General features: G+C 53.4%; 48 protein-coding genes and 1 pseudogene. 17 read left to right on the top strand and 32 right to left on the bottom strand.

The features are described 5' to 3' along the window. Positions 1–37: 37 nt before the first annotated feature. Positions 38–739: a recombinase family protein gene (locus INT19_RS01050; RefSeq protein WP_193059365.1), complete on the bottom strand. Its 702-nt coding sequence runs from the start codon at positions 737–739 to the stop codon at positions 38–40. 36 nt (positions 740–775) lie between these two features. Here INT19_RS01050 and INT19_RS01045 point away from each other — a divergent pair. Next, a pseudogene (locus tag INT19_RS01045) lies at positions 776–1,276 on the top strand (magnesium chelatase subunit ChlI family protein); the annotation flags it as partial. Here the strand turns inward: INT19_RS01045 and INT19_RS01040 are convergent. Further along, a complete protein-coding gene (locus tag INT19_RS01040) occupies positions 1,273–1,854 on the bottom strand; it encodes an NADPH-dependent FMN reductase (protein ID WP_193059364.1) in 582 nt (193 codons plus the stop codon). The pseudogene INT19_RS01045 and the gene INT19_RS01040 overlap by 4 nt on opposite strands. Positions 1,855–2,072: 218 nt before the next feature. Between INT19_RS01040 and INT19_RS01035 the strand changes: the two genes are divergently transcribed. Further along, entirely contained in the window at positions 2,073–3,383 is a 1,311-nt protein-coding gene (locus INT19_RS01035) for an esterase-like activity of phytase family protein (RefSeq protein ID WP_226916902.1), read from the top strand. Positions 3,384–3,473: 90 nt separating this feature from the next. Here INT19_RS01035 and INT19_RS01030 read toward each other — a convergent pair whose 3' ends face one another. Next, positions 3,474–4,454, bottom strand: coding sequence for an alpha/beta hydrolase (locus tag INT19_RS01030; RefSeq protein WP_193059362.1), 981 nt, complete (start codon positions 4,452–4,454; stop codon positions 3,474–3,476). Between the two features lie 206 nt (positions 4,455–4,660). On the opposite strand from INT19_RS01030, the gene INT19_RS01025 reads away from it, so the two are divergent. Then, positions 4,661–6,835 carry a malate synthase G gene (locus INT19_RS01025; protein WP_193059361.1) on the top strand — a complete coding sequence of 725 codons (2,175 nt, stop codon included), beginning with the start codon at positions 4,661–4,663 and terminating at the stop codon, positions 6,833–6,835. A 67-nt stretch (positions 6,836–6,902) separates the two neighbouring features. Then, entirely contained in the window at positions 6,903–7,325 is a 423-nt protein-coding gene (locus tag INT19_RS01020; protein WP_038479517.1) for a PaaI family thioesterase, read from the top strand. Between the two features lie 8 nt (positions 7,326–7,333). Here INT19_RS01020 and INT19_RS01015 read toward each other — a convergent pair whose 3' ends face one another. After that, positions 7,334–7,711, bottom strand: coding sequence for a DUF423 domain-containing protein (locus INT19_RS01015; RefSeq protein WP_083007660.1), 378 nt, complete (start codon positions 7,709–7,711; stop codon positions 7,334–7,336). A gap of 164 nt (positions 7,712–7,875) precedes the next feature. Between INT19_RS01015 and thiS the strand changes: the two genes are divergently transcribed. From thiS to trmB, 3 genes are read left to right on the top strand one after another with little or no spacing between them, the layout of a single operon-like run. Next, entirely contained in the window at positions 7,876–8,097 is a 222-nt protein-coding gene (thiS, locus tag INT19_RS01010) for a sulfur carrier protein ThiS (RefSeq protein WP_009723207.1), read from the top strand. 39 nt (positions 8,098–8,136) lie between these two features. Continuing rightward, positions 8,137–8,931, top strand: a complete 795-nt coding sequence (locus INT19_RS01005; protein WP_193059360.1) for a thiazole synthase — start codon at positions 8,137–8,139, stop codon at positions 8,929–8,931. A 12-nt stretch (positions 8,932–8,943) separates the two neighbouring features. Beyond that, complete coding sequence (gene trmB / locus INT19_RS01000) at positions 8,944–9,717, top strand: tRNA (guanosine(46)-N7)-methyltransferase TrmB (RefSeq protein ID WP_193059359.1); 774 nt, start codon at positions 8,944–8,946, stop codon at positions 9,715–9,717. 30 nt (positions 9,718–9,747) lie between these two features. Here the strand turns inward: trmB and INT19_RS00995 are convergent, their stop codons facing one another. Then, complete coding sequence (locus INT19_RS00995; RefSeq protein ID WP_193059358.1) at positions 9,748–10,749, bottom strand: 2-hydroxyacid dehydrogenase; 1,002 nt, start codon at positions 10,747–10,749, stop codon at positions 9,748–9,750. A gap of 576 nt (positions 10,750–11,325) precedes the next feature. After that, positions 11,326–12,240, bottom strand: coding sequence for an AEC family transporter (locus INT19_RS00990; RefSeq protein WP_193059357.1), 915 nt, complete (start codon positions 12,238–12,240; stop codon positions 11,326–11,328). A 106-nt stretch (positions 12,241–12,346) separates the two neighbouring features. On the opposite strand from INT19_RS00990, the gene INT19_RS00985 reads away from it, so the two are divergent. Beyond that, the gene (locus INT19_RS00985) at positions 12,347–12,850 is read left to right on the top strand and encodes a hypothetical protein (protein WP_193059356.1); all 504 of its coding nucleotides are present in this window, start codon (positions 12,347–12,349) and stop codon (positions 12,848–12,850) included. 5 nt (positions 12,851–12,855) lie between these two features. Continuing rightward, positions 12,856–13,464 carry an SCO family protein gene (locus INT19_RS00980; protein WP_089040263.1) on the top strand — a complete coding sequence of 203 codons (609 nt, stop codon included), beginning with the start codon at positions 12,856–12,858 and terminating at the stop codon, positions 13,462–13,464. A gap of 44 nt (positions 13,465–13,508) precedes the next feature. Here the strand turns inward: INT19_RS00980 and INT19_RS00975 are convergent, their stop codons facing one another. The 7 genes from INT19_RS00975 to INT19_RS00945 all read right to left on the bottom strand — a co-directional run bounded on the left by INT19_RS00975 (position 13,509) and on the right by INT19_RS00945 (position 19,903). Then, entirely contained in the window at positions 13,509–14,558 is a 1,050-nt protein-coding gene (locus INT19_RS00975; protein ID WP_193059355.1) for a PHB depolymerase family esterase, read from the bottom strand. Beyond that, positions 14,559–15,239 carry an FKBP-type peptidyl-prolyl cis-trans isomerase gene (locus INT19_RS00970; protein WP_193059354.1) on the bottom strand — a complete coding sequence of 227 codons (681 nt, stop codon included), beginning with the start codon at positions 15,237–15,239 and terminating at the stop codon, positions 14,559–14,561. 135 nt (positions 15,240–15,374) lie between these two features. Further along, positions 15,375–15,818, bottom strand: coding sequence for a universal stress protein (locus tag INT19_RS00965; RefSeq protein WP_089040260.1), 444 nt, complete (start codon positions 15,816–15,818; stop codon positions 15,375–15,377). Between the two features lie 21 nt (positions 15,819–15,839). Further along, entirely contained in the window at positions 15,840–17,123 is a 1,284-nt protein-coding gene (locus tag INT19_RS00960; RefSeq protein WP_089040259.1) for a TRAP transporter large permease, read from the bottom strand. 28 nt (positions 17,124–17,151) lie between these two features. Beyond that, positions 17,152–17,730: a TRAP transporter small permease gene (locus tag INT19_RS00955; protein WP_089040258.1), complete on the bottom strand. Its 579-nt coding sequence runs from the start codon at positions 17,728–17,730 to the stop codon at positions 17,152–17,154. A 296-nt stretch (positions 17,731–18,026) separates the two neighbouring features. After that, positions 18,027–19,073: a TRAP transporter substrate-binding protein gene (locus INT19_RS00950; RefSeq protein WP_089040257.1), complete on the bottom strand. Its 1,047-nt coding sequence runs from the start codon at positions 19,071–19,073 to the stop codon at positions 18,027–18,029. Positions 19,074–19,300: 227 nt separating this feature from the next. Beyond that, positions 19,301–19,903, bottom strand: coding sequence for a TIGR02444 family protein (locus INT19_RS00945; protein WP_226912818.1), 603 nt, complete (start codon positions 19,901–19,903; stop codon positions 19,301–19,303). Between INT19_RS00945 and INT19_RS00940 the strand changes: the two genes are divergently transcribed. Continuing rightward, the gene (locus INT19_RS00940; protein WP_193059353.1) at positions 19,902–21,848 is read left to right on the top strand and encodes an ATP-binding cassette domain-containing protein; all 1,947 of its coding nucleotides are present in this window, start codon (positions 19,902–19,904) and stop codon (positions 21,846–21,848) included. The genes INT19_RS00945 and INT19_RS00940 overlap by 2 nt on opposite strands. 50 nt (positions 21,849–21,898) lie before the next feature. Here the strand turns inward: INT19_RS00940 and dtd are convergent, their stop codons facing one another. The 10 genes from dtd to INT19_RS00890 form a co-directional block, all read right to left on the bottom strand. Beyond that, positions 21,899–22,336 (bottom strand): D-aminoacyl-tRNA deacylase, encoded by a 438-nt coding sequence (gene dtd / locus INT19_RS00935; protein ID WP_193059352.1) that lies wholly within the window; start codon positions 22,334–22,336, stop codon positions 21,899–21,901. Positions 22,337–22,414: 78 nt separating this feature from the next. Continuing rightward, on the bottom strand, positions 22,415–22,996 hold the full coding sequence (locus INT19_RS00930; RefSeq protein ID WP_193059351.1) for a chalcone isomerase family protein: 582 nt from the start codon (positions 22,994–22,996) through the stop codon (positions 22,415–22,417). A gap of 70 nt (positions 22,997–23,066) precedes the next feature. Continuing rightward, complete coding sequence (locus INT19_RS00925; protein ID WP_193059350.1) at positions 23,067–23,912, bottom strand: universal stress protein; 846 nt, start codon at positions 23,910–23,912, stop codon at positions 23,067–23,069. A gap of 156 nt (positions 23,913–24,068) precedes the next feature. Next, positions 24,069–24,899 carry a bifunctional hydroxymethylpyrimidine kinase/phosphomethylpyrimidine kinase gene (thiD, locus tag INT19_RS00920; RefSeq protein WP_193059349.1) on the bottom strand — a complete coding sequence of 277 codons (831 nt, stop codon included), beginning with the start codon at positions 24,897–24,899 and terminating at the stop codon, positions 24,069–24,071. Positions 24,900–25,055: 156 nt separating this feature from the next. Further along, positions 25,056–26,165 carry a TRAP transporter substrate-binding protein gene (locus INT19_RS00915; protein ID WP_089040251.1) on the bottom strand — a complete coding sequence of 370 codons (1,110 nt, stop codon included), beginning with the start codon at positions 26,163–26,165 and terminating at the stop codon, positions 25,056–25,058. A gap of 185 nt (positions 26,166–26,350) precedes the next feature. Next, positions 26,351–27,754: a TRAP transporter large permease gene (locus INT19_RS00910; protein ID WP_120386047.1), complete on the bottom strand. Its 1,404-nt coding sequence runs from the start codon at positions 27,752–27,754 to the stop codon at positions 26,351–26,353. After that, complete coding sequence (locus tag INT19_RS00905) at positions 27,754–28,314, bottom strand: TRAP transporter small permease subunit (protein WP_089040249.1); 561 nt, start codon at positions 28,312–28,314, stop codon at positions 27,754–27,756. Before INT19_RS00905 ends, INT19_RS00910 begins: the two co-directional genes overlap by 1 nt. A gap of 101 nt (positions 28,315–28,415) precedes the next feature. Then, positions 28,416–29,246, bottom strand: a complete 831-nt coding sequence (locus INT19_RS00900) for an endonuclease/exonuclease/phosphatase family protein (protein WP_193059348.1) — start codon at positions 29,244–29,246, stop codon at positions 28,416–28,418. A 2-nt stretch (positions 29,247–29,248) separates the two neighbouring features. After that, entirely contained in the window at positions 29,249–29,881 is a 633-nt protein-coding gene (locus tag INT19_RS00895; protein ID WP_038479582.1) for a thiol:disulfide interchange protein DsbA/DsbL, read from the bottom strand. Between the two features lie 109 nt (positions 29,882–29,990). Next, positions 29,991–30,620, bottom strand: a complete 630-nt coding sequence (locus INT19_RS00890; RefSeq protein WP_089040247.1) for a c-type cytochrome — start codon at positions 30,618–30,620, stop codon at positions 29,991–29,993. Between the two features lie 310 nt (positions 30,621–30,930). Between INT19_RS00890 and yihA the strand changes: the two genes are divergently transcribed. After that, entirely contained in the window at positions 30,931–31,566 is a 636-nt protein-coding gene (gene yihA / locus INT19_RS00885) for a ribosome biogenesis GTP-binding protein YihA/YsxC (protein ID WP_089040246.1), read from the top strand. A gap of 85 nt (positions 31,567–31,651) precedes the next feature. Here yihA and INT19_RS00880 read toward each other — a convergent pair whose 3' ends face one another. From INT19_RS00880 to INT19_RS00845, 8 genes are all read right to left on the bottom strand, one after another. Next, the gene (locus INT19_RS00880) at positions 31,652–32,389 is read right to left on the bottom strand and encodes an HAD family hydrolase (protein WP_193059347.1); all 738 of its coding nucleotides are present in this window, start codon (positions 32,387–32,389) and stop codon (positions 31,652–31,654) included. 2 nt (positions 32,390–32,391) lie between these two features. Then, positions 32,392–33,300 carry a tyrosine recombinase XerC gene (locus tag INT19_RS00875; protein WP_193059346.1) on the bottom strand — a complete coding sequence of 303 codons (909 nt, stop codon included), beginning with the start codon at positions 33,298–33,300 and terminating at the stop codon, positions 32,392–32,394. Next, positions 33,293–34,003 carry a DUF484 family protein gene (locus INT19_RS00870; RefSeq protein WP_125753020.1) on the bottom strand — a complete coding sequence of 237 codons (711 nt, stop codon included), beginning with the start codon at positions 34,001–34,003 and terminating at the stop codon, positions 33,293–33,295. Before INT19_RS00870 ends, INT19_RS00875 begins: the two co-directional genes overlap by 8 nt. Before the next feature lie 16 nt (positions 34,004–34,019). After that, positions 34,020–34,853 carry a diaminopimelate epimerase gene (gene dapF, locus INT19_RS00865; RefSeq protein ID WP_089040243.1) on the bottom strand — a complete coding sequence of 278 codons (834 nt, stop codon included), beginning with the start codon at positions 34,851–34,853 and terminating at the stop codon, positions 34,020–34,022. Further along, a complete protein-coding gene (lysA, locus tag INT19_RS00860) occupies positions 34,853–36,124 on the bottom strand; it encodes a diaminopimelate decarboxylase (protein ID WP_089040242.1) in 1,272 nt (423 codons plus the stop codon). The genes dapF and lysA overlap by 1 nt, the downstream gene beginning before the upstream one ends. Then, positions 36,124–36,255, bottom strand: a complete 132-nt coding sequence (gene lptM, locus INT19_RS00855) for an LPS translocon maturation chaperone LptM (protein ID WP_089040241.1) — start codon at positions 36,253–36,255, stop codon at positions 36,124–36,126. The genes lysA and lptM overlap by 1 nt, the downstream gene beginning before the upstream one ends. After that, positions 36,252–37,655, bottom strand: coding sequence for an argininosuccinate lyase (argH, locus tag INT19_RS00850; protein WP_193059345.1), 1,404 nt, complete (start codon positions 37,653–37,655; stop codon positions 36,252–36,254). Before argH ends, lptM begins: the two co-directional genes overlap by 4 nt. 114 nt (positions 37,656–37,769) lie before the next feature. After that, positions 37,770–40,220 carry a sensor domain-containing protein gene (locus INT19_RS00845; protein WP_193059344.1) on the bottom strand — a complete coding sequence of 817 codons (2,451 nt, stop codon included), beginning with the start codon at positions 40,218–40,220 and terminating at the stop codon, positions 37,770–37,772. Between the two features lie 137 nt (positions 40,221–40,357). Between INT19_RS00845 and hemC the strand changes: the two genes are divergently transcribed. Genes hemC through INT19_RS00825 form a run of 4 tightly spaced genes read left to right on the top strand, consistent with a single transcriptional unit; the run spans position 40,358 to position 44,850 of the window. Further along, positions 40,358–41,302 (top strand): hydroxymethylbilane synthase, encoded by a 945-nt coding sequence (gene hemC / locus INT19_RS00840; protein ID WP_089040238.1) that lies wholly within the window; start codon positions 40,358–40,360, stop codon positions 41,300–41,302. Beyond that, entirely contained in the window at positions 41,299–42,078 is a 780-nt protein-coding gene (locus INT19_RS00835) for a uroporphyrinogen-III synthase (RefSeq protein WP_193059343.1), read from the top strand. Before hemC ends, INT19_RS00835 begins: the two co-directional genes overlap by 4 nt. A gap of 16 nt (positions 42,079–42,094) precedes the next feature. Then, positions 42,095–43,588, top strand: a complete 1,494-nt coding sequence (locus INT19_RS00830; RefSeq protein WP_193059342.1) for a uroporphyrinogen-III C-methyltransferase — start codon at positions 42,095–42,097, stop codon at positions 43,586–43,588. Beyond that, positions 43,585–44,850 (top strand): heme biosynthesis HemY N-terminal domain-containing protein, encoded by a 1,266-nt coding sequence (locus tag INT19_RS00825; RefSeq protein ID WP_193059341.1) that lies wholly within the window; start codon positions 43,585–43,587, stop codon positions 44,848–44,850. The genes INT19_RS00830 and INT19_RS00825 overlap by 4 nt, the downstream gene beginning before the upstream one ends. Before the next feature lie 232 nt (positions 44,851–45,082). On the opposite strand, the gene INT19_RS00820 is transcribed toward INT19_RS00825, so the two are convergent. Further along, complete coding sequence (locus INT19_RS00820; protein WP_319022171.1) at positions 45,083–46,378, bottom strand: dienelactone hydrolase family protein; 1,296 nt, start codon at positions 46,376–46,378, stop codon at positions 45,083–45,085. 173 nt (positions 46,379–46,551) lie between these two features. On the opposite strand from INT19_RS00820, the gene INT19_RS00815 reads away from it, so the two are divergent. Both INT19_RS00815 and INT19_RS00810 read left to right on the top strand, forming a co-directional pair. Continuing rightward, positions 46,552–47,571 carry an AraC family transcriptional regulator gene (locus INT19_RS00815; protein WP_193059339.1) on the top strand — a complete coding sequence of 340 codons (1,020 nt, stop codon included), beginning with the start codon at positions 46,552–46,554 and terminating at the stop codon, positions 47,569–47,571. Between the two features lie 204 nt (positions 47,572–47,775). Next, positions 47,776–48,759 carry an AraC family transcriptional regulator gene (locus INT19_RS00810; RefSeq protein ID WP_193059338.1) on the top strand — a complete coding sequence of 328 codons (984 nt, stop codon included), beginning with the start codon at positions 47,776–47,778 and terminating at the stop codon, positions 48,757–48,759. The last annotated feature ends 227 nt before the right edge of the window (positions 48,760–48,986 follow it).

The raw sequence follows: 48,986 nt of genomic DNA, 5'->3' as shown, positions 1-48,986 counted from the left end.
TGGGTTAGAAGTGCTTCCGGGGGCCGGTCTCACGGATTCAGGTTGATTTAAGCCAGCGCTTCACAGTTGATGGATGGATATTCTCCAATTCAGAGTATATCGGGATAAGGGTTTGCAGAATGTTCTTAGGTCCATGACCATCGAGATACATGGAGATGCAAGCTTTCACAGCCTCAGCACGTTCAGGAATCAACGTCCCATCGGTCTGAAGCCAGAAAGGATTAAATTTCTTGATGCTCTGACCGGAGCGCGCTTTCCTGCGCTTACTCTCATAGGCCGCAGAAATACGCCTTGATAAATTGCGACTATATTCGTTTGCTTGCTGAGCCTTGCCCACCAGTACATAGATCAAAGAAGAATTCGACTGTAGGACTTCTTTCGAATAGATTTGTTGATCCTCAAGAGTAACAATGATCACTCCCTTAGATGTAATGCTGTTGACCAGCGAAACCATATCTATAGCATCCAGGCGTCCCAGGCGGTCTATGGCTTCCACAAGGATAAAATCACCAGCATTGATCTTGCCTAGATCAATTGCATCTAGAATGCGTCCTAGGCCATGTTTCAGATGATCACCTGAGAAACCGCTACGCCCCAGATCCTGCTGTGACAATGCCGATAACTGAACATCTGGGTTCCTTGATAGCCAATCGCTTACCATGGCTTGTTGCCGTTCAGTAGTGGACCCAGCACCTTGCTGGGCTGAGCTGAAACGAACATAGGAGATTGCTTGAGGCATGATGAAATACTTTTAGCTATGATTCATCATATGTTAGCACCCTTCCAACTCGTTGCCGCCATGAACCCCTGCCCCTGTGGACACTTGGGCGATCCGCGTCAGCGCTGCCAGTGCAGTTCCAGTCAGATTCAGCGCTATCAGGCACGGCTTTCTGGCCCGCTGCTAGACCGCATTGACCTGCAAGTGGAAGTGCCCGCCCTGCCGCCCGAGCAGCTTACCGCCCAAACTCAAGGCGAACCTTCCAGCGCCGTGCGCGAGCGAGTGATGGCCGCCCGAGAGCGCCAAATGGCGCGAGGCGCACTCAACAGCCAGCTAAGCGGCAAAGCCTTAGAAGCCGCCTGCGCGCTGAACGATGAAGAGCGCGCCTGGTTGGCAGGCGTGCTGGAAAAACTCAAGCTCTCTGCCCGTGCTTACCACCGCGTCCTGCGGGTCGCGCTTACCCTGGCCGATCTGCAAGGCGAACCCAAGCCTACCCAGCCGCACTTTATCGAGGCGATCGGCTACCGGCAGTTGGATAGGCTGTTGAAAGGTGCCTAGCGATGGTGATTGGCCATTACATCGACAAGCCGTTGGCATAGGGCGTCGAGCTTTCCACCCGTCGCTTCATCCTTGAGCGCGCCTGACTCGTTAAACGCACTGCCTGCCTTCGGCAATGATAGTGGCTGCGGCAGTACGGTCAAACTCAGATTGGCCAACAATTGCTGTCCAAGGGGCAATGCTCGAATACCGCCCAGCCCACCAGGGGATGCCGCTACCAGCGCAGCCCACTTACCGGCAAATAACTTGAGCCCCGGCGTATCCTGGTAGGGTCGTGACAGCCAGTCCAGTGTGTTTTTCAGCAGCGGTGTGATAAAGCCGTTGTACTCTGGCGAAGCGATCATCACTGCTTGGTGATCGGCCAGTATTTCGCGTAGCTTCAGTACATTATCAGGCATGCCCTGGGCTTCAATATCTTCATCGAACAGCGGGCAAGGGTAGTCTTTTAAATCGATAAAGGTAGCCTTTCCACCCAAGGCCTCAATGCGCTTGGCGGCAAGCTTCGCGAGCTGTTTGTTAAGCGAACCTTCACGGGCACTGCCCGCTAATACGAGAACTTTTGCTACTGATGATGCCATTACCATTTCCTCTTTATAAGAACGTGTTTGAAAGCCTCACCATTTAACATTTGTGTCTTTTGAGCAAGGCGTTTTTTGCTGATGAGCGGCTAGGCTCGATATGCAAGCTTGCCGCCATTAAAACGTCTGCACGCTGTCATTCAACTTTCACTATTACGGGTGAAAATTAGCAAAAGCTGAAACTGCTCTACTTTTTCTTCCTAAATAGTGAAACCGTGATGACTAAGCCGTTACTAGCGACCGCCCTATTCGCCTTTGTATTTACCAGTGCGGCGCACGCCCAGCAGGATTTTAGCGCCACATTGTCCGGCCATGCCCAGCTACCCGGCAGCAGCTTTGTGGCGGCGCCTTCCGGCGCCGCTGAGCACTACAACGTTTCAGGCCGTTTTACTGGCCCAGAGGGCCGTGCTGAGCAGTTGTATACCAACATGCAAGCCACCGGCTTAGCGCTACCCTTCCCCAGCCAGCCATTGCAGGGGTTTTCAGGTATTCGCTCGTTAGGCGATGATCGTTTCTTGGTATTAACCGATAACGGCTTTGGCTCCAAAGCCAACTCCTCTGACGTCATTCTGATGTTTAACATCATAAAGACTGACTGGGACACCGGGCGTGTCATCATCGAGGAGACCGTTCAACTATCGGACCCAAACCGCAAAGTGCCCTTCCCGATTATGAATGAAGCCACGCCTGGTCGCTTTTTAACCGGCGCTGATTTCGATATTGAATCGATACAGCCGGTGGGCGATAGCTACTGGATTGGCGATGAGTTCGGCCCCTGGATTATCCAGGTCGATAATCAGGGTGAAGTGCTGCAAGTGCTGGCCACTAACCCTAGTGGAACGCTGATGCGCTCACCAGACAATGCCTTTGCCCTCACCCCGAACCCTGGCGCGTCTCTCGCTGATGAGGTGGTAGTGTTTCGCTCCGGCGGCTATGAAGGCATGGCGCTCTCCGAAGACCAAACAACGCTCTATCCCTTGCTGGAAAAACCGATCTGGGACAGCAACGCCAACGCCCCGGAAACGATTGATGGCACCCCCGTGTTAAGAATGTTCGAGCTCGATACTGAAACCGGAGAATGGGGCGACACAACCCGCTACTACCCCTTGGAGTCAGCGGATCATGCGATTGGCGATTTCAACCTCATTGGCGGAACACGTGGCCTGATTATCGAGCGTGATAGTCGCCAGGGCGACCCGCGAGAAGCGTGGGCAGACAACCCCGCTGAGTTCAAACGTATCTACCTCATCGACCTCGACCGTACAGACGAGCAGGGAGTGCTTGAGAAAATCGCCTATATAGACCTGATGAACATCCAGGATCCAGATGGCATCGCGCCCCGCGGCACGATCAACGGCACCTTTAACTTTCCCTTCGTGACCATTGAGAATGTCGATCGCGTCGATGAGAGCACCATCGTGGTCGCCAATGACAACAACTACCCTTTCTCGATTGGCCGCCAGCAAGGACGCGCTGATGATAATGAGCTGATACTGCTCGATGTGGAGGACTTTCTGAACGCTCAGTAACGAAACTCAGTAGCGAAAATAGGCCTGAGGCAGGGCGCGCGCAAGCGCCCTAGCCTCAGCTTGCTCCTCCCAGTGCTTTAAACATTTACGTTATTGCCCACGCTCAACAACGTTGTCTACGAAACCATCCAGAGCTTCAAACAACACTTCACGAATGGGATCGGCCTCGTTAACTAAGTGGTGCCGTGCTTCTGGGTGGCGGTGGACCTCGGCATTGGGAAACTTCTCCTCCAACACCGCCAAATTCCACTCCCAATCGACGGTAAGATCTTGCTCACCCTGTAAAATAAGCGTCGGCAGCGGGTTAGGTTCCAACGCTAGCAAACGCGGCATCCAACGCCGCATCGCGGTTATCCAGGCGACGCTTAAGCGTTCCGGTTGCAGCGGGTCTTGGTCACGTAGGAACGCCGTAAACTGCTCATCGGTGGAGTTGGGGCGATACTTACGTGGTAGCTCCTTTAGAAAAGGGCTGGCAATCAGGTGCAGCCAACTAGACTGGCTCCAGCGCCAGGGGCGTACCAATGGCGCTAGCAGCACAATACCGGCCCAGCCTGCCGTTTCACGACGAGTGAGCGCGTCAGTCGCCAAGATGGCCGCCCCCGTACTCTGCCCAACACCTAGCCACGGCGTAGGGGCCATGCCCTGGCATTGTAATGTTGCCTGTAAATGCGCAAGGCAGTGCTGATAGTCGTCAAAATCGTCAATATCAGCGCGTGGGCCGCTGGAAAGACCGTGACCAGGAAGATCCCACAACACCACTCGCCACCCTTTGGCCAGCAGGCAGCCGAGCAAATGGCGGTAAAGGCCTAAATGGTCAAAGTAACCATGAATCACAAACGCAGTGCCCGTGGGCACAGGCGGGCTCCATACTTGGCACCACAGAGCAAAGCGTCCAGTATCAATAAATCCCGCGTGCACTTCGCTGGTATCGTTTAGTAGCGTTTCTAAACCGTAGTGGCGAAAATAGTCATGCACAGCGTCCGTTAGCGTGTCGCCCGGCCTAAGCTGGGAGAGCGATGACTCGCCTGCTGCTTGTCTAAACAAGCCTTCCAGGTGTTGGAAATTATGCATTAACGTCTCTCCGTGAACGCCACCTATCCATTGGCTGAATGATAGCGGAGACCACTACCGCTCTCATCATTTGGTCGAGCATTTTGCTGCTTTACGGCATCGGCTGTTTACATGCCCGCGCAGTTGTGGAAGTATTTTCCACAAATATACATTTACCCTGGCCGTGGCACGATAATATCCCACGGGCACCTTTACAGGAGAACCCCATGAGCGAGCGTATCACGCGTCACCGTTTACAGGTGTCAGCAGACCTGGACCGTTTCATCAATGAGCAGGCTTTACCGGGCACTGGTGTCGACGAAAGCACCTTTTGGGCTGGCGTTGACGCCCTGTTCCATGATTTGACACCGAAAAATCGCCAGCTGCTTGAAGAGCGCGACACGCTCCAAGAAAAACTGGATGTCTGGCACCGTGAAAATCCGGGCCCGGTTAGCGATATGCCGGCTTACCGCAGCTTCTTGAAAGAAGCTGGCTATCTGGTGGATGCACCCAACAGTGTTAAAACCACCACGGCCAATGTAGATCGTGAAGTGGCTGTTCAAGCAGGCCCGCAGTTGGTGGTGCCTGTGAGCAATGCCCGCTATGCACTGAACGCCGCTAATGCCCGCTGGGGTAGTTTGTACGATGCCCTATACGGCACCGATGCGATTTCAGAAGAAGATGGCGCTGAAAAAGGCACCAGTTTCAACCCGAAGCGTGGCCAAAAAGTTATCGCTTATGCCCGTGGTGTGCTTGATCGCGCTGCCCCACTGGCCACCGGCTCTCACCGCGATGCGGTGAAATACGCTATTCGTGATGGCCACTTGGTCGTTAGTCTGGAAGGCGGTCGTGAAACCGGCCTAAAAGATTCCGGCAAGCTGATCGGCTTTAACGGCGATGCATCCGCGCCTGAAGCAATCCTGCTTACTAACAACGGCCTGCACCTGGAAATCCAGATCGACGACAGCCACCCGATCGGTAAAACCGACCCCGCTCACGTGAAAGACGTGGTGGTGGAAGCGGCGCTGACCGCTATTATGGATTGTGAAGACTCCGTTGCTGCTGTCGACTCTGAAGATAAAGTCGGTGTTTACAGCAACTGGCTTGGCCTGATGAAGGGCGACCTGGAAGAGAGCATCGACAAAGGCGGCAAAACCTTCAAGCGGACGCTGCACGCCGATCGTACTTGGCAAACCACTGATGGCAGCACCGTTACACTGCCGGGTCGTTCGCTGATGTTCGTGCGTAACGTTGGCCATCTGATGACCACGCCTGCCGTCCTGGACGAAAATGGCAACGAACTGCCGGAAGGTATTCTGGATGCGGTAGTGACCTCGCTGCTGTCACTGCACGATCTGAAGAAAGACGCCGATCAGCCACGCAACTCCCGCGCTGGCTCAGTGTATATCGTGAAGCCGAAAATGCACGGGCCGAAAGAAGTGGCGTTCGCCAACGAACTGTTTGGTCGCGTTGAAGACATCCTGGGCATGAGCCGCGACACCCTGAAAATGGGCATCATGGATGAAGAGCGCCGCACTACTGTCAACTTGAAGGCGTGTATTGCTGAAGCGGCTTCTCGCGTTGTGTTCATCAACACCGGTTTCCTTGACCGCACCGGTGACGAAATGCACACCGCCATGGAAGCAGGCCCGATGGTTCGCAAAGGCGATATGAAGAGCGCTGCGTGGATCACTGCCTACGAGAAGAACAACGTGCAGGTAGGCTTAGCCTGTGGCCTGCGTGGTCGTGCTCAAATCGGTAAAGGTATGTGGGCGATGCCGGATCTGATGCATAGCATGCTAGAGCAAAAAATTGGTCACCCGAAAGCGGGTGCTAACACGGCATGGGTGCCTTCTCCAACGGCGGCTACGCTACATGCGCTTCACTACCACCAAGTCAACGTAGCGGACGTACAGCGCGAACTGGAAGCCCAAGGCGAACCCGACTTTTTAGATGACCTGCTCACCGTGCCAGTAGCCGAAAACGCCAACTGGTCGGATGAAGAGATTCAGCAAGAGTTGGATAACAACTGCCAGGGCATTCTGGGCTATGTGGTGCGCTGGGTTGAACATGGCGTGGGCTGCTCGAAAGTGCCGGACATTCATAACGTTGGCCTAATGGAAGACCGCGCTACGCTGCGTATTTCCAGCCAACATATCGCCAACTGGCTGCACCACGGCATTGTCGATGCGCCGCGAGTGGAAGAAACGCTTAAGCGTATGGCTAAAGTGGTTGATCAGCAGAACGCTGGCGACCCCACCTACACGGCCATGAGCGCCGACTTCGAAGGCTCAACCGCCTTTAAAGCAGCCTCTGACTTGGTGTTCAAAGGCCGCGTACAGCCTTCTGGCTACACCGAACCGCTACTTCACGCGTGGCGTCAGGTGCATAAGGCGAAGTAAACGCGCTTTGCGGTATCATCAGCCTCGAGGCGCATGCCTCGGGGCTTTTTTATAAAGGACAATAATAATGACCGTAATGACTGCCGAGCAGATTGAGCACTTTTTAGATGAGGTGTTTCCCCAGCGGATGGGCAGAATTGAAAGCGTTGGTGCGATGAGTGCCACCCTGCGACTAACCATCGGTGAGCAACACCTTCGCCCTGGCCCCAGGGTGTCTGGTCCGACCATGATGGGCTTTGCCGATGTGGCGTTGTATGTGGCCATTTTGGCGCAAATAGGCCCCGAAGCCATGGCGGTCACCAGTGACTTGAACTGCCATTTCTTACGCGCCGCTTCCGGCGAGCACGATATTGTTGCTCACGCCAAACTCATCAAGTTAGGCCGCCGTTTAGCGGTCGGCGAAGTGCAGATTTTCTCTGCCAGCGATGACACTAAACCGGTTGCGCATATTACCGCTAGCTACGCGCTGCCAGACAGCCCAACTGGCTAACCACCGCGCTAACGGCTGAGCAGCGCAGTGACGGCTAAGCCTAACCAGCCTGCCATCAGCAGCAAACCACCGATGGGCGTTACAATACCAACGCTAAGCCCTACTAGGGCCATTAGGTAAAGCGAGCCCGAAAATGCGGTGATACCCAACGCCCATAGCGCTAGCACGATGCGCTGCCCTGGCTGAGGGCACTGGCTGCGCCAAGCCAGTACCGCTAACATAGCCAACGTATGCCACGCTTGGTAACGCACGCCAGTTTCAACGATGTCGACCATGGCAGCAGTGGTACGCGATGCCAACCCGTGAGCCGCATAGGCCCCGAGTATCACCATTAATGCTCCTGAGAGTGCGACTAGGCACCACCAGGGTTTGTCTGCTCGCTGCATGCGTTACTCCTGTTTATAAATACTCGTTATAAATACTTGAGATAAGTACTCGACATACGCACTCGATATTTCACTGAGATGATTAACGTTGTCACATACCTTGAGCGGTGCGAAACCGCTACAATAGACAATGTTTTGCCTCACCGAATGGGACACTTACCGTTATGCCTACTCCTAATGAGTCGATACAACTGACGCTCAATGGCGAATCGCATACGCTGGCAGCTGGCCTTAGCGCCGCTGATCTAATTGAGCAATTAGGCCTGACCGGGCGCCGTATCGCTGTGGAAATTAACGAACAGATCGTGCCCAAAAGCCAGCTTGCTCAAACGCATTTAGCCAATGGCGACCAGATAGAAGTCGTTCACGCCATTGGCGGCGGCTAGCGTAGCCCATCACCGTTTTTGCTTTCAAAAGGAACCGCTATGACGCCACTGATTGATACACCGTTTACCGTTGCTGGACGCGAGTTCAGCTCCCGCCTGCTGGTGGGTACTGGCAAATACAAAGACTTTACCGAGACCGGCGCGGCCATTGCCCAAAGCGGCGCGGAAATTGTCACCTTTGCTGTGCGCCGCACCAACTTAGGCCAGGATGCCGACGCGCCTAACCTTCTCGATGTCATTTCCCCCCAGCGCTACACCTTGCTGCCCAACACCGCTGGCTGCTACAACGCCAAAGACGCTGTGCGCACCTGCCGCTTGGCGCGTGAGCTGCTAGACGGCCATAACCTGGTCAAGCTGGAAGTGCTCGGCGACGATCACACTCTCTACCCCAATGTGGTCGAGACGCTAAAAGCTGCTGAGACACTGCTGGCTGATGGCTTTGACGTCATGGTGTACACCAGTGATGACCCCATTGTGGCACGTGAACTAGAAGCTATGGGCTGCTGCGCCATCATGCCGCTAGGTTCGCTGATTGGCTCGGGGCATGGCATTCAAAACCCGCATAATGTACGCCTGATTGTTGAGCAAAGCAGTGTACCCGTGCTGGTCGATGCGGGCATCGGCACCGCTTCTGACGCCGCCATGGCAATGGAGCTAGGGTGTGACGGCGTGCTGCTCAACACGGCGATCGCTCACGCCCGCGACCCGCTGCGTATGGCTAACGCCATGAAGCTGGCCGTAGAAGCTGGCCGCGATGCCTTCTTAGCAGGCCGTATGCCACGCCGCCAGAGCGCCGATCCCTCTTCGCCTTTTGCAGGCCGAATTAACGGCTGATACAGAGACACCATGACCGATACGAACGACACCACGCCTGAAAGCAACAACACTGCTGGCGCTGAGAGCAACACCACAGGCCCTGAAAATGCTGATGCCCCGCTACACCGGCGGGGGATTAAGAGCTACGTGATTCGCGCAGGGCGCATGACCCCAGCGCAAAGCCGCGGTTTAGAAGACGTTTGGCCACGCTTAGGACTGACGATTGCCGATGGGCGTCAGGATCTGGACACCCTGTTTGGCCGCCAAGCACCGCGCGTGGTGGAAATTGGCTTTGGTATGGGCAACTCACTCATCGAGCAAGCCGAACGCCACCCAGATACCGACTTTATCGGTATCGAGGTTCACGCGCCGGGTGTGGGCAAGCTGCTGGATGAGGTAGATAAACGCGGCCTAACTAACCTGCGCGTTTACCGCGAAGATGCCTTAGCGGTGCTGGAGCAGTGTCTGCCTGAAGACTCATTAACCACGCTACAGCTCTTTTTCCCCGATCCATGGCCGAAAAAGAAGCACAACAAGCGGCGTATTGTGCAACCTGCGTTTGTTGAGCTGATTCGTACGCGCTTAAAACCTGGCGGCACCTTCCACCTGGCGACCGACTGGGAAGCCTATGCCGAGTGGATGGCTGAGGTTATGGACGCCGCACCCGGTTATACGAATACCGCCAGCGCCGACACAGCGCCCTACGTTCCACGCCCAGACTTTCGCCCGCTAACTAAGTTTGAAGCCCGCGGCGAGAAACTTGGCCACGGCGTATGGGATTTGATTTACCGCCGTGACGTTTAAACACAGCGACTAAAGATAGCTCAGCGTCGTTTACGTTCGCTTATCGTAAACGACGCGATGCAGCGTACCGCTACCGCTTTCAAAGGCATCAATATTCGCCAGTGTGGTCTCGGCGATATTGGTCAACGCCTCGGTGGTAAAAAATGCCTGATGTCCAGTGATCAGTACGTTGTGAAAGGTCGTCAGGCGCATGAACTGGTCATCATCGATCACTTTGTGCGATAGATCCTCGAAAAACAGCTGCTCCTCTTCTTCGTAAACATCTAGCCCTAAGCGGCCAATTTTGCCGCTTTTCAGACCAGCGATCACCGCTTGGGTGTCAACCACTCGCCCACGTCCGGTATTAATCAGCATCACACCCTGCTTCATTTGTGCAATGGCCGCGGCGTTAATCAGGTGATCAGTATCGGGTGTTAACGGGCAGTGCAGCGAGATAATATCTGCCTGAGCATAGAGCGACGCCAGCGGCACGTACTCCACAAACGGCTCGGCATTCGGATTTGGAAAAGGATCGCTGGCAACTACTCGGCAGCCAAAGCCATGCATGATATTGGCAAAGATCAAGCCAATCTGCCCAGTGCCAATCACGCCCACGGTTTTGCCATGCAGATCGAACCCCAGCAGTCCGTCTAGGGCAAAGTTGCCCTCGCGCACTCGGTTGTAAGCGCGATAGGTCATGCGGTTCAGGCTTAACACTAAGGCCACCGCGTGCTCTGCTACGGCATGAGGCGAATAAGCGGGCACCCGCACCACGGTAATTCCCAACCGTTCGGCCGTCGCCAAGTCAACATGGTTAAAGCCCGCCGAGCGCAGTGCTACCAATCGTATGCCGCTCGTGTGTAGCTGCTCTAAAACGTCCGCATACAGATGGTCATTTACAAAAGCGCATACAACTTCAAACCCTTTCGCGAGAGGCGCTGTATCGACGTTCAAGCGCGCATCAAAAAAGCTTAATTCGTGCCGATTCGAGGCATTAGCACGAGTAAGGAAGGTTTCGTCATAAGGCTTAGCGCTAAAAACGGCAACGCGCATGGCATGTCTCCTGGCTCTGGATAGATGATCAGCATAGGCAATTCGCCTATTGTCTGCCCAAACGTCACAAGAGGTATTCACCGAGATCAAAGAAAGATGCCGCTATAAAAAAAGAAAGCCGCTCCAGGGGAGCAGCAAAAGACCGTGACTAGCAAGGAAAGTGGAACCATGACAGGAAACTGGCGCTGATCTTTGAAATAGCGTCGTGGTTGCCAATGTTTCAGCAAACACGGTCACTAGAAAAAAAGAAAGCCGCTCCAAGGGAGCGGCAAAAGACCGTGACTAGCAAGGAAAGAGGAACCATGACAGGAAACTGGCGCTGATCTTTGAAATAGCGTCGTGGTTGCCAATGTTTCAGCAAACACGGTCACTAGAAAAAAAGAAAGCCGCTCCAAGGGAGCGGCAAAAGACCGTGACTAGCAATGAGAGGGAGAAACCATGACAGGAAACTGGCGGTTTCTGTCGTGGTTGCCAACGTCTCATTAAACGCTGACAATCACAATATAATCATTCTCATTTACCACGTCAACCTAAATGCGAATACTTTTTATTTATTTTTAAGACAGTTTTTTTACACTACCCCACCAGCTGCAACCAAACGGGCAACGTCAGCATCGCTAACAGCGTCTGGCCGGTAATAATTGCCGCCATAAGCTCTGCATCCCCCCCCAACTGCCGAGCAAGAATGTAAGCAGATGTGGCGGTAGGCAGCGCTGCAAACAGCAGCGCCACATCACGGCTGATAGGGTCCAGCCCCACCAGCCACGCTAATAGCAGCACCACCGCAGGCATTAACAGCAGCTTGATGCTATTCGTCGCTATCACGCCACGATCAAGCCGTAGCAGTGCTGCGGGGCGCAGCGCCACGCCCACGGCAATGAGCCCTAACGGCAGCGCCGCACCTCCCAATAACCCTACGGTATCCTCGCTCCAACCGGGCAAGCCAACCCCCGAAAGATTGAGTCCGATACCTGCTAGACAGGACAAAATCAGCGGATTTTTAGCCAGTGCGAGGGCACTTTGGCCAAGGCTTCCACTGCCTAGCGTCCCTGCCGCGACAAAGCTTGCGACGCACATTACGTTCACCACCGGTACCATGAGTGCCACCGCCACAGCGGCGGTAGTCGCCCCCATGCTGCCATGCAGTGCCGCAGCGCCCGCGACACCCACGTAGGTGTTAAAACGCACGGCGCCTTGGAACACCGACGTGAACGCCGCAGGCGTTAAGCCAAGGTAACCACGACAGCGCCATAGCAACAGGCCCAAAACCCCCATCGTGCCGAGCAATACCAGCGCTATGCGCCCAACCGGTACTTGGCTGACATCAGCAGTAGCCAGCGTACCTATCAGCATGGCTGGAAATAGCACAAAGTAGATCAGACGCTCCATTTGCGGCCAGAACGTAGCACTTGGCCAACGGCCATAGCCAATGGCAGCGCCCAGTAAAATCAATAAAAACAGTGGCCCAAGTGCGCCAGTAATGCTCTCCATTGTTATTCCTTGTTAACTGCGACATCCCAGCACAGCGACATCCGTGCGATTACTGTTACCATGAAACTAACTTCCATCTTACGGCCTGCGTAGTGACCATTCTGCCATGAAGAACTTGCCTAAACCTGGCTACTTTACGGGTTTTCCAGCACTGAAAGTGCTTATCCTCATCACGGGCATCTCACTGGCCGCCTGCACGTGGTACGTGTTTGCCAATTGGCTGCGCGATGATGGTGATATTGCATGGTTTACACCAGATGCCAACTGCAACCTACACACCAGTACGTGCTCGGCAGTACTGGGCGATAAAGGCCGCCTAACACTCACCGTTGATGCCGATGGCCGTATCGATGCGCTGGATATTCTGCCACTGGATGTAGAAGTCGAGGGCCTCAACCCAAGCCATGTAACGGTCGACTTTATCGGGCGTGATATGGATATGGGCTTACACCGTTTTGGGTTAACCGCCTCTGCGCCCGGTCACTTTCATGGCCAAGGGCAAGTCGGTATCTGCACGCAAGACGTGATGCCCTGGCGAGCACGGGTTATCCTGGAAACACCGGAAGGCAAGCTGGGCAGTTGGTTCGACTTTGACGTGATTAGGAGTTAGTACGTATGGCCGCTAAACCAAACAATCGTAAAGCACTCTGGCTGGGACTAGTGCTAATACTTGTCTTGCTGACCATTTCGGCTATCGGCCTTTACCAGTTTGCTTTCCAGCCAGACAGCGATGACGTGACGGGGGGACCAATAGAAATGCCCTCTACTCAAGGTGATTTCTCTCTCGCCCAGCTAGATGAAGACGACATTGCGATTGTTTCATTTGGCTACACCTACTGCCCAGACGTTTGCCCAATGAATCAGGCTGTTAAACGTCAGGCATTGGCCCAGCTAAGCGATGCACAGCGCGAACGCGTGGTGCCGATAATGATAACGGTTGACCCTGAACGCGATACGCTGCCGCGCATGGAAGAGTATATGCAGTTCTTTGGTGATACGTTTATCGGCTTGGTGGGTAGTCAAGAGCAGCTTGCAGATGTAGCGGCACGCTATGGCGTGATTTGGCGGCGAGTGGAGGCGCCCGATTCAGCCATGGCCTACACCATTGACCATAGCGCTTCGCTTTTCTTGGTTAACCGCAACGGTGAGATTTTACAGAGAGTACTCTACTCCCCAGCACCGCACGGCTTAGTGTCAGCGCTGGAGAATGAGTTAGGTAGCTAGCCGAAATACACGGTGAAGTCTCTGGTTTTAGGATGTACTTGGAATTAAGGCGTGCTTTGTAGGTGTTCAAGCATCTCCATTAGCGCTCTGGCTTGGGTGCCATCACGCGTGTCATGCAGCGGGTTGAGCTGCCAAGTACTTTCGGCAAAGCCCCACCAATCCCAGCACCCCTGAGGATTAGCCATACTGCTTTCCGCCTGCGGGTATAGCACCACTTGACCATGGTCTGCTGCCCAACGGTTCAAACCACTGTGGCGTACAAACGTATCGCCAATGGCATCAACGCTCATTTGACAACCATGCAAGGCTATTGTGACAGGACACCCTCCCGCCTCACACGCCTCAGGAATAAACAGATATCCCACATCAGCCAAGCCTTTAACCGCGAACTCCGACTGATCAAAGGCAATCACTTCGCCCTCGCTAGCATTAGCCTCACGCTCAGGGTAAAGCCATGAGAGCATATCGCCAGCCACGTTCTCATCACAGGCAAGTACATGGCTACCACCGCCCTGGCGACAGTCGCCAAGTGCCTGGGGGCTAGCGTTGGCCTGCTTCGGCAGTTTGATGGGCCAGCCATGGCCTGTGTTCTCACTGCGCACGAAACGCAGCTGTTCTGAAGATGCCAGCCAGCGCTGCCACTGTTCTGCTAACAAACTCCCTAGCTCTGGAGAAACCGTGCCATCTTCATCACCGTGCCATACATAGGCACGCAGCTGGCTTAATGCGTCGCGCTCCCCCACCTGCTCAAGCGACTCGTAACGCTCGCGCCGACGGTCCAGCTCATCCAAGGAAGGCAACCCACGGCGGGTGCTCATGCACTGGTTAAGCGCCAAACTGAGCGCGCCCTGGGCACAGCTCCAAGGGCCCGCCGCTAATACACCTACACCACTAAAGCGCTCAGGCCAAGCAACCGCCAACTGTGCGGCCATGTAACCGCCAGAAGAGACACCTACCACGCTCGCGTGATCGCTCGCTGCGCTTAGTGCAGGTAAATCACCAGGCACGGTATCTGCTTCAGCGTGAACAGCCGTGCTGCCCAGCAGTAACAGCGCACCCAAAAAACAAGATGTAGAAGCGGCGGGACGTGTCATTTACTCTACGCCTAACAGTTCAACACGGAACGTCAGCATTTCATTTGGGCCAATAGGGCCTTGGCCGCCTTCACCATAAGCCAGCTCAGCAGGGATATATAGCATCCAGCTGTCGCCAACGCTCATCAGTTGAAGCGCTTCCTGCCAACCTTCAATGACTTGATTTACCTGGAAACTCACCGACTGACCACGCTCAAAGGAACTGTCGAATACGGTGCCATCTAGCAGCATGCCTTCATAGTTCACTTCAACGGTGTCTTCAGCGCCAGGCGTTGCGCCGTCACCGGACTCAAGCACTTCATACTGCAAGCCAGACTCAGTCACTTCAACTTCTTCACGCTCAGCGTTTTCCGCTAGGTAAGCTTGGCCTTCCTCTAGATTAAGCTGGGCAATTTCAGCGGCTTCTTGCTCGCGCTCTGCCATAGAACGCTCTTGGAAAGCGACCAGCGCCTCCATCATTTCTTCCTCGCTTAACGCCAACTCGTTGCCATCAAAGACATCGCGCATGCCGTCCGTAAATGTATCTAGATCGAGGTCTTCAATATCAGCCTGCATGCTCTCGCCTAGAGTGACGCCTAAGCTATAGGCAAGACGCTGTTCGTCGGTTTCAGGAGCCGCTGCCGCGAACGGAGCAACCAGTAACAAACTCGCCAAGGCGGTGGAAGAAAACAATACTTTCATGTAAAGAACCTTATCCAACGGCGCAACGCGCCAAATGTTTGAGTAGCTCAAAGACTAACACCCGCCATCTCAGGCTGCATTACCTGAGATGGCGGGTGTTAGTAAGACCGCTATTAAGTTCAGTAGTTTGGTGTCTTAAACGACCAATGTGGGACAGTGTGCCGCACCCGCCACGCGCTGGGAGACACTACCCAACAGCAGGTTTTTCTCGCCATTGGTTCCTTGAGCACCGATCACGATTAAATCGCACTCCCTCTTTCGGGCAAAGCGCACGATAGTTCGCGAGGGGCGGCCACCTTTCACAAACGCCCTTACTCGCGCACTGTCTGCGCCCATCTCTATGGCGTAGGCTTTAGCGTGTACAGCAATTTCCGTGGCGTACTCTTTTAGCGCATCATCAGGCAGATCCAGCTTATTCGGCCGCACCATAGAAAGCGATGCCTCCAATAAACTATGGTGCTTAAATACGCACAGCAAATAAAGCTCGGCACCGGTGAGCATATGCAGGCCAACCGCTTTCTCCAGTGCGTTAATCGCCCCTTTCGAGCCATCTACGGGAATTAAAATGCGATTAAACATCCGCGTTCTCCTTGTGACTGCTTAGCGGAAGGCAATATCACGCAAGAACAGCGCAATTTGCGGAAACATGATCAGCAGCGCCGCCGCTAAAATCAGCATAAAGATAAAGGGCGGTGTGCCTTTGATGACTTCCCAGTAAGGCCGCTTAAAGATCGCAATCGCGGTAAATATATCGCAGCCAAAGGGTGGGGTCGCCGAACCTATGGCTACCTGCAGCGTAATCAAAATACCTACCAGAACAGGATCCAGACCGGTCGCCGCAATCGCCGGAGCAAAAATTGGCGTAAGCACCAGAATGACCACAATCGGGTCAACAAACATGCAAGCGACAAAGAAAGAGATACAGATTGCAATCAGTACGCCTGTCGGCCCAGCCTCATTGACGCCTACCGCTTCCAAAATCATTTGTGGAATCTGCGCGAATGAAATTATCCAGGAGAACCCATTACCAACAGCGACCAATATAAACACCACTGCGGTAATTAAGCCGGTGGATTTAGCAATCGCATAAATATCGTTCATTTTGAGCGAACGGAATACCACAAACTCAAGCAATACGGCATAGAGCACACAGGCCGCAGCGGCTTCTGTCGGGCTAAAAATACCTCCGTAGATACCGCCAACGATAATGACTGGAAAGCCTAGCGGCCACAGTGCTTTCTGCACGGCTACGGCACGCTCTTTCCAGCTAGCGCGGGGTTCGGTAGGCACGCCTTTTACCACAGCGTAAACGATGCAATAAACTGAGAACATAAACAGGATCAGAAGCCCTGGCCCAATACCCGCAATAAACAGCTCGCCAATGGATGTTCCTGAAATAACCCCGTAGATGATCATGCCAATACTTGGGGGTATCAAAAAGGCAATATCACTCGCGTTGATAATCAGTGCCAGTGTAAATGGGTCGGAATAGCCCGCTTTCAGCATCTTGGGTCGCAGCGGTGAGCCCACCGCGACTACGGTTGCCTGGGTAGAACCAGAAACTGCGCCAAACAGCGTACAGGAGGCCGCCGTACTGACCGCAAGGCCGCCTTTGATATGACCGATAAAGGACATCACCATATCAATTAAGCGATTGGCCGACTGGCCACGCGTCATAATATCTGCCGCTAATATAAACATCGGCACCGCAATCAACGAAGCAGGCCGGATACCCGCCATCATCTGTTGAATCAGCGTATCCATTTGGCCGAAGCCGTTAAACATCATATAAAAGCCGATCACCGCTGCCGTGATCAGCGGGATCATCATAGGAAAGCCCAGCAGCAGCAGGGCAATCATGGTGACTACCATTATCGTCGTCATAGCGTTCCCCTAGAGTGCAAGCCCTGCTTTACACTTCTGTTTCGGTGTCTTTGTAACCATCAACTACCCCTGTCGAGAGATATACATCCCGAGAGGTAAGGTTTTTAATTGCCGTTAACAGGTACTGAATGCCCGTAATGAGAAAACCTACTGGTACCCAGATATAAATGATCCAAATAGGTAGCCCGAGTGACGGCAGCACGCGACCTTTGCTTTGAAGGTCGAGGATGTACACCACGGAGTAGTACAGCAGGAAGAACATGACGAGGGAGGTAAAGAACGAAATACCTATCATCAATGCCTTACGCCCCCCGACAGGCAAGGCATCGTAGATGGCTGACATACGAATATGACGACCGTGTCGAGCAGCGTAGCCGATACCCGCAAAGGTAATCATAATGATCAAAATACGGTTTAATTCCCCTGAAAACATAATGCTATTGCCAAATACAAAGCGGGCAATAACATTAGTGACCGTATTCAGCGCCATTAGCAAAACCCCCATCGCCAGTATGACTGACTCGATTTTGCTAATTGCAGTGTCGATCACGCCTAGTATGCCGGGCAAACCAGAGCTGTAATTCTTTTCGGATTCTTCTTCGGTCATGGCCGATCTCCTCTTATGCAGCGTGGCAGCTAACGATTAAAAACCTAGTGCCTCTTCTTTCACTGACCACCGAACGGAGCGTGTCCAGCCTTACTCATTTTGTAGCGTAACGGTTAATAACTCTTTCCGCTTCAACGCTGGATGTACGTAAATTTTTCTGTGTTTTACGCAAGGTTACGCGCTTTTTTTTGCTAGGTGGCTGTCAGCACCGGGTGTGCATATAAAAATAAAAAAGGGGCAGCGCTGGCTGCCCCCTAGGTGATTTACCGTTCAAAATGAGTGCACTAAACGGTAAATTACTCGTTAGTTACAGCTTCGAGATCAGCTTTAAACTGCTCCAGCAGCTCAGCACCTTTATCACCCGTCATTTCTAAGAAGGCTTCTTCAACTTGTGGAGCGCGGTCACGGAAAGCCTGGATTTGTTCTTCATCCAAACGAGTCACAGTGACTTCATCCGAAGCTTCTTGGATTTTAGCTAATGCCTCTTCGGCTAGCCCTTTAATGTGCTCGATTGTGTGATCATAGGCAGCATCAGACGCTTCCTGAACTAGCTCTTTGTCTTCATCGGACAAGCCTTCATAGAAGTCTTGGTTAGCCATCATGGCGGTAGTGAACCAGCCATGGCCTGTGAAGGTAAGGTGCGGTGATACTTCATATAAACCGCCAGACTCGATCCAGAAAATCGGATTTTCTTGACCATCGATAATGCCGGTTTGCAGACCACCATATACTTCGCCCCACGGTAGCGGCGTCGGTGTTGCACCAAAGGCATCATAAGTTTCTGAAAGCAATGGATTCGTCATGGTACGAATTTTCTTGTTATTCATATCTTCCGGCGAGCTGATCGGCTCGTCGGTGGTAATGACCATTTCACCTTCAGGGTACATCTTCAATAGCTCAAGGCCTTGCTCAGCGTAGAGCTCTGGGAACACCTCGTTGATGGCCTTACTCTCATCGAAGAAAGTCAGGACGGTTTCTTCATCTGTTGGTAGCAGGTAAGGGATAAAGAAGATTTGCGCTTCTGGGATCAGAGAACCCGTGAAACCAGGCGACTGGTTTACAAACTGAAGAATGCCGTTTTGGGTCTGCTCCATGATGTCATCAGATTCACCTAATTCACCAAAACGATAAACCTGAACGCTGTGATCGGAATTCTCTTCGATATATTCTTTGAATGCGTAAGCGAACACATCTTGGACATCGCCTTCGTACTCTTCGTGGGCGTAACGCCAGTTATCTGCTTGAGCGGCTGCGCTGAGACCAAATAGTAGTGCACCAACGCTCGCCGTCGTCATTAACTTAGTCGTTACTGAACGAGTCGAAATTAACTTGCTTGCCTTCATGCAGAGTTCCCCTAGCAGTGGTAAGCGCGCTATGCGAGTGCGCCAATATTTAATTTTTGTATAATGCGTGTCGCTCTTAAACGCTCTGTTAGTTGCCAGTGACTTTAGAGTAACTATTTATAAAACCATCATTCATAAAGCCTATCTTTTTGAATCCGTTTAGAAACAGTTACACAAGCAATAACAACCTTAAAACACGCGTTATTCAAAAATAGCTTAATTTCAGGCTAGCGCGGTCGCTCGTAGCGGTCAAGCCGTGTCGCAAGTATAGCAATCGCCTCTCTGACGTTCTCGCGCTCGGGTGACACAACTACTTGATCAAACGCAAGGCCATCAGAAAACAGCTTACTTTGCAGCCATTGTGCAACATCTTGCTTACTTATAGCGCAGTTTGTTAACCGCTGGTTAAGTTCAGACGTTTGCAATATCCAGTGCTGCCAGCGTTGAAGGTTCTCACGCTCAGCTTGAAGTTCGGCCTGCTGAAGTGTCTTTCGCAACTGGGCAATGCCCTCACTTTCTGCTGCTTGGGGCTTAAGATCACGACGCAACTGCCGCAAAACAGCGGTGACCGACTGCTGCCAACACTCCCGCACTTTGCGCTCCATTGACAGCGCACCAGGCGTTACCTGAAGACCGTAGTGGTAGAGCCAGCTATGCACTAGCAGCTCACACACATCCACCCCTGCTCTATCTTGCAGAACAAGGCATGCTTGCTCGACTCCGGGCTGGGCATAAAATGTCAGTGCAAAATCCCATAGTGGAGCCTGCTGTAAGCGCTGGAATCGGTTAGAATCGAACATTGATTTACCCACTTTTTCGGGAGAATGCATGATCGCACTGCGCCAAGTCGCCCTGCAACGGGGTACACAAACGCTACTCGATAACGCTGACCTTACGCTCCACAGCGGTATAAAGGCAGGCATTATCGGGGCAAACGGCGCCGGTAAGTCGAGCTTATTCAAACTTCTGCTAGGCGAGCTCGGCCCCGACCAGGGCGACGTTGAGATGAGCGGCGGCCAGCGGATAGCCCACATGGCCCAGGAAGTTGAAGCGCTGGATCGTCCCATTGTGGAGTACGTGCTGGATGGCGATTATGCGCTGCGACAAGCAGAGGCTGATCTACTCGCCGCGCGCGAAGCAGACGATGCGCATCGGGAAGCCGAGTTGCATGGGCTTATCGAAACCCTGGATGGCTACACGGCAGAATCGCGGGCATCGCAGCTGCTGGTAGGGCTCGGGTTTGTGCAAACGGATCTTAAGCGGCCTTTGTCAGATTTCTCCGGTGGCTGGCGTATGCGGGTGAACCTAGCCCGCACGCTGTTTATGCCTTCCGACTTACTACTGCTTGATGAGCCGACCAACCACCTGGATCTCGATGCCCTGCTTTGGCTAGAGCAGTGGCTAACCCGCTACCCAGGCACGTTACTGCTGATTTCTCATGACCGCGACTTTCTGGATGCCGTGTGTGATCACATTGTGCATATGCATCATCAAACGCTCGAGCTTTACCGCGGCAACTACTCTCGCTTTGAGCGCACGCGGGCTGAAAAACTCGCTCTGCAGCAAGCAGAAGCAGCCAAACAGCAGGCTCGCCGCGAAGAAATTGAGCGCTTTATAGCGCGTTTTCGCGCCCAGGCAACCAAAGCAAAGCAGGCGCAAAGTCGTGTAAAAATGCTGGAGCGTATGGGGGATATCGCTGTTGCTCATACAGATTCGCCTTTTCACTTCACGCTGCCTGCCGCAGATAAGACCTCACATCCGCTGCTTGTGCTTGACCAAGCGACCCTTGGCTATCGCAGCGAAGCAGGTGATGTCGCGCAGTTAGAGAAGGTCAACATTACGTTATTACCCGGTAGCCGCATCGGTCTGTTAGGCCCCAACGGCGCGGGCAAATCGACATTGATCAAATCACTGACCGGTGAACTGGCGCTGCTAGAGGGCAAGCGCGTGCCAGGCGAGCATTTAGCCATTGGCTATTTTGCCCAGCACCAGCTGGAAAGCTTGGACGTGACAACGACGCCATTTGTACATGTGCAACGGCTCTCTCCCACGGCCAGTGACCAGGAAATTCGCAATTTCCTAGGTGGCTTTGGCTTTAAAGGCGATGACGCCTTTGGCGAAGTTGGTACTTACTCTGGCGGTGAAAAAGCGCGCTTGGCACTCGCGCTAGTCGCCTGGCAGAAACCCAACCTGCTGCTGCTCGATGAGCCAACCAACCATTTGGACTTGGAAATGCGCGAGGCGCTCACCGAGGCGCTGGCAAGTTTTGAGGGCACGGTCATTCTGGTGTCTCACGACCGGCATTTATTGCGTGCCACGGTTGATGAATTCTGGCGGGTAGCCGACCATCGTGTTGAACCCTTTGATGGCGATCTCGATGACTATCGGGCATGGCTAAAGGCGCGCTTGGAAGAGGGCAGGCGCGATGCGCGTAGCGAAAAAAGCGAACGCCAAAGTCAGCAGCCTAGCGGTGACCGCAAAGCCGCTCGCAAGGCAGCAGCAGAACTACGCGAGAAGCTGCGACCACTGAAAAAAGCGCGCGATCAAGCTGAAAAAACTATGGAGAAAACCCAGCAGGCGCTTGAAGAAGTAGAGGCTATTTTGGCTGACCCGACGCTTTATACCGACAGCGCTCGTAAAGCAGAACTGACCGAAGCACTTGCCCAACAGGCGAAAATCAAAAGCCGCTTGGACACCAGCGAGCAGCAGTGGCTCGCCGCCGAGGAAGCGCTGGAAACAATGGAGGCAGAGTTATTAGCCAGCGAAGATGCCTAACCCTTGGCTAACCAATTCGGGCTGCTTTGAATCTAGTCGGATTAAGTCGCTTAGCTCTCAAGCATGAACGTTACCGGCCCATCGTTAACTAACGCCACTTGCATATCAGCGCCAAATTGGCCGGTTGCAACGTTGGGCCAGGCAGCGGATGCCTTAGCCACCAAATAGTCAAACAGGCGCTCGCCTTCAGCAGGTGGTGCCGCGCTAGAAAAGCTGGGGCGCAAACCTTTGCGAGTATCAGCGGCCAGCGTAAACTGTGATACCAGCAGTAAGCCCCCGTTAGCCTGCTGAAGGTTATGATTCATTTTGCCTTCTTGGTCACTGAAAACGCGGTAGTGCAGCAGCTTATGCAGTAGTTTTTCAGCATCGGCCTCACTGTCGCCCTTTTCAACGCCCACTAAAGCCAAAAGACCATGGTCAATGGCCCCCACCATCTTACCTTCGACCGCCACGCTGGCGTTTTTTACCCGCTGAATCAGTGCCTTCACACTTGCCTCTTGCGATGTGTCCCAAAGAAAATACAGTGTACTCGCTGGCACAGGCGTCAGACAAAACCCTTATTTGAATTAACCCTGGCCCAGTAGCGCATCGCGAAAACCATCGCTTAGAGGACGCTCGCCCAACCAAATACCAAACATAGCGCTGGCGAATTCAGCACTGTCATCTTCAAATACCACATCGCCATTAAGGGCGAGCTGCAGCGACTCCCCATCCCAGCTGAGTAGATAGCGATCACCAGGCGCTACAGCACGATAGCGCTGATTCAGCCGCTCTAGGTCCTCCTCAATCTGGCTAAACTCATAGAGTGTCAGCGACTCTTTTAGCGTTTTCTCAGTCGCTTCAGCAAAATCAGCCGCCTCAATGTCATGAAAATAAGCTAACTCAAGGCGACGAGGGACATCACTCAATGGCAGCGGCTCAGTTTCTCCCTCAAGCTGATAATAAGCTCCTGCATAGGCGGTCCAGATCATATAGCGGAACACACCACTACCCATTAACGCGTAGTGCTGACCATTAATTTCCACGACGCGCTCAAAGCGCTCTCCTCGTTCAGTCACACTATCTGCCAGCACACTGGGTGCCGATAAAAGTGTACCGACTGACAGCAGCGTGCCCAGTATTAAAGGGTGTTTGTGTACATATAGCATAGCGAAGCCTCTATTTTTCAGAACACTAACTATACATACACAAAACAAAAATAAAGGTTCCGTATAACAACTACCAGGAGCGACATAGCATGAGGTCGCAGTGAGGTTCGCCTAACAGCATTTCAGTCACTTGGCTGGTGTGCTGGGGCTGACCACGGCTTCCAATAATCACCAAATCGGGAGAGTGTCGCTTCATATAATCTTGAAGTACATCACAGGGCTGCCCTGGTTCGAGCACCAGCTCGATATCGGGGACACCGTCAAGATCGCGCATTAAACTCTCAATCTCGTTATCCAGCGTTCTGCGTAAACGTTCTACTTCGTGATCTCGCCACTGGGCAAAATTAGCCTGGGAGCCCAGCTCACGCTCACCAGGTAAGCTCCAGGCATGCAGTAGCGTCAACGTCGCTTCTGGAAAGCGAATGAGTGCCTCCCTGAGTGTTTGCCGAGCAGTCAGCGAAAAATCGATCGGCACCAGGATATGTTGCCAAGGCTGCGTCGGTAGATAAGAGGCGACCACCACCGGGCAAGGCGCACTTCTCATCACGCGCATCACAGTGGTTCCCAAAAGAAGATCTTTCTGACCGCGCTTACGGTGCATGCCCATAATAATTAACGAGGCATTACGCTCGTGAGCTTCTCGCACAATTTCAACATGCGGCTCCCCCACAACGGTTTGAATAAGCAGCGAAGGCGCTTCCAGCGCGTAATCTTCGCGCAGGTCGGTCAATGTGGCACTGATATCTTCGTTAACCGCGCTTTCAACGTCGTGAAGAACACGGTGGGGCAAGTAAGGGTCAAGGACGTGAAGAATGTCGAGCTGCGCCCCTTGGGCATAGGCCAGCCGAAGAGCGCGAGCAAACGCAGCGCGGTTATCCTGAGAAAGGTCCGTGGCAAACAGCAGCGTGCGAGACATGGCACAACTCCCTGGCCGATCAAGTCGGCACCGTCAGTAACACGTGAGATAGCCAAACAGGCAATGTTCAGCATGGTGTCCGTTGGCGCATACTGCAAGGTGTGACTTACTTTTTACACTGCTGCTCGGCACGTTTATGGCGCTAGGTCATTTACATCACCACCACGCATGAAAGTGGTGCACCGGCCCACGCCCATGACCGACACTTAGCCGCGTGCTTGCTTCTAATGCAGCATGTAGCCACAACTTGGCTTCACCAATCGCTTGCTTAGGTGCGTTTGGCGCCGCATCGGCGGGTAGTTTTGCTAGACACGCAGTGATCGCAGACGAGAGAGCACAGCCCGTGCCGTGCAGGTTGTCAGTGTCAATACGCGAAGCAGGAAGCCATGTGTGGCCGTCCGGGGTTGCCAGTAAGTCAGGACAGGTATCTCCGCGCAGGTGCCCACCTTTCAGCACCACATAAGGCGCGCCCAACTCAATTAGCGCTGGCAGCATCGCTTCCATGTCATCCAGCGAATTCGGTGACTCGGCATCTAACAGAACAGCAGCTTCAGGCAAATTGGGCGTAATTACGTCAGCCAACGGTACCAATATATCGCGCACGGCACGAATGCCTGCGTCATCGACCAGAATATCACCGCTTTTGGCCACCATTACCGGGTCCAGCACGATCCAGCGGGGGCGGTTTTGCCGCAATACGTCAGCGATTACTTCGGCAACCTCCCGGCTGGCGACCATGCCAATTTTAACGGCGTCTAATGCCACATCATTTATCAGGTTTTCTAACTGCTCGCGAATAGCGTGAGGCGAAACCGGATACACGGAAGCCACACCACAGGTATTTTGAGCGATGACAGCAGTGATGACATTGGTGCCGTAGACACCCAGCGCCGAAAAAGTTTTCAGATCACCCTGCAAGCCAGCACCACCAGAGGGGTCAGACCCTGCAATGGTCAGTACATTGCGAAGGCGGGAATCGTTGGACATGGTGTTCCTTAATTAACGGTTCAGTCGTGTTCTAAAATACCCAAATACAACGCCAAACAGGGCTTCTTAACCAAAACAATGGCCGCCTAAGAGGCAGCCATTGCGTGTTCAACGAGAGTAGTATGCTAATAGTATAGCTACATCGCTATTGAGCCGTTACTGCGTTGTGTCACCTTCTGGATTACGTGCGTTGTAGTATGCCTGCTCAGAAATCGCATGATAGTTTCCGACCTTATCCTGGAAGGTACGGTACGACTCATAAATCCGTGTGCCCAGCTCGCTTGATTCAGCCAATTCAGCAATAACGTCTTCTGAATGCTCACGGGCCTGAGCCAACACGTCGTCAGGAATACGGCGCAGTTCAACCTCATGCTCGTTGACCAACGTCTCCAACGCATCGTTATTACGCGCGGTGTATTCATCAAGCACGTTTGCATTAATATCGCGCACTGCGGTCGTCAAAATAGCCTGTAAATCAGCGGGCAATTCGGCTAAGGCTTCTTCGTTGACGATGGTTTCAAACATCACCGTCGGCTCGTGCCAGCCAGGATAGTAGTAATAATCGGCAGCCTGATGCAGACCGAACGCTAAATCATTATAGGGGCCAATCCATTCCGTCGCATCAATGGCACCTGACTGAAGTGATGTGAAGATTTCGCCACCCGGCATGTTAACAATCGCGACGCCCATACGGCTCATCACTTCACCACCTAAGCCTGGCATACGCATTTTCAGACCATCAAGGTCCTCAATCGAATTGATTTCCTTGTTATACCAGCCACCCATTTGCACGCCAGAAGCACCCGCCACCATGACATCCACACCAAAAGGCTCGTAAACTTCGTTCCACAACTCCATGCCACCGCCAAAATGCAGCCAGGCATTCATTTCCTGTGCGTTCATGCCAAACGGCACGGCAGCGAAGAACTGTGCTTCAGGGGCTTTGCCCTTCCAGTAATAAGAAGCAGAGTGGCCAAGCTCAGCAGTGCCGTCAGACACAGCATCAAAGACCTCAAACCCAGGTACCAACTGGCCAGCGCCAAACACTTCAATGGTCAGGCGACCATCGGACATCTCGTCCACCAGTTGCGCGAGCCGCTCAGGACCCTGCCCCACACCTGGGAAGTTCTTCGGCCAGGAAGTGACCATTTTCCAGCGGAAATTTTCTTGTGCCTGAGCTTGATTATCAAAACTTGAAACCACCAGCAAACTAGTGGATAGAGCGGTTGTCATCGCAATGGCGACAGGTAAAGCATTGGCTTTCATACATTAACCCTCTTGCTTCTATTATTACTGTTATAGGTAGGAGAAGGCCGCCTAGCCCAATTGGCTAGGCGGTTTGTTACAAGCCGTTAGTTTATGCAGCTTGGCTGCTTTTGATTAAGGTTGCCACTTAGTTGCGTTGATAGTCACGATAGTTTTCAACTCGCCACTAATCAAAAAGACGTAGCCTAAAATTGAGTCGGTAGCCATGTGGCCAGCTGCGGGAAAAACGTTAGCATCAGCAACATGCCAAGCTGCATCAGGATAAACGGGATAACCCCACGGTAAATTGCCGAGGTCGGTACCGAGGGTGGCGCTACGCCGCGCAGATAAAACAGCGCAAAGCCAAACGGCGGGGTTAAGAATGACGTTTGCAGGTTAATAGCGATCATGATGCCCAGCCAAATTGGGTCAAGCCCCATGGCCAGCAGAATCGGCCCAACGATGGGCACCACCACAAACGTGATTTCGATAAAGTCGAGAATAAAGCCAAGTAGGAAGATGACCAGCATTACGATAATGGTCGCCCCCACCACTCCACCAGGCATACCTTCGAACAAGTCGGTGACCATATGCTCGCCGCCGTAGGCCCGGAAGACCAACGAAAACAGCGCCGCACCAATCAAAATCATAAACACCATGGTCGTCACATGGGTAGTTGAACGCAGCACGTCTTTCAGCGTTGCCCAATCCAGTTGACGATAAGCAATGGCCAGCACCAGGGCACCAAAGGCACCGACAGCCGACGCTTCGGTAGGCGTTGCAAAGCCGCTTAAAATCGAGCCAAGCACTGCCACAATGAGCACCACGGGCGGTACTAAGCCTTTCAACAACAGCATCCCAAGGCCGGAAGTATGCCCAAGCTCCGCCATGAGCTCTTCACGGTCTGCGGCAGGCGCCATTTGCGGGCGCAACCACGCGACCAGGGCCACGTAAATCATATACATAACGACCAGGAGTAACCCCGGCACCAGCGCGCCCATAAACAGATCACCTACAGAGACCGTTTTAGGACTGAAAATACCCATCGAGAGCTGAGCCTGCTGGTAAGCGGACGACAGCACATCACCAAGCAGTACCAATGCAATGGAGGGCGGGATGATCTGGCCAAGCGTACCGGTCGCACAAATGGTGCCGGTCGCCAGCGAGGTGCTATAACCGCGCTTTAGCATGGTAGGTAGCGACATAAGCCCCATGGTAACCACGGTGGCCCCCACAATGCCGGTAGATGCTGCCATCAACATACCTACCAATGTCACTGAAATACCTAATCCGCCACGCATGGCACCAAACAGCAGCGCCATCGCATCGAGCAGTGTTTCAGCTACTTTGGACTTCTCCAATAAAACGCCCATTAAGACAAATAATGGCACTGCCAATAACGTTTGATTGGTCATAATGCCGTAAAGCCGGTTGGGCAACGCGGCGAGATAACCACTATCGAAATTGGCGTCTACGCCGATGGTCTCGAGGCCTAGGCCCATCCCCGCAAACAGTAGCGCGGTGCCTGCTAATGAAAGCGCTACAGGAAAGCCAAACATCAGCACGATGCAAATGGTGGCAAATAAAACAAGCGGCATAAATTCCAGCATCAAACGCGCTCCTCAAGGTGGTTGTCATCACCAACAGATGGGGGTATCCGGCCAGTAAATACATAGCCATTGCGCACTACCTCAATGACACCTTGCAGTATCATTAGCATGGCAAAGAGCGGTATTAACGTTTTCAGTGCAAAGACGGCTGGAATGCCACCATAATCGGAGGAGGTTTCCATAATACGCCAGGAGTTAGCGACGTAGCCCAAGCTGGAAGCAATGACAAAAACCATCACAGGCATCAACAGCGTGATAATACCCACGATGTTAACCAGCGCTTGGCGACGGGGCGTCATTCCACGATAGAAGATATCGACACGCACATGGCCATCGTGGCGAAAGGTATAGGCCGCAGCGAGCATAAAGACACTGGCGTGCATGTACATCACCAGCTCTTGCATAAAAATACTGTTAACGCTGAAAATATAACGAAGCAGTACAATCGCGAACTGAATCAACATCATAATGATGATCAGCCACGCAAGGCTACGTCCGAACCACTCCGAAGCGCGGTCCAGCGCAGCGATAAACGCAGGTAGTTGTGTTGTATCTGACATGGAAGTGTCTCGCGTAAAACGACTAAGGGGGTCAGCGCCCCAGACAATAGCGCATATACGCAGACAATGCAGCGCCCATAAACCGCCTAGCAAGCTTATTATTAAACGCTTTGGCGAATCGCCGCTAGGCAGGCGGGAGGTAACGGTAAATCGACAGCAATCGGTAAATGGTCAGAAAACAGATGGTCCAGTACATGGACATCTGCGACTTCAAGTGTCTGGGAAAGCAGGATGTGATCCAGGGCGCGCCGAGGCTGCCAGGATGGATAGCTAAGCAGCGGCTTAACCGGGTGAAGTGGCAACGAGGTACTAAAGCGTTCATGAGCATGAAGCTGGTCAGGCGTGCAGTTTAAATCACCCATGACTACCACATGGCGCAGCGGCTCGATAATATTGCTTAAATAATTTAGCTGACGCACACGCCCGCGCTGGCTCAGCGCCAAGTGGGCGACAAAGATATGCAGTGCATCTGGTCCCTCACCATAGCGTGCGTGAATTGCACCACGCCCTGGCAACATTCCTGGCAGACGGTGCTCTTCGATGTGGCTAGGCACGATACGTGACAATAGCCCATTACTGTGCTGAGCAAACTGCCCTAAATTACGATTTAGCTGCTGAAAGTAGTGGGGAAAGCGTGCTTTAGCGGCAAGGTATTCAACTTGGTTTACGCGACCGGAACGAAAACTACCGCCATCAACCTCTTGCAGGCCCACCACATCAAATGGCTCTAGCACATTACCCATTTGCGCCAAGCGTTCCAGACGTTGAGGGTGAGGCAAAACATGCTGCCAACTACGCGTGAGGTAGTGGTGATACGCCGACGTTTGAATACCTACCTGCAAATTAAATGTCAGTAAGCGGATATGGCCACGTTCAACCAAAGACAACGCAGACGAGCCTACTTGCCCACCTGCGTGACCATGCTCTAACACCGTTATTGTGCACGCTCGTTACGCACGCGCTCGACAAGCGCATCCGCAATTTGCGGCATATTTTCCAAGCTACCTGCCGTGCTTGGCGACACAACGTAGCGGCCATCAACAATAAGCGCCGGCACACCCATTAAGCGCATTTCACGCATGCGGCTGTTGGCTTTATTGACTTCGCTACGAACGCCAAATGCCTTCAACGCCTGCTTAGCTTCTTCTTCACTGACACCGTAATTAGAGAAAAACTCGGCGATTTCATCCTCATCTGTCAGTGAGCGACCATCTTCATGAATGGCCTCAAAGAAATCAGCGTGCAGTTCATCTTCGATACCCAGAGATTCTGCTGCATAAAACGCCGTCGCATGAGTGTTCCAAGCACCACCCATGGTAGCCGGCATATGGACAATGCTAACGTCGTCTTCAAGCGTTTCGTACCACTCATTTACGGGTGTTTGCAGCCGATAGCAGTGCGGGCAGCCAAACCAAAACGCTTCGGTCACTTCAATTTGCCCCTCGTCGACCTGTGTCTCCACTGGCGACTCAAGCAGGGTGTAGTGCTGACCCTCGACCAACTCCTGAGCACTTACTGCCGCAGATAAACCTAAGCCAGCAATCGCGACCATTAACGTTTTCAACATAGCGAAAATTCTCCAAGAATGAGCGAGACTATGACTGCAGGACATGCATAGAGGTTCCCCATCTCTTTAATTACCAGTGAGATAGGGCACCTTTATTTATCATCAGCGACTAGTTCAAGCCTAATAGATAATTCGCTACAGCTTCCATGTCGTTATCACTCATTTTAGAAGCAATATCGCCCATAATGTTATTCGGGCTGTTAGCACGCTCACCGGAAGCAAAGTCTTGCAATGTAGACACCATATACTCTGTGTGCTGACCTGAAAGCGCTGGATATACCGCGCTGCCAATACCAGCCCCCGTAGGTGTATGACAAGCACTGCAAGCAGGAATACCTTTGGACATATCACCCGCCCGGTACAGCTCTTCACCGCGCGCTAAAAACTCTGAGTCTTCATCGTTGGTTTGGCCAAGATTTGCGTTTTGGCCTGCAAAGTGAGCCGCAACATCCCAAGCATCTTGATCAGAGAATGCATCAACTTGACCAGCCATGGTGGGAACCAAGCGGTTGCCGTCGCGAATATCCATGATTTGCTTGGCCAGATAGGACATCTGCTGCCCTGCCAGATTAGGGAAAGTACCCACTGCGCTGATACCTTGCTGACCATGACAGGCCGCACAGGTTTGAGCCAGTTCACGACCTGCCGCCGCATCCGCGTCAGCTTGGTGGTCGGTTTGAGCGTGTACGGTGCCAACGGCACCCATGGTAATTGCCAGGCTTGCCAGTAACTTTCTCATTGCTATTCCACTATGCCGTTTGATTATTGACTGGTACGCATCCCGGGCGCTGCCCAGGTTCAGCACTTTACCAGGGTCAGCTCCGCCAAAACGAACAACATGCCGTGTTGGTCGCTGCTGGCTAGAGCGCGATGGTACACTAGCGCCCCAGGTCGCAGTTATAAACCGCTTGCATTATAACGAATCACCCTAGCGGCGGGAATGCAAGTCCAGGTCTGCTTTTGGGGTAATTCGTCGCGGTACCGTCATTTACTCACGTTAACGTGGTGAAACGGGCCGTCTTATACGTCTGTTTTTCAGGATTAACACCATGTCTACTGCCAATGATCACCCAGTCGTTCGACTGAACTACCCCACAGCGCGTTTTATGATCAGCGCGCCAACGCTTGCTCTGTGTCCAGACGATACCGGCGCAGAAGTCGCGTTTGCTGGGCGCTCAAATGCGGGTAAATCAAGCGCGATTAACGCACTTACTCAACAAAATGCCCTTGCCCGCACCTCGCGTACGCCAGGCCGCACCCAGTTGATCAACTTTTTCAGCGTCATGAACGACGAATCGCGTCGCTTAGTCGACTTGCCAGGCTACGGCTACGCCAAAGTGCCTGAAGCGGTAAAACTAGAGTGGCAGCAGCACCTGTCTGACTATCTGCGTGGCCGCTTCAGCCTACGTGGCCTTGTACTGCTAATGGACGTGCGCCACCCGCTAACCGAGTTCGACCAAATGATGCTCAACTATGCAGATGAGCGCGAAATGCCTGTGCACATTCTGCTTACTAAGTCCGATAAATTAAAAAAAGGCCCTGCTAGTGCCGCGCTGCAAAAAGTCCGCTCTCGTCTTAAAGAGTGGGAAGACTTAGTCTCCGTTCAGCTTTTCTCATCGCTCAAGCGCGACGGTGTAGATACGCTTTCTCAAAAGCTCGACCAGTGGCTGCATACTTCTGAGTAAACCAAGGATCGCCGAACAAGCCAAGCTTTCCCGATTAAACGGAATCTTGCCAAACAAACTCAGTCTTCTTAAACAAGCCGCTTTTTCACGAGCGTCGCTCCAACCACTTGATCAACTCGGGCAATTCTTTCACGTGGGCAATGCGGTGGGTGCGTGCAGGCAAGGCTTGGTCGCCTTGCGCGGCGATCCATACGGCGTGCATGCCCAGTTGCTGTGCAGGTAATATGTCCTCTTGCCAGGAATCACCTACATGCATGGCGCGGTGCGGCACAACATTCAGGCGCTCCAGGGCGGTGAGAAACGGCCTAGGATCTGGTTTTGGCGCCAGTAATTCGCCTGCAGCAATAGCCACTGGAAAGTACGCCGCTAACGGCTGGCGTTTAAGGTGAATATTGCCATTGGTAATAGCGGCTAGCTGGTAACGTTCGCTCAACGCAGATAATAGCCCCGCGGCTTCGGGGTGCGGCGTTACTTGTACCCGCAGACGATGAAACTCATTCATAGCAGCGGCAGCCCATAGCAACGCACTGCTGCGTGCTAAGCCTTGGGCTTCCAGCTGTGCTTCTAACGCCCGCAAACGCAGCCAGGTAAAATCGCCACGCCGTTCTGGCACCCGCTTGGCCCACTCTTGGCGGCGCTCCAGATAATCGGCCAGCCCCTGCTGGTAACTTAGCGCTAATGGCGCTTCATGGCGTGCTTTGCGCCACGTTGCCAGCGCTTCAATTAGCCAACGATAGTGGCCCTCTTCCGTTTTTACCATCACGCCTTGGTTGTCCCATAGCGTATCGTCAAGATCAAACGTAATCGCTTGCAGAGAAGCCATGGTTAACTCCGTGTCGTGCGGCGTTTTGCGCGGGGGTGAGCGGCATCATAGCTTTCGGCCAAGTGCTGCCAATCCAGGCGGGTGTAGACTTGAGTAGTCGATAAATTAGCGTGGCCCAGCAATTCCTGCACCGCCCGCAGATCTTGGCTGGATTCCAATAAATGACTTGCAAACGAGTGACGCAGGCGATGGGGATGAAGGTGCTCAGGCAAACCACGCACAATAGAAAGTTGCGCCAAGCGCTTTTGAATACCACGGTGTCCCAGACGTTGCCCACGCTGACCAACAAATAACGCCATTTCGCCGGTTGCCGCTAGCTCAGACCGACACGACAACCACGCCTTAATCGCTTGATCCGCTCGCTGACCAACGGGCACTTGCCGGGGTTTACTGCCCTTCCCCATCACCCGCACATGCTGAGCATTTAAGTTATCTAAATCCAGCGCAGCAAGCTCCGCTAGGCGTAGACCGCTGGAGTAAAACAACTCGAGCATGGCTTGGTCACGTATTGCCAGCGGCGTGCCGTCGTGCGGCGTGTCTAAAAAGCGTGAGAGTGCATCCACATCAAGCGGTCTGGGCAAGTGGCTTGGCTGCTTTGGCGTGCGCAGTAGCCCCACCGGATTGTCGGCAAGCACGTGATGCTGCACAAGATAGTCAGCAAAACGTGATAGTGCAGCGCGGCGGCGGGCTAAACTTCTCGGCGCGAGGCCGCGACTGCGCTCCGCCCCCAAAAAGGCGCGTAGAAATGTAGTGTCTAACGTCGCTGCCTCGGTGACGCCGCGTTGCTCAGAAAAACGCTGCAGGGCGGTTAAATCCTGACGATACGCAGCCACGGTGGCAGGGCTTGCGTGGGTCGCAAGCTTACGTAAATACGCCTCGACCTGCGTCGTTAATGAGCTTGGGCTATCCATGGTGTTCTAGGCGCAGCAGTAGCCGTGCCACGATATCGCTCAGGTACTCTGTAAACAGCGTATCCATACTGGCGCGGTAACAGTCGGGGTCAGGACTTGCGAGCAGCAAATACCCCAGTTGCTCGCCCGCCGAAAGACGCGAAATGGCGCAAGAACCCGCGCGCCGGGGTGCTTTAGTATGTGGCAACAGACATTTCCAGTCGCTAACGCTGAGCTTGGCACAACGGCTGGTGCGCCCATCTAGCAGCGCAGCCAAACGAGCGCTGGCATGCTGGTCCAACACATGGCGTGGTGGTTGAGGCGGCGTTGGCTCCTCGTCACTCAATGAAGATGGGCACCATAGTGCCATTGCCGGCGTTTGAAAGTGCTCGCTTAACTGAATAGCAAGCGCTTGGGCCAAGGCATCACGATCTTCTGCTCCCACCAGACTGAGTAGCGTCTCACGCAGTCGACGGTATTGGGCTTCATTATGCCGTGCTGTTTCTAGCAGGTGCTCAAGCCGTCCCTCTGCTGTTTCAGCACGCTGACGTAAATCGATTACCAAGCGCTCTAGCAGCGATACCGCCCCATCAATGTGGGGGTGCGGTACCTTAAGTTGCTGCAGCAAGCCTTCACGACCAACAAAAAAATCGGGATGACGGGCCAGCCAAAACGCCACTTGATCAGGGTCGAGCGTTTTGCGCGGCTCGGGGGCTTGAGACATCGCCGTTCTCCTCGAATTAGTTGAGTGTGACACGACCGTCGAAGACGCGTGTAGCAGGGCCCACCATCACCAACGGCGCTTCGGGGTCGGGCCACTCAATGCTTAACTGACCACCCGGCAAATGAACGGTGACCGGGCTTTTCAATAACCCCTGGCGAATGCCACTAGCCACAGCAGCGCAGGCGCCGGTGCCACAAGCAAGCGTCTCGCCGCTGCCACGCTCATACACTCGCAGGCGAATTTCGCTGGGCGACACAACCTGCATAAATCCCACATTCACCCGCTTCGGAAAGCGAGGGTGAGACTCAAGCAACGGACCAAGATGCTCAACCGGTGCACTATCAACACTTTCCACCTGCAGCACAGCATGGGGATTGCCCATCGAGACAACTCCCAGCTCCAGCGTATCACCGTCGACCTCGACAGTGTGTAAGGGTTGATCCCCCGGTGCTTCAAACGGCAACGTGGCGGGATTAAAGCGCGGTCTCCCCATATCAACGCGCACCATACCGTCGTGCTGAACATTAAGTACCAGTGACCCACCGGCCGTTTCCACATGAATTTCATGCTTATGTGTCAGGCGCTGGTCGCGAACAAAACGTGCAAAGCAGCGCGCGCCATTGCCGCAATTTTCAACTTCGCTGCCATCCGCATTAAAAATACGGTAGCGAAAGTCCATCTCTGGATCACGGGGCGGCTCAACCACCAATAATTGGTCGAAGCCAATGCCAAAGCGCCGGTCTGCTAGCTGGCGAATCTGCTCATCACGCAGACGCGCTCGCTGAGTCACCAGATCCACCACCATAAAATCATTACCCAGACCATGCATTTTGGTGAAGTGCAACAGCATCAGCGCTCCCCTTCCGGCAGCAGAGCTTCACCGGCCCACAGGCTTTCCAGGCTTTCCCGAGCGCGGACCACATGATAGCTACTGCCATCGACCATCACTTCCGGAGGGCGTGGACGGCTATTGTAATTTGACGCCATCACAAAGCCGTAAGCACCCGCTGATCGAACGGCCAGTAAATCGCCCTCAGCAATTGCCAAATCGCGCTCTTTACCGAGGAAATCGCCGGTTTCACAGACAGGACCGACCACATCATAGACCGCACGCTCACGCTGCTGGCGGGTATCCACCGGCACAATCGCCTGCCATGCCTGGTACAACGCAGGGCGGATCAGGTCATTCATAGCGGCATCAACAATCGCGAAATTTTTGGTTTCGCCGGGTTTTAAGAACTCTACACGGGTCAGCATTAAACCTGCGTTAGCGGCAATAGAGCGGCCAGGCTCAAATAGCAAAGTAAGCGCTTCACCGCCCTCCCAGCGAGAAAGGCGTGCCAGCAATTGACTCGCATAATCAAACGGCTGAGGTGGCTTTTCATCACGATAAGGCACACCTAGCCCGCCACCTAAATCCAAATGGTCAATCTCGATGCCGCGCTCACGCAACCGCTCCATCAACATTAACAGCCGCTCAAGAGCATCTAAAAAGGGTGCCGTTTCAGTGAGCTGAGAGCCAATATGGCAGTCTAGCCCGGTGACACGCAAGTTGGGTAAGCTGTCAGCCAGCGTGTAAACATCCAGCGCTTCGTCGACTGGAATACCGAACTTATTGTCTTTCAGCCCAGTGGAAATATAGGGATGGGTACCAGCATCCACATCTGGGTTTACCCGCAGCGATACCGGTGCCACCTTGCCCAGTTCCGCCGCAACAGCGTTTAATCGCTCAAGCTCGGGACGGGATTCAACATTGAAGCACTTAATGCCAACGTCTAGCGCACGGGCCATTTCATGAGGCTGCTTGGCAACGCCTGAAAACACGACTTTTTTCGGATCACCACCCGCTTTCAGCACGCGTTCAAGCTCACCAATCGAAACAATATCAAACCCAGCGCCCAAGCGAGCAAGCAAACCCAACACGGCCAAATTAGAGTTAGCCTTCACCGCATAACAAATTAAATGGGGATGACCACCCAGGGCTTCGGTATAAGCACGAAAATGGCGCTCTAACGTCGCTTTCGAATAAACATAACAGGGCGTGCCCAGTTCAGCGGCGACCTGGGTAAGCGGGACGTCTTCGGCATAAAGCACGCCATCGCGGTAGTTAAAGTGATCCATTACCCCTCCTGCTCGGCAGCCGAACCATGGGTGTCTTCATCAGGCAAATAGAGCGGCCCTTTCTGGCCGCAACCCACTAATAGCAGCGCGATCATCAGCACCGCACTCAAGGTGGTAACACAGCGTTTCATGCATCACCTTTAAGCGCAGCTAACGCCTCGCGGGCACGGCTGGCAGCGGCGCGCACCTGATCAGGCGCGGTGCCACCGATATGGTTACGGGCGGCCACAGAGCCTTCTAATGTAAGCACCTCGAACACATCCTGCTCAATCGTGGCAGAGAACTGCTGCAATTCTTCAAGGGTCATTTCAGACAGATCTTTCTTAGTCTTCAAACCGTAAGCCACCGATTGACCGACAATTTCATGGGCATCGCGGAAGGCGACGCCCTTGCGAACCAAGTAATCAGCAAGGTCCGTGGCGGTTGAGAATCCACGTCGTGCGGCTTCATACATGCTGTCTTTTTTCGGCTCGATAGCAGGCACCATGTCAGCAAAGGCTTTTAAGCAGTCGCGCACGGTATCAACGGCATCAAACAGCGGCTCTTTGTCTTCCTGGTTGTCCTTGTTGTAGGCCAGGGGCTGAGACTTCATCAGCGTTAACAGCGCCATTAAATGACCATACACACGGCCCGTTTTACCGCGAACCAGTTCGGGAACATCAGGGTTTTTCTTCTGCGGCATAATCGAAGAGCCGGTGCAGAAGCGGTCAGGCAGGTCGATAAAATCAAATTGAGCGCTGGTCCATAGCACCAGCTCTTCACTCATCCGCGATAGATGCATTAGCAGAATGCTGGCAAAGCTGGTGAATTCGATAGCGAAGTCACGATCAGAGACGGCGTCCAGCGAGTTTTCTGCCGGGCGATCAAAGCCGAGTAATTCAGCAGTGACATGGCGGTCGATGGGGTACGTGGTACCCGCTAGCGCCGCGGCGCCAAGAGGCATCACGTTCACCCGCTTGCGGCAGTCCAGTAAGCGCTCGTGGTCACGGGTTAGCATCTCTTGCCATGCCAATAGATGGTGGCCAAAGGTCACCGGCTGTGCCGTTTGCAAATGAGTGAAGCCGGGCATAATGGTATCGGCTTCACGGTCAGCAAGCTCAATCATGCCTTCGCGCAGACGCACCAGCTCCGCTTCGATCACATCGATCTCATCACGCATGAACAAGCGAATATCGGTCGCTACTTGGTCGTTACGTGAGCGGCCGGTGTGCAATTTTTTGCCGGTAATACCAATTTTGTCGGTCAACCGCGCTTCGATATTCATGTGTACATCTTCAAGCGGGACCGACCAGTTAAACTCGCCTCGCTCGATTTCACCCTGAATCTCGGTGAGACCATTGATAATGGTGTCACGCTCTTCATCGGTCAGTACACCGACTCGCGCTAGCATGGTGGCGTGGGCAATCGAGCCCTGAATATCCTGGCGCGCCAGGCGTTGGTCGAAAGTCACAGACGCGGTGAAGCGTGCGACAAAAGCATCGGTGGGCTCGCTAAAGCGACCGCCCCAAGACTGGTTCGTAGCTTGGCTCATCGGAGGCATATCCTGCTGACAAAACTGAAGGAGTCGTTAAAAACTAAAGTCATCGTTATCAGAAAGTGTACCAGAGTCGCCGCACTCAGCGGCATGCCGTTTTATAGTCGTTTTTCATGTCGGCGAGGTCTCAGCGTCACTAAACGGATAAGGAGATTCGTGTAATAAGCTACGTATGGCTGAAAATGGCATCGGACGAGCAAAGTAGAAGCCCTGAAAATGCTTGCTATGGCGTGCGCTGAGATATGCATACTGCTCTGCCGTCTCTACGCCTTCGATTAATACCTCAAGACCCAGCTTGGCCGCCATGGTTACCACGCCATCGACAATCGCAGCATCCCGAGTGTCGTTGACCACGTCGCGCACAAATGATCGATCAATTTTAAGCTTGTTAATCGGCAAGTGTTTGAGATAGCTAAGACTGGAAAAGCCGGTTCCGAAATCATCCAGCGCAATATGCACACCCAGCGAACGCAGATCCTGCAATGTTTGTATGACATGCTCCGTACTGTCCATCAGTACGCCTTCGGTAAGCTCTAGCTCTAATAATTCGGGTGCCAAGCCTGTCTGCTCAAGCACCCGTTCAATAGATAACAAAAATCCCGCGCGCTGAAACTGCATGGGCGAAATATTCACCGCCATGGTAATAGGCACATTTGCGCTCGCGTTCAATCTGACAGCATCACGACACGCCCTCTCCAACACCCACTCACTGATCGGCATAATCTGTCCGGTATCTTCTGCCAAACTAATAAACTGGCCAGGAGCAATGTTGCCACGCTCAGGGTGATACCAGCGAATCAGCGCCTCTACGCCAGAAACTCGACCCGTGGAGCCATGTATTTGCGGTTGGTAATGCAGCTCAAATTGCGACTGTTCTATGGCTTGTTGCAACGCATGACGTAAATTAACCCGTTCAGAAACTTTACGATTTAGCTCATCGGTATACCACTGATAGGTATTACGCCCTTGCCGCTTGGCTTTATACATCGCCAGATCCGCCTGCTGTATAAGCTGGCGCGGTTCGCTAATCATTCCATCATCAGTGGCAATTCCTATACTGGCAGTAATACGTAGCTCGCTGCCTCGATACCAGTAGGGCGCAGAGAGACGAGCGAGCAGTCGCTCAACGACCTGCATGACATCTTTTTCATGGGCTAAATCAGGCAATAGAACGATAAACTCGTCTCCCCCAAAACGCGCCACGGTATCCCAAGGGCGCAGCTCTTCTTCAAGGCGCTTGGCGACCTCAATTAACATATAGTCGCCTACCTCGTGACCAAGCGTGTCATTAATCGGTTTAAAGTCATCTAAATCGACAAATAGCGCGGCTATATAGCGGTGATACCGCTTAGCCAGCTGGCAGCCCTGTGCCAGTCGCTGGTCGAGTAACAAGCGATTAGGCAAGCCTGTTAATGCATCGTGGCAAGCGTTATGTCGAAGCTGCGCTTGGTATTCGCGCTGGGCAGTAATGTCATTCTGTACACCAATGAAGTGCGTTACAGCGCCCGCAGTATCGCGCACAGGGGAAACATACAGATCATTCCAAAATGGCACTCCGTTACGACGGTAATTGCGCATCACGACATGAACGTCTTGCTGCGCTCGAATCCCTCTGCGCAGCTGATCCAGCGTGGTGGGATCCGTCTCTTCGCCCTGCAAAAAGCGGCAGTTTTGCCCTATCACCGTACCCCGAGAGTAGCCGGTAATTCGCTCAAAAGCCGTGTTCACATAAACTATTGGCAAATCATGCCGCTGAGCATCAACAATGATGACACCATTGATACTCGATTCAACGCTCCTCTCTAGCAGTGTAAGCTGCCGTTCTGTCGCTTTGCGCTCAGTGATATCTTGGGTTGAGCCCTGAACCTGAACAACGTGCCCCTGTTCGTCTCGTACGGCTTTTCCAATCACTCTTACCCATCGCCTTACTTCTTGTCGAGTGATGATCTCTAGCTCTTCATCAAAGCTGATACCGTGCTCGCAACAGGCTTCAAAAACCTCACGGATACGCTGCCGGAAGCTCGGCGCATAGAAGTCAATTGCCTCCTCAACAGTGGGTTGAAACCCGGGCGAAACGCCATGCAGGCGACACACCTCGTTCGACCAAATAGGCAGTCTTTCGGACATATCAACATACCAGCCACCAATCAGCGCTGTCTCGCCAACTATTTGGAAGAGCCTCTGATTACGGATGAGCTGTTTCTCGATGGCTTTTCGTCGCGAAATATCACGGGCGACTACGTAAATGACCCCTTCCCCCACCACAGCGGTCACTTCTAGCCACACCATTTGTCCCTCAGCCGTCAGCGCTCGAACATCAAACGGAGGTACTCTCTTTTGGGACTGGAGACACGCCAATGCTTCCTCGACAACCGGGATATCGCGACGGTCCACTACCTTGCTGCATGGCTTGCCTATCCATGCGCTAGCGGAATAGCCCAGCAAGGTTTCAAACATAGGATTGACGTTAAGTAAAATGCCTGCGAAATCAATACTAAAGAATAAGTCTTGTGATAATAAAAAAAACTGGTCTAACTTGCCTTGAGATTTAGCAAGGGGCATGGCATTACCTAAATATGTGGTTTGCCTGACAACACTGGCCTTAAATTCAGCCGGTTATTTTTACTGTGTGGCTGGGTGCTTTATGATGAGACTTATCATAGTTCGTCGCGACCTGTAAGCGACAAAGGGAGAACCACGTGTCATCCATCACTAAACTGCGCATTGCCACGCGTAAAAGCCAGCTTGCCATGTGGCAAGCCGAGCACGTCCGCGACCGCTTGATGGCGGCACACAGCGGCCTGGAAGTCGAACTTATTGCGCTCTCCACTAAGGGCGATAAAATTCTCGACACACCGCTTTCCAAGATTGGCGGTAAAGGGCTCTTTGTGAAAGAGCTAGAAGATGCCATGCTCGATGGGCGTGCAGATATCGCCGTTCATTCAATGAAAGATGTTCCTATGCACTTTCCCGAAGGGCTCGGTCTTTCTGTCATTTTGGAAGGCGCCGATCCGACCGATGCGTTTGTTTCTAACCACTATACCAGCATCGACGAGCTACCAGAGGGTGCTCGTATCGGTACCGCTAGTCTGCGTCGTGGCTTGCAAATACGTGAAGCGCGCCCTGATCTGCAGATTCTTAATCTACGCGGAAACGTACAGACTCGCTTAGCCAAATTAGATGCGGGCGAATTTGATGCCATTATTCTCGCCACCTCTGGCTTGAAACGCTTAGGTCTCGATGAACGAATTGCCCAAGCACTGCCGCCTGAAATATGCCTTCCTGCCTGTGGCCAAGGGGCACTAGGCATCGAGTGTCGCCTCCATGACCCCGAGCTAATCGGCTTATTAGCCCCGCTGGATGACCCCGACACTGCCACCCGTGTACGTGCCGAACGCGCCATGAACACCCGTCTTGAAGGCGGTTGCCAAGTGCCTATCGCAGGCCATGCCGTGCTTGATAAGGCAGGCGATACTATTTGGCTGCGCGGTTTGGTTGGCAACCCAGAAGGTACAGAGGTACTGCGTGCAGAAGGCAGCGGTTCCATTCATGAGCCCGAAGCCCTGGGTATCCGAATCGCCGAGGATCTGCTGGATCAAGGGGCAGGCGATATATTAGCCGAGGTGTATGGCCGCAACGTATGAGTCAACCGGTACTGATCTGCCGCCCCGGTGAGCGGGGTGAGGCCCTAGCAGACTCGCTGCGTGCTAAGGGAGCTTCTGTAGAGCACCTCAATGTTATGCGCTTAGAGCCGCTGCCCGAGGACCACGTTCAACGTAGCGTGTGGTTAGATATTGATCAGTACCATAAAATAGTGGTGGTCAGCCCCTTTGCCGCTTACTGTTTAAGCGAGGCGCTTGATCGCTATTGGCCACAGCTGCCTGTGGGCATTGATTACTATAGCGTAGGCCGTGCGACGGCAAGCATGCTCTTTGAACAACTGGGTGTGCGTGTCCATATTCCTTCGCCTGACTACGGAGAAGACACGAGCGAGGCGCTGTTGTCACTAGCCTCACTCAAAACGCTTACGCATCAGCGTATATTGCTAGTGGCTGGTGAAGGTGGTCGCTCATTATTAGCCGATACATTGAGCGCACGTGGGGCCAACGTGACCCGCATAGCCGTGTATCGACGTGTATATCAAGCGCCAACGCCTGCCCTGCAACAACGTCTATTAACCGGCGATTATCGAGCGTTAATCGCTACCAGCGGCGAACTGCTTCAACATCTGGCAAGATGGTGTGAACAAGCAGCGTTGAACCAACCGCTAATCGTTTCCAGTCACCGTTTAGCTAAACTGGCCGGTAAACTGGGTTTTCGTGACCTCAAGGTGGCGTCGGGAGCAACACCAGCTGCACTGGCAGCGGCGTTGGGTCGGTCCTGCAACCCGAAGGGTGCCGATGTCGATCAAGGAACTTAATAAGGGCTAGCGACAGATGAGCAAACAACCAAATGATCAGGAAGGCGTACACAACGCGTCTGCCGATACAACTCAAAACGACGCTAAACCGAGCGACACCTCCGCGTCAGCCGCGTCGGGCGGCGAAACGTCAACAGCAGGCAATACGGCAGCATCTTCTTACGCCGCTAAAAACAGCCGCTCGCGTCGCCGTAATAAAGCGGGCTCTAGCGCGCCCAGTGCCAGCACCGCCTCAGCGAACGTCAATAATGACCAAGCCTCGCCCCAACCAAGCGACGCGCCCAAACAGACAGCTGATGCTAAATCTTCTGCAGATACTAAATCTTCGGCAGACACTAAGCCGTCAGCAGGTACCAAGCAGACGGCAAGCGCCAAGCCAACGAGCAGTGGCAATAGCACGTCTAGCAATAGCGCGTCTGGCAATGCTGCGCATGTCCCGCCCTCTTCTAAGAACAGCACCACGAACAGTGGTGGTGGCAAAGGCAGTGGTATCGCCATTGCATTGGTGATTATCCTGGCACTTGCCGTCGCGTTTGCTGCTTGGCAAGGCTGGCAACGCTTGGATAACCAGCAGCAGCGTATAGACGAGCTCGCCCAACTGACACAAAGCAGTGCCTCGCAACAGGCAGTTAGCAACCTAACATCGCGCATTGAGAGCAGCGAAGCCGAGCGCACCCAAGCGCTGAATAGCACGATGAGCGAACTGCGTAGCGAGCTGGACAGCTACCGTGGCGAGGTCAACAGCACATTAGACAACGTGCTAGCTCAGCTTTCTCAAGAGCAGGAGACCGACGAGCGAGACTGGCTTCACGCTGAAGCCGCCTACCTGCTACGGTTAGCCAACCAGCGCCTGCAACTGGAAGGTGACGTTGGAGGTGCTGCCGCCCTGCTGCGTACCGCCGATGCTCGCTTGGTCGATGCCGACAACCCTGCATTAACGCCAGTACGTCGTGAAATTGCTAACGAACTTGCCGCCCTGGACGCCGTACCACAGGTTGATCGCACAGGTATTTATCTTGCATTGAACGCTCAGCAAGAGCGTATTGCTGGCCTACGCCTGTCACAAGAGATCGAAGAGCGCGCCGTTACCTCTAGCATTGAACAGCCGCCCACGGGCACTTTCCAACGTCAATTGGCTCGCTTTGGGGAAGAGCTAAAAGATCTTGTGGTGATTCGTCAGCACGACGAAGCGTTAGAAACACTGATTACACCCGAGCAAGAGTCCTATCTGCGTCAAAGCCTACGCCTGATTCTTGAACAGTCTCAGCTGGCACTGCTTAAAGAAGAGCAAGCGCTTTTTGAGGCAAGCATCGATAAGGCACTGGCGCTGCTCAACGGCTACTACGATACCGAACGAGAAGAGACGCAAAGCGTTATTGCTCGCCTGCAAGAACTGAAGCAAACCCAGGTGCAGCCTGAGTTACCAGACATCAGTGCTTCGCAACAGGCACTAGCGGGCTTTATTGAAAACCGCTTTGAGTCGCGTCGCCAAGGTGGAGGTGATGCATGAGAAAGCTAATTCTCTTAATTGTTGCCGGCTTAGCGGTCGGCGCACTGTTCGGGCACCTGATGATGTCGGTGCCAGGCTACTGGTTAATACGCGTTGGTGACACCTCGGTACAAACGTCGTTTTGGTTCGGCTTGGTGCTGCTACTGGGTGCCTTCATCGTTTTGCACTTTGCATTACGCCTGCTCAGCGGCATTATTCGTCCGGTCGGGCGTTTTCGCACCTGGAATAGCCGTGCCCGCAATCGTCGTGCCATGAAACGCACCGTGCGCGGCTTGGTGGCCTTAACCGAAGGCCGTTGGAAAAAAGCCGAGAAAACGCTGGTGCGAGCGGCTGACGATTCCAGCACACCTCTTGTGAACTACCTCTCTGCGGCACTGGCGGCGCATTACCAAGGTCACCACGAAATGTCTCAGGAGCATTTAAATCAGGCTCAGCTCACTACCGAAGGGGCTGATACGGCGATTGGCCTGATGCAAGCTCAACTGATGATTGATCGTCAGCAGCCTGAAGAGGCGCTGGCCATTCTGAATCGTCTGGATAAGAAGCTGCCCAACCACCCGCAAGTCCTCAAGCTGCTTAAGCAAGTGCACTTAAGCGTTAACGATTGGGAAGGCTTACGCCAGTTAATACCCCGTTTGGCAGCGCAAAAGCTGATCACTCAGCAAGAACGTGAGCAACTGGAATTCAAAGCATACCGTGAATTGATTATTTTTGAGGCAAAAAACCCCACGAATATCGAGCGTGTACGCGGGCTATGGGCCGATATGCCGGACTATCTACGCGGCAATACCGAGCTAATCGTGCTCTATACCGAGGCGCTTTTACAGGCCAACGAAGAGCCTATTGCTGAGCGCTTGCTTAATCACTCACTGGACAACCACTGGGATGCGCGCTTAGTAAAACGCTACGGCCTACTAAACGTAGACGCTGCGCGCCAGCTAGCAAAAGCGGAAAAATGGCTGCAAGAACGCCCCAACGATCCCGAACTATTGCTGACCTGTGGCCGACTATCGCTGCGTACTGGTAAGTGGGAAAAAGCACTGGAGTACTTTGAAGCCAGTCAACGTCAACGCCCCAGCGGTGAAGTATGCGCCGAGCTTGCTCGCCTCTATGCAAGCCTTGGCGAACACAACAAGAGCCAGCTCTACTACCGGCATAGTGTCGATATGCTCGCTAAATCACTGCCCTCGCTTCCACAGCCAAGCGATGCCAATGACAGCAAACAAAGTGAGCTCAAAAAAGGCGTTAAACAAAGCGCTTAACGTCGTTAGCAAGCCGCTAATGAAAAAGGGTGCCCATCATGGGCACCCTTTTTCTTTACGTGTTAACGCGTTTTTTTTGCCAAATCTGACGGTGTTTCAACCGCGTCATCAGCAGCTAACTCAGACGTACAATGGTAAAGAACCGAGCAGCTTGCGCTGATCAAGCAGAAAACGCTCTCTTAACATCAAGTGGTTTTGAGGTGATTGCTACGAGTAGGCAGGCACAAATAGATCAGCGATTGGCGCTGTTGCCCCAAGTGTGCATCAGTTCGTTGGAAGGCCAGGTTTCGTCTAGCAATTTAACGGCTGTCTCATGACCTGCTACTGGCAACCCTGTCGGGTCGAGCACCCCGATCTGCACCAGTAGCGAAGCCTGATCCCAGTAAATATGTTCATGATAGAGCTTGTCGCCGCGGAACTTGACGATGGCGACGAGCGGGATTTCCACATACTTACCGGTGGGCGCAATCCCTGGTAGCAACCAGTCGATCTCGCGATCGTGGGTAAAGCAGAACAATGTTTCATCAACGATTTGAGTCGCCCCGATAGTGCGTGATAGAGGAATCAGGGTAGTGTCGGCGGGATTACTGTCGACGAAGTGATGCTTGTAGAAGCGATAGAGCTGCCGATACCCCACCCCGCCCGTGAGCGTCGGGATATGGTTGACATAGGGCTGTTCCACCATGGTGGCCATGGTGGCCATGGTGGCCATGGTGTCGTCCACGTTGCGGGTAGAAAACTCATACTCGCAATGCTTATCCCACAGCGCCGAGAGATCGTAATGAGGCCCTATCGCATTGCGAAAAGCCGTCACCGAGCGCTGGTGGGCCATGAGCGCTGAGGGCTTGTGGTAGTGCTCTGAATGAGGGCGGGCAAAGGCATGATCCACACCCGGGTATAGATACAGCTCGATATTATCCTGCTCGCCCAGGGAAGCTTCTATCGCCTCGCGGGCGGCGGCGGGACAATATTCATCCTGTTCGGCGAAGTGCAGCACTAGAGTCCCACGGATGTTTTTTGCCTCGTCCAGATGGTTCTCGATTCCCATGCCGTAGTAACCCACCGCGGCATCTACATCACAACGACAAGCCGTCAAATAGGCCAGACGGGCACCGAGACAGAAGCCCAGGGCACCTACGGCACCACTGCACTCTGGACGCGACCGTAGGGTCTCGACAGCAGCGGCGATATCTTCAATACCGAGCTCCTGATCGAAGCCTTGAAATAAACCAAAGGCACGTTGCCAATCCTCCGGGGTATAGTCTAATTCAATGCTAGGCGCCTGACGCCAGAACAGATCCGGTGCCAGCACCACATAACCCTCTTCAGCGTAGTAATCGGCGATTTCACGGATGGTGGCATTAACACCGAATATTTCCTGCAGCAGCACAATCCCGGGGCCGCTGCCGGAGGCGGGAACGGCCAGATAACCAGTGAAGTTTCCGCTGCCATCCGCTGCCTTGATCTCGATAGAAGTGCCCATGTAGATACCTTTCGTTGTTGTTGGCGGGTCATTGCTAAAGTCCACGCCATCACCTTAGACAAGAAAGTAAGCACTTCACGATCCGCTAACTGCCATCTCTATCCGCTGAGTGCAGAAAGTAATTTGCCAAGAAATGAATCAAGAAAATCGCTATTTATACTGAAAGGACTTTCGACACTCCCCATTGATGCGGGCACATAACAACAATTGAGATCCTTATGACAACGCAACAATCACTACCCCGTTGGATGAAGCAAGCCCTGATGGAGGATCATCGGAACTTGGTATTCAGCTCGACTGCCGCAGAGGAAACACGCACAAACGTCGCCAATATCTTTAAGTCACATCATCTGGAACCGTTGAGTCACGGTGGCAAACTGTCTGCCCGCCTGCACTCAGTAGCGCTGGGCTGCGTCTCCTATAACCGCCTCGCCTATGGCGGAGCTGTGCGCATCGACCCTGAGCGGCTCGAGCACTTCTACCTGATTCAGATGCCCCTACAGGGACAAGCCCGGATTGACAACGACGGCGAACAGATCGACTCGGGACAGCTGCTGGCCTCAGTACTCAACCCCACGGCACGACTCAGGATGCACTATAGTGAAGATTGTGATCAGTTGATGCTACGTATCGAGCGTGAAGCACTAGAGCATGCCTGTAGCCGCTTTTTGGGACGCCCTCTACGCGCCCCTTTAAGTTTTCACCCCGTAATGTACTGGCGCGACACGCCCAGCTGGTTCAACCTAATCGGCTATATCACTCGGCTGCTCAAGGAGTCACCGGAGGCACACCAAGATCCGCTGATTTCCCCCCAGCTTGAGCAATTGATCATCCATACCCTGTTAACGACTCAGCCCCACAATTACAGCGATGCGCTGCGCCAAGGGGATAAACGCCTCGCCCCACGCCACGTCAAACGGGTGGAGGAGTATATCGAGGCCCATGCCCAAGAGCCGCTGACCCCGGCTCAGTTGGCGTCGGTGGCTGGTGTTAGCCTGAGAACCCTCTATGCCGGCTTCCGAGATTTTCGCCATCAGAGCCCCATGGAAACCTTACGCCAGGTGCGTTTAGAAAGAGTCCGGCAGGCGCTGCTAACCGACACCGACACGGCGACAATCACCGACATTGCCATGGGCTGGGGCTTTACTCATATGGGGCGCTTCAGCCTCAGTTATCGTCAGGTATTTGGCGAATCGCCCAGCGAGACACTACGAAGCCGGTGTCTCGTCGGCCGGTAGCGAGCAGAAAGTCTGCGGTTTTGTCTTTATTCAGGCGGCTAAAAGCAATACTTTTAGACGAATAGCCATTGCTTCACCAAAGTGGCAAAATAACAATACAAGTTCGCAATGCGCACTTAAAGACGACATGCGAACAAACCCTCGACCGCGCTACGGCCTCAAGGCCCCAAAATAATGATTACTGCGGCGAGGCTAGGAGGAAACATGACCGTACCTATGGCCCGACAACAAATCACCGCCGAGTTTCGTCATCCCGACTCGGCCTGCCGCTGGATGAGCCAAGTCAACGGCCCCCATCGTCTGGAAGTACCTCAACCGCGTCAGCTCAGCTTTCGCCATCAAGGAACCTGCCTAGGCAGTGTTTCGATCGGTACCATCGAATACGCCACTCGGGTAACCGTCGACATTGCCGATCTGACCCACAGCTACAGCATTAGTTTGCCCCTTCAGGGCACCCAGAGCATGGAGTATCAAGATAAAGCCTTCGACTCTGATACTGCCGTGGGAGCGATCATCTCGCCTAGCCAAACACTGCGCCTGAGCATGGACGAGCAATGCCAGAAGCGCCTTGTACGCCTCTCCCGCCAAGCCCTTGAACACAAGCTATCACAGCTGTTGCACCGCCATTTATCACAGCCAGTCATCTTTGAACCACGCATGCTTCTAAGCGGAACGGTGAAAGAGTGGTGGCAGATGGTAGCTAACCTGCAGGAAATGCTGCATGCCGAAGGTTCACTCTGCGATATTCCCGAGGTGTGGGGCAATTTCGAGAACTCACTGATTACCAGCCTGCTGTATACCCAGCCTCACAACTACACAAGCGAGCTACTCGGTCGCCAACAGGGGCGCCCTGCCTACCTGAGTGACTTAGAAGCGCTACTCCATGAGTCCTTGGATCGCTCCCTCGGCCTAGCCGAATTGGAACAAGCGGCTGGCGTCTCACGAGAACGGCTCTATCGAGACTTCCATACTCACTACGGAGTCTCTCCCATCGCCTACTTCCGCCAACTGCGTTTCGACTATGTGCGCCAGCGCCTGGAACGAGCCACCCCCAACGAAAGCGTATCGAGCATCGCCATGGATTGCGGCTTCCAGCAGTTGGGGCGCTTTTCACAGGAGTACAAGGTGCGTTTCAGCGAACTGCCCTCGGAAACCCTAAAGCGCTCGGCCACTGTACTGTTACAATAAAAGCCCCTGCCTTACCAGTGCCAAGCACAGATACTTATCTACGATAATGAAACCGCCAAAAAAGATGGTTTATTTTGCATATAAATCATCTTTTAGCACATAGCATGGTAAAGAGAGTCACAGCGGTTTCAATAACCATGAGACATCATTTTTATTATCAATAACAGAACCCACCAATCGTTGGCTAAGTGCCTAACCGAAAGTTTTCGTGCATAATGTATGTAGGA

Source organism: Halomonas sp. 3A7M (genome assembly GCF_014897875.1).
In the GTDB taxonomy this organism is placed as follows: Bacteria; Pseudomonadota; Gammaproteobacteria; order Pseudomonadales; family Halomonadaceae; genus Vreelandella.
This window is presented reverse-complemented; position numbering and strand designations above follow the sequence as displayed.

Coding starts and splice junctions, on each gene's coding strand:
- trmB (WP_193059359.1), top strand. CDS start 8,944: ATGACCGATACGAACGACACCACGCCTGAAAGCAACAACACTGCTGGC.
- INT19_RS00870 (WP_125753020.1), bottom strand. CDS start 34,003: ATGTCTCAAGCCCCCGAGCCGCGCAAAACGCTCGACCCTGATCAAGTG.
- INT19_RS00985 (WP_193059356.1), top strand. CDS start 12,347: ATGAAGAACTTGCCTAAACCTGGCTACTTTACGGGTTTTCCAGCACTG.
- INT19_RS00995 (WP_193059358.1), bottom strand. CDS start 10,749: ATGCGCGTTGCCGTTTTTAGCGCTAAGCCTTATGACGAAACCTTCCTT.
- INT19_RS00895 (WP_038479582.1), bottom strand. CDS start 29,881: ATGTTGAAAACGTTAATGGTCGCGATTGCTGGCTTAGGTTTATCTGCG.
- INT19_RS00890 (WP_089040247.1), bottom strand. CDS start 30,620: ATGAGAAAGTTACTGGCAAGCCTGGCAATTACCATGGGTGCCGTTGGC.
- INT19_RS00810 (WP_193059338.1), top strand. CDS start 47,776: ATGACCGTACCTATGGCCCGACAACAAATCACCGCCGAGTTTCGTCAT.
- INT19_RS00915 (WP_089040251.1), bottom strand. CDS start 26,165: ATGAAAGCCAATGCTTTACCTGTCGCCATTGCGATGACAACCGCTCTA.
- INT19_RS00955 (WP_089040258.1), bottom strand. CDS start 17,730: ATGACCGAAGAAGAATCCGAAAAGAATTACAGCTCTGGTTTGCCCGGC.
- dapF (WP_089040243.1), bottom strand. CDS start 34,853: ATGCTGTTGCACTTCACCAAAATGCATGGTCTGGGTAATGATTTTATG.
- INT19_RS00875 (WP_193059346.1), bottom strand. CDS start 33,300: ATGGATAGCCCAAGCTCATTAACGACGCAGGTCGAGGCGTATTTACGT.
- INT19_RS00815 (WP_193059339.1), top strand. CDS start 46,552: ATGACAACGCAACAATCACTACCCCGTTGGATGAAGCAAGCCCTGATG.
- lysA (WP_089040242.1), bottom strand. CDS start 36,124: ATGGATCACTTTAACTACCGCGATGGCGTGCTTTATGCCGAAGACGTC.
- INT19_RS01050 (WP_193059365.1), bottom strand. CDS start 739: ATGCCTCAAGCAATCTCCTATGTTCGTTTCAGCTCAGCCCAGCAAGGT.
- argH (WP_193059345.1), bottom strand. CDS start 37,655: ATGAGCCAAGCTACGAACCAGTCTTGGGGCGGTCGCTTTAGCGAGCCC.
- INT19_RS00940 (WP_193059353.1), top strand. CDS start 19,902: ATGATCGCACTGCGCCAAGTCGCCCTGCAACGGGGTACACAAACGCTA.
- INT19_RS01035 (WP_226916902.1), top strand. CDS start 2,073: ATGACTAAGCCGTTACTAGCGACCGCCCTATTCGCCTTTGTATTTACC.
- INT19_RS00965 (WP_089040260.1), bottom strand. CDS start 15,818: ATGTTTAATCGCATTTTAATTCCCGTAGATGGCTCGAAAGGGGCGATT.
- INT19_RS00825 (WP_193059341.1), top strand. CDS start 43,585: ATGAGAAAGCTAATTCTCTTAATTGTTGCCGGCTTAGCGGTCGGCGCA.
- INT19_RS00905 (WP_089040249.1), bottom strand. CDS start 28,314: ATGTCAGATACAACACAACTACCTGCGTTTATCGCTGCGCTGGACCGC.
- INT19_RS01015 (WP_083007660.1), bottom strand. CDS start 7,711: ATGCAGCGAGCAGACAAACCCTGGTGGTGCCTAGTCGCACTCTCAGGA.
- thiD (WP_193059349.1), bottom strand. CDS start 24,899: ATGTCCAACGATTCCCGCCTTCGCAATGTACTGACCATTGCAGGGTCT.
- INT19_RS01040 (WP_193059364.1), bottom strand. CDS start 1,854: ATGGCATCATCAGTAGCAAAAGTTCTCGTATTAGCGGGCAGTGCCCGT.
- INT19_RS00990 (WP_193059357.1), bottom strand. CDS start 12,240: ATGGAGAGCATTACTGGCGCACTTGGGCCACTGTTTTTATTGATTTTA.
- INT19_RS00830 (WP_193059342.1), top strand. CDS start 42,095: ATGAGCAAACAACCAAATGATCAGGAAGGCGTACACAACGCGTCTGCC.
- INT19_RS00880 (WP_193059347.1), bottom strand. CDS start 32,389: ATGGCTTCTCTGCAAGCGATTACGTTTGATCTTGACGATACGCTATGG.
- INT19_RS00910 (WP_120386047.1), bottom strand. CDS start 27,754: ATGCTGGAATTTATGCCGCTTGTTTTATTTGCCACCATTTGCATCGTG.
- INT19_RS00960 (WP_089040259.1), bottom strand. CDS start 17,123: ATGACGACGATAATGGTAGTCACCATGATTGCCCTGCTGCTGCTGGGC.
- INT19_RS00835 (WP_193059343.1), top strand. CDS start 41,299: ATGAGTCAACCGGTACTGATCTGCCGCCCCGGTGAGCGGGGTGAGGCC.
- INT19_RS00975 (WP_193059355.1), bottom strand. CDS start 14,558: ATGACACGTCCCGCCGCTTCTACATCTTGTTTTTTGGGTGCGCTGTTA.
- INT19_RS01020 (WP_038479517.1), top strand. CDS start 6,903: ATGACCGTAATGACTGCCGAGCAGATTGAGCACTTTTTAGATGAGGTG.
- yihA (WP_089040246.1), top strand. CDS start 30,931: ATGTCTACTGCCAATGATCACCCAGTCGTTCGACTGAACTACCCCACA.
- INT19_RS01025 (WP_193059361.1), top strand. CDS start 4,661: ATGAGCGAGCGTATCACGCGTCACCGTTTACAGGTGTCAGCAGACCTG.
- INT19_RS00945 (WP_226912818.1), bottom strand. CDS start 19,903: ATGCATTCTCCCGAAAAAGTGGGTAAATCAATGTTCGATTCTAACCGA.
- INT19_RS00970 (WP_193059354.1), bottom strand. CDS start 15,239: ATGAAAGTATTGTTTTCTTCCACCGCCTTGGCGAGTTTGTTACTGGTT.
- INT19_RS00930 (WP_193059351.1), bottom strand. CDS start 22,996: ATGCTATATGTACACAAACACCCTTTAATACTGGGCACGCTGCTGTCA.
- lptM (WP_089040241.1), bottom strand. CDS start 36,255: ATGAAACGCTGTGTTACCACCTTGAGTGCGGTGCTGATGATCGCGCTG.
- INT19_RS01005 (WP_193059360.1), top strand. CDS start 8,137: ATGACGCCACTGATTGATACACCGTTTACCGTTGCTGGACGCGAGTTC.
- INT19_RS00845 (WP_193059344.1), bottom strand. CDS start 40,220: ATGCCCCTTGCTAAATCTCAAGGCAAGTTAGACCAGTTTTTTTTATTA.
- INT19_RS00950 (WP_089040257.1), bottom strand. CDS start 19,073: ATGAAGGCAAGCAAGTTAATTTCGACTCGTTCAGTAACGACTAAGTTA.
- INT19_RS00980 (WP_089040263.1), top strand. CDS start 12,856: ATGGCCGCTAAACCAAACAATCGTAAAGCACTCTGGCTGGGACTAGTG.
- thiS (WP_009723207.1), top strand. CDS start 7,876: ATGCCTACTCCTAATGAGTCGATACAACTGACGCTCAATGGCGAATCG.
- INT19_RS01030 (WP_193059362.1), bottom strand. CDS start 4,454: ATGCATAATTTCCAACACCTGGAAGGCTTGTTTAGACAAGCAGCAGGC.
- INT19_RS00925 (WP_193059350.1), bottom strand. CDS start 23,912: ATGTCTCGCACGCTGCTGTTTGCCACGGACCTTTCTCAGGATAACCGC.